Consider the following 57671-nt stretch of genomic DNA (forward strand, 5'->3'; position numbering starts at 1 on the left):
AGGAACGCCATGGCGTACAGGCGCTTTCCGAGCATGGTGTCCACGGGGAAGAAATCGGCTGCGATGATCCCTTGGGCTTGGGCGGTCAGGAACTCGCGCCAGCTGGGACCGGACCGGCGCGGAGCCGGGCCGATGCCCGCGGCGTTCAAGATCCCCCAGACCGTGGACGGTGCGATCGGATGGCCCAGCCGGGCCAATTCGCCCTGGATCCTTCGGTGTCCCCACCGGGGATCCTCGCCGGCCAAACGCAGCACCAGATTCCTGAGCGCGGCCGCAGTCGGGGGTCGGCCGGTACGCCTGCGGCGGGCGGAGTAGTCCCACTTCTTGGCGATCAGCTTGCGGTGCCAGGCCAGCAAGGTGCCGGGGGCGACGGGGAAGACATCGGCCCAGCGGCGGCGCGGTATCAGCGAGGACAGCACGGAAAGCCAGAACCGGTCGGCCCACTCGTAGCGGACCAGGCCCTTGAGCTGACGGCGCAAGACTGTGTTCTCATGCCTCACCAACAACTCGGCGTCCTTGGCGGTATCCCGGCACAGCAGGACAGCCGGTATCGACACCATCGTGCGAGCAGCGCGGTACAACAGCGACACGATCATCGGGACAGCCTCTCAGCCACCACCGACAACCATGGACACCGCTGCTCACCTGCAGCGATGACTTTACGAGCCCCACAGGCTGCGGGCCTGTGGGCCGGGGCGGGGCGGGGGTGCGCAGGCCCGAGGGGATCATGTTCACGCTGGTGGCGTCGGCGCTGAGGACCAGCAGGTCCCGCCCGCCCGGACCGGCAGCGGGTTCGGGAGCCGTCCCGGCGCGCTGGGCGTAGAAGTCGCGCACGTCGCGGGCGGCCTCGATGGTGATCTCCTGCAGCTGGCGGGTGCCCAGCGGCAGGCCGGTGGTGCGGGCCAGCGATGCGCGGGCCGAGCGCAGGGGCCGGTCGGCGACCTCGTGCACCACGGCGCGCTGCAGCGGGAAGGAGTGCCGCCGTGCGGGCAGGGCCAGGGCGGCGTCGGCCGGGTGCAGGTTGGGCGCCTTCGGGGCCCGGTAGGCGATGCGGGAGACCTCGACCGGGCCCATCGTGGTGGCCAGCAGCCGGGTGTGGCCGCGCTCGGCCCGCACCCGCGCCACCTGGTCGGCGCCGACCACGACCGGGCGGCGTTCCTCCCCGCGGGCACGGGCGTCCAGATGGTCCTGCATGAGCAGGCGCTGGAGCTCGCGCCCATGGTGGGTGAGGTAGTCCTCGAGCGTCTCCTGCGTGCAGGAGGCCATCTCCGCCTCACCCAAACGAGCGGTCATCGCCTCGAACTGGGCCCGGGAGGCGGCGTAGTTGTCGGCCGCAGAGCTCGGGGCGGGGTAGGTTGCCACCGGGTCTTCTTCCTTGTTCGGCAAGGCTGTTCAACCCGGCCAACAAGGGGAAGGCCCGTCTTTGCACGCGGCTTCACCCGCCTGCCGCGGTGCGTGCACGCGCCAGGGTGAACAGGCCCCCGGGGGTGGACAGAGCCCGGCCGGCAGCCACGGCCTTCTTCAAGTGGTGTCGGACCCGTTCGACGTTGCGCGCCGTCACCTCCAGGCCCAGACCCTCCACCACCTGTCGGCAGCGCACCGGGCCGGGATAGCCGGCCAACACCCCCAGCGCCCGCTCGCCGAACGCCAAGGCCGCGTCCGTCGCGTCCGCCGGCCACCTGCTCGAATCCGACCGCTGGGCAGGGACCTCGGGGCGGACCGGACAGGCCACAACATGCGCCACCACCGGCAGCTCGCCGACCACTTGACGCGCCGTGGACAGCCGGGCCAACTCCTGCTCGCACACCCGCAACAGCTCCGCAATCCGCTCGGCCTCCCCGCGCAGCCGCTCCACCTCGCCCAGACAGGCCGCCTCCCGCTCCTGCAGCAGCCGGAGCACCTCGTCACAGCCCACCCAGTCCGCCTCTCCACGCCAGCCGATCAACCAGCTACCGCAACGAGAAGACCACCCCGCCGGACACGTCGACAGCACCACCGTCACTCAGGAAGAAACGCACCCTTGTCGGACCGACCCGATCGGGGTAGGCCAAGCGCTTCGTGCGGCGGGCCAGGTCCTCCGCGGTGGCGCCGTTGATGGTGACCTTCAACAATGCCTCGCCTCGTGGCCGGTTGTAGTGGATTTCGAGCTGGAAGGCGTCGTACAGCTCGCGCTGCGCTTCCGCCGATACCGCTCCCAGTCCGGTGGTCAGCTCCGGCAGCATCTCCAGGAGCTCCGCGGCCGTGGCCGACGGCTGAAGTGCGGTGGCCTGTGCTGCGAGATCGGCCTGCAGCTTGGCGCGCTGGCGCTCCAGCTCGCCGAAGCGTTCGCGGATGGACCGCCGGTATGCCGCCGCGGTCGCCTGATCCGCGTCGTCGACGCCGTCGGTGAGCTCGTCCATCAGCCGGTTCTGCTTGATCCGAATCTGGGCGATCTGTGCCTGGAGCGCCTCGGTCCGGTCCTCCGGTAGGGGTACGGGGTCGACGGGTGCCGCCAAGTCGGCAGCAAGCAACGCACAGCGGTCCGGGCCGAAGATCCGGGTGGCGAAGAAGTCATGGACTGCGCCGATGAGGGCCTTTTCACCAATCCAGCGAACGCAGTTGCCGCAGCCCCTTCGCCACCAGGAACGGCACCGCTTCGCCGGCACCCGCGTATCCGTCGCTGACTGTCCGGCCGCCGAGGTAGCGGGCGTGGACGCCTTCGAGGATCACGGCGAGTTTCATGGCGCTGAAGGCCAGGTAGAACGGCAGCTGACCGAGGTCTCGGCCGGTCAGTGTCGCGTATTTCTCGGCGACTTCATGGCTGCTGGGAAATCCCTCGTGGGTGGTGACGCCCACTGCGACGGGGATCTGTGCCCGGTCGGTGTCATCGCGGTCATGCCAGTAGGTGAGGGTCATCCCGAGATCGGCGAGGGGGTCTCCCAGTGTGGAGAGTTCCCAGTCGAGAACGCCGGCGATCCGGGGTGGAAGGACGCCGGGTTCGATGATCGTGTTGTCGAGGCGGTAGTCGCCGTGGACGATCGAGGCGTCGGAGTGCTCGGGCACGCTGTCGGAGAGCCGGTTGAGGAGTACGTCCATGTCGGGCAGTCCGCGGGTGCGCGAGCGCTGCCACTGTTCGCCCCATCGGAGGATCTGCCGGGCGCAGTAGCCGTCCGGTCGGCCGTAGTCGGCCAGGCCGACGCCTGCCGGGTCGATGCTGTGCAGGTCGGCGAGGGTCTGCATGAGTGCGTCGGCCGTCGCCGAGCGGGCCTCGGGGGTGAGGTTGGCGGTGTCCTGCGCGGTGCGCAGGATGTCGCCGGGTACTTCGGTCATGACGTAGAAGGGGCGGCCGAGGACCTCGGGATCCGTGCAGAGCGCGAGGGTGCGGGGCACCGGGACATTGGTCGGTGCCAGGGCGGTGAGGATGCGGTGTTCGCGCTTCATGTCGTGGGCGCTGGGGAGGATTTCACCGAGCGGGGGCCGTCTCAGGATGACGGTTCCGCCGGAGAGGTGCAGGCGGTAGGTGATGTTGGAGAGGCCGCCGGAGATCACTTCCGCCTGCCAGGGGCCGCCGTTCAGCAGGTCGGGCAGTGCTTCGTGAAGCCACTTCTCGACGTTCCCGGCGGGCAGGCCAGGCAGTTCGGTGTTCACCGGACCTCGTTTCCCTTGTCGGCGGCGGTACGGGCGCGGCGGGCGGTGCGCTTGGCGATCGACATCCGGTGGGCCTCCGATGCTCCGTCGTAGATGCGGAACGCGCGGATGTCGGCGTAGACGCGGCCGATGACCAGGTCCTCGCTGGTGCCCATACCCCCGGCGAGCTGTACCGAGCGGTCGACGATGCGCCCGACCGCCTCGCTGACGAACACCTTCGCGCGCGAGGACGACTCGTTGCCCTTGTCCCCCCCGGCCAGCTCCCAGCAGCTCTGCCACAGCAGCGCCCGGGCCGCGACGAGGTCGATCTCGTTGTCGGCGATGAGTTGCTGCGCCATACCGAGGTCGGTCATCCGCTGCCCGAACAGCTCCCGGTCGACCGCCCGGCCGAGGGCGATCTCGTGTGCCCGGCGGGCAGCGCCGAGCCAGCGCATGCAGTGGGTGAGGCGCGCGGGCGCGAGCCTGACCTGTACGTAGCGGAAGCCGAGTCCGGGCTCGCCGAGTACGGCGTCGTCGGGTACGAAGACGTCCTCGAAGAGCACCCGGCAGTGGCCGCCGACCATGGTCGAGTCGATGGTGCGGGCGTGCTCCTTCACCACGAAGCCGGGGGTGTCGGTGTCGACCATCAGCATGGTGGCTCCGCCGCTCTCATCATCGCGCGCCATGACGATGGAGAACGCGGCCCCCTCGGCTCCGGTGATCAGATGCTTCTCGCCCGAAATGGTCCAGCCGCCGGGGGCTTTGGTCGCCAGGGTGCGCACGGCGGACGGGTCTGAGCCCGCGCCGGGCGGCGGCTCGGTCATCGCGAAGCAGGAGCGTACGTCGCCGTTGACCAGCGGGAGGAGGTATTTCTCGCGCTGCGCGGGGGTGGCGACCATGTTGAGGAGGTGGATGTTGCCCTCGTCCGGGGCGGCGCAGCCCAGCGCGAGCGGACCGAGCAGGCTGGTGCCGGCCTCCTCCAGCAGGACCGCCGCCTCGTCGAAGCGGAACCCTCCTCCGCCGAGGTCGGCCGGGGCCTGGGGCGCCCAGATACCGGCCCCTTTGGCGGCCTCCTGGAGCTCGCGGCGCAGGTCGTCGTCGAGGCCGTTCGTGAAGGCCTCCTGTTCGCGCGGGATGACCACACCGCCCACGAACTCGGCGATCCGGCCGCGCCACTCCTCGACCCGGGGGGTGAGGGAAAAGTCGAAGGACATCTACACTGACTCCATCCTGTACGTACAGCTACTGGTCACGGTCACCCTCGCCACAACGGGCCTCCGGCCCTGGAGACCACGATGTTGGGCACGGCGGCATGGCGTGACAACCGGCAGATGGCCAGGGCGAGTTCGGCGATGTCATCGGTCCTGATCATTTCGGCCGGGTCGATACGGTCATGGACCCAGGCCGTCATGTCGGTGTCCACGTATCCCGGTGACAGCGCGGTCGCGCTGACCCCCGCCGCCCCCTCGGCGACCGTGATCGACTCGCACAGGGAGATCAGCGCCGCCTTGGTCGCGCCGTACGCCGCCAGGCCGGGCTCGCTCGCGACCCCGGTGATCGAGGCGATGGCTATGACCTTGGCACCCAGGCCCGACGGCGACGACCCGGCCGTACGCAGGGCCGGCAGCAGCCGCTGGACCATCTGGAACGGCGCGCGCAGGTTCACCGTCATCATGGTGTCGAGCCGGTGCAGGGGATAGTCGGCAAGCTCTCCGCCGGCCCCCATTCCTGCCGCGAGCACCAGCGCGTCGAGGCGCTCGTACCGTTCGAGATGCGCATCGGCAAGGGCTTGGACCTGGGTCTCGTCGGCCATGTCCGCGGACACGGATTCGACCCGGTTGCCGTACGCGCGCAACTCGTGGGCGGTGTCCTTGAGCGGTCTATCGGCACGGGCGGACACGGTGAGGTCGAACCCCTCCGCCGCGAGGCGCTGCGCGATGGCTCTGCCGATTCCCCGTGACGCGCCGGTGACGAGCGCGGTACGCCGGACTGTCATGTCGCTCCCAGTGGGCTAATGGTCATTAGCTAGCATCTTGGTCAACCGATCAGTGATTCGTCAAGAGGCTGGCCGGAACGGCCGGCAGATGCTGCTAACAGTCAGTAGCAGGTATCGTCGCGACATGGTTGAATCGCAGGTCATCTCCGCCGCAGCGCTGAGACTCTTCGCCGAACGTGGCTATCGCGCCACGACCATGGCCGACATCGGGGCGGCGATCGGCATCCGCGGACCGAGCCTGTACCGGCACGTCAGCTCGAAGCAGACGCTCCTCGGCGAGATCATGGTTGCGGCGATGCGGACACTGATCGCTGACCAGCGGGCGGCGCGGGACGCCGGCGGGGATGTCGTCCTGCAGTTGCGGCGCATGGTCGAGGCACATGTCCGCTATCACGCGGCACATCGCGAGCAGGCATTTGTCGGCAACCGGGAGATCGGGAATCTGGAGCACCCCTATCACGATCAGGTGCTGCGCCTCCGCCAGACATACGAACAGGGGCTGCGTGCCGTCATCGAAAGCGGCTGTGCCACCGGGGCATTCCATGTCGCCCAGCCTCGGCTCGCCTCCTACGCGATTCTCGACATGGGTATCGGCGTCTCCGCGTGGTTCAGGACGGATGGGCCGCACAGCGCAGAACAGGTCGCGTACAGCTATGCGGACTACGCGATCAGGCTGCTCACCGATCGGCAGCCGGATATGGTGGCCGTCGATTCATGAGGGTGTACGGGGCCCGCTTTCACGGGCTCCGCGCACCCTGCCGGCTCTCCTCTATTGCCTGCCGATGCGGGCGTAGACCGCCGGCCGGGTCCTGCGGTAGACGAGCGCCATGACCACGCCCACCACGAAGGTGCCGTACACCACGGCGAACATCGAATTCGTGAGGGACTGCGAACCATTGATGAGCAGATGGAAGTTCTGTGTGGCCAGGACCACCGAGACGGCAAGCCCGGCGATCGCCAGGACGGGGGCGATCAAAGAGTTCCAGGAGTTCGCCCCGGCCACCCGGTTCCGCCTGAGATAGACAGGGACCGCGACCCCGGTGATGAGCAGGAGCAGAATCAGCGCATAGCCGAATATGCCGACGAGTACCGCGTACAACTGCGAGGGATTGGCCCCGAGTACAACAAACGGCACCATTCCCAGGAATGCGGCGGCGCTGGCCGTCAGGGATGCGCGGTGCGGGGAGCCGTGCTTCCCGTGCACCGTGCCGAGGGACTTGTGCACGATGCCGTCCGCGCTGAGGTTGTACAGATAGCGCGTCGTGATGTTGTGGCTCGACAGGATCGCGGCGAAGATGCTCGTGTTGAGCAGCACAGTGACGAGGTCGACGGCGACCCGGCCGCTGTACGTCTCGAGGCTCGCCATGAAGGTGCCGGTCGGGTCGGCCGCGGAAGCGGCCACGACCTTCGCGGTGCCGACCGCCTGGATCAACACCCAGGAGCCCAGTGCGTACATGAAGGTGACCACTCCGACGACGAGATAGGTCGCCCGAGGGACTATACGGTCGGGATTCCGCACTTCGTCACGGAAGATGGTGGTCGCCTCAAAACCGCCGAAACAGGTGATGCTGTAAAGGAGGGCGATACCGATCGATCCGGAGAAGATGCTGTGCGGGGTGAACGAACTAACCCCTAGGCCGGCGGAACCGCCCTGCGCCACGACGCAGGCGTCATAGACCAGAACAATGACGACCTCGCACACCAGGAGCACGGAGAGAATCCGTGCCGAGAGATCGAGTTTGAAATATCCCAGCGTTCCGATGACCGCTTGCAGTACAAGGACCCATATCCACCATTTGATGTCGGGTCCGTGGTAGGTGTCGTGCACGAGCGATTCGAGTACCAGGCCGCCGTAGGCATAGCTGCCGATGGTCATGAAGTAGTAGCACAGTAGCGCCAGGAATGACGAGCCGAGACCGACGACCCGGCCGAGACCGGCGGTGATGTAGGCGTAGAACCCACCCGGGTTGGGGAGATGCCGCGCCATGGTGGTGAATCCGGCGGCGAACAGGGCGACGATGACACCAGCCGCGACGAAGGCCACCGGAGCGCCGATTCCGTTGCCGTAGCCGATGACAACGGGGACGAAGCCGACAACGACCGCCAGTGGCGCGTTGAAGGCGAGAACCATGAAAAGCAGATGTGCCGTGCCGAGATTTCCGCGGAGTTTGCTCTCCGGGGGCGGTGCGGCTGGGGGAGCTGTCGGCCCGTTGGCCGCTGACACTGAACTCATGTGCACCCTCTCTTACGACAGCCCCGCCCCCGGCGGAGACTTTCGCGAATCTTGTTGGCCCAGTAGCGAGGCATGAAAGCGGTGTGTCAAGACTTTATGAGAAATTTGGTGAAATCCAGGCCCCGGGATCGAGAGTGCGGGTCTTGCCCGGGCCCGGGTTGACAGCCACCGGGGGTCGTTCCACTATGTGTGGTCAACTGATCAGGTCGTTAGATTACGACGCTCGCCACCGCCCCGCAAGGGTCCTGGGGGAGTCCGTCCGCCACCCTCGGTGAAGGAGCAGCATGCCCATCCGGCCACAGGGCGCGCTCGCCCAGGGGTTCGTCTCGCCCGGCTTCGAGCCCGTACGGGAGGCCTTCGAGCTGAACTTCGAGCGATACGGAGAGGTGGGCGCCTGCTGTGCCGTCCGCGTCGACGGTGAGCCGGTGGTCGACCTCTGGGGAGGCGACGCCGGTGACGGTCGGCCATGGACGCGGGACACCATCGGCCTGGCGTACTCGGTGACCAAGGGGGCCACGGCCATCCTGTGCTGCCTGCTCGCCGATCGCGGGGAGCTCGATCTGGACGCCCCCGTCGCGGGCTACTGGCCCGAGTTCGGCAGCGGCGGGAAAGCGGCCACGACCGTCCGCATGCTCCTCTCCCACCGGGCGGGGCTGCCCGCACTCGACGGCCGGCTGACCTTCGACGAGGTCCTTCAGTACGGCACCGCCGCCCGCGCCCTCGCCGGACAGCGCCCGCTCTGGGCCCCGGGCACCGCGTTCGGGTACCACGCCCTCACCTACGGCTGGCTGCTCGACGAAGTCGTACGGCGTGCCACCGGTCGCACGATCCAGGATCTGTTCGCCGCCGAGATCGCCGGTCCGCTGGGGCTCGACTTCTTCATCGGCCTGCCACGCCGCGAGGAACACCGCGTCGCGGCGCTCATTGGCGAGCCTCCGGAGCAGGACCCGTCATCCCTGCTCACCCGGGCGATGACGGCGAACGGCGTGTTCCGCACCCCGGATGCCGCCACCTGGAACGACCCGAGAATCCGCCGCGCGTCGATCCCGGCGGCCAACGGCATCACCAACGCCCGCTCGCTGGCCCGGCTCTACGCGGCGCTGGTCGTCGAGCCCGGGAGGCCCCCGCTGTTGAGCGGGAAGACCCTGATCGCCGCGATTTCGGAGCGCAGCGCCGGACGGGACCTGGTGACGGGTCTGGACTCGCGGTTCGGCACCGGATTCATGCTGCCGACGGCCGGTACGCCCATGCTGTCGGGAAGTTCCTTCGGTCATGAAGGCGTGGGTGGGGCCCTCGGCTTCGCCGATCTCGATCAGCGGGTCGGTTTCGGCTACGTACAGAACTCGCTGAGGTCGGATCCCACGGGGGGACCGGATCCGCGGGTGGCAGGGCTGATTTCGGCGCTGCGCGACTCGCTCGGGGAGCGGCGGACGTCCTGAACCCCGCCATTGACACGTATCGGACCATCGCGCATTCTGATCATACGATCAGGTCGTGTGATCAGAAGGGTGGCCATGACTCATCAGCCGGGCGATCAGCCCAGGGTCGTCATTGTGGGCTCCGGTTTCTCGGGGCTGTGCGTCGCCATCAAGCTCAAGAAGGCCGGGATTCACGATTTCGTCCTTCTCGAGAAGGAGTCGGACGTCGGCGGCACCTGGCGGGACAACACCTACCCGGGAGCCGCCTGTGACGTCCCCAGCGTGCTCTACTCCTACTCGTTCCGGCAGAACCCGAACTGGACGCGGCTCTTCCCGTCGTGGCGGGAACTGCACGCGTACCTGCGGGAGGTCGTGGACGTCTACGGGCTCCGTCCGCACCTCAGGTTCGGGGTCGAGGTCGAGGAGATGCTCTTCGACGAACCCAGCAACACCTGGACGGTGAACACGAGCACCGGCGAATCCATCAGGACCAATTTCGTGGTGAACGCGACCGGGGTGCTGAGCAAGCCCGTCGTCCCGGAGATCGCCGGCCTGGAGTCCTTCACCGGGACGATGTTCCACTCCGCCCGCTGGGACCACGACCACGACTTCACCGGACGCCGGGTGGCGGTGATCGGCACGGGCGCGAGCGCGGTCCAGTTCGTGCCGGAAGTGGCCGCACAGGCCGGGCAGCTCTACGTGTTCCAGCGCTCGCCGCACTGGGTGACGCCCCGGGAGGACCAGGAGATCCCCGAGGCCCGCCGTCGCCGCTACCGGCGGCTGCCGTTTGTGCAGCGCCTCGAACGGTGGCGTACCTACTGGGAGTTCGAGCGGCTCGCCCGAGGATTCCTCGGGCACCCCAAGGTCGTCGAGGGCTACCACCAGCGGGCGCTGGAATTCCTCAGGACATCAGTACCGGACGACGAGCTGAGGGCGCGGCTGACGCCGGACTACACCCCCGGCTGCAAGCGGCGGCTGGTGTCGGACGATTGGTACCCCGCGCTCCAGCGGCCGAACGTCGAACTGGTCACCACGGGCCTGTCCGAAGTCACCGCCGATTCGGTGGTGTTGACGGACGGTACGACCCGCAAGGTAGACACCATCGTCTTCGGCACCGGCTTCGCCGCGACCGACTTCATGGCGCCGATGAAGGTCTTCGGGGTGGGCGGCGCCGAGATCTCCGACGTCTGGAAGGACGGGGCGGCGACCAAGCTGGGCATCTCGACGTCGGCCTTCCCGAACCTCTTCATGATGCTGGGCCCGAACACGGCCCTCGGGCACAACTCGATGGTGTTCATGATCGAGGCCCAGACCCGCTACATCGTCGGGGCCATCAGGCATGCGCTCGCGAAGCGGATACCGGCCGTCGAACTCCGCCCCGAAGTACAGGAGAAGGCCTACCGCGACACCCAGCGGAAGATGAAGAAGACCGTGTGGGTGTCCGGCTGCCGGAGCTGGTACCAGTCGGCCGAAGGGCGCATCGACACGCTGTGGCCTGCCACAACCGTCTCGTACTGGTGGCAGACGAAGCGCTTCCGGCCCGGTGACTACCGGTAGGCCGAGTGCACGCGGAAGAACCGTTCCACGCGCTGGGAGGGTGGAAACTCCTGGGCGGCCCGATCCGGTCTGCCGCACCGCCACCGCCGAATACGCCCTGTGTCTCGCGCAGTTTGGCACCCCCGTGCACCCCTTGGTCCGTGCTTATCACATGGGCCGGAACGACTTCATCAAGGCGTGCTTCGCGCAGGCCCGCGGACTGGACTGCTCACCGGAGCCGAGGGCTCACCCCGATCGCGAAGAGCTGGCCGTCATAGTGGTGTCTCCCGGCGAACGACGTGGCGATCCAGGTCCACGGCGGCTACGGCTACACCCGGGAGTACGACGCCGAACAGCACTACCCATGAGGGCACCCACGGCGTTAGCAAGGACGACGGTCCGCGGGCCGGCGTGACGCTGGAGGCTGAGCAGCTGTTCGGCCGTCCACCCCGATTCGGCAGCGGGGGAAGGTCCGTCGGGCGTATACATGGTGGCGCGAGTGACCTTCGCTGATCGGGATGCTTACCGTGCTGCTGCGGCAAGCCCGATCGGAGCGCAGCTGGAGAAGCGCCGGCGCGGGCGGCCCGGTGGCCGGCGGGGTCTGTCGGGCCCGGTTCTCGCGCGGATCGGCACGCGCAAGCACATTTTATGGCACTCAGTTCCCTCTGTGAAGGTACTCCGTGCCCTCTTATTGGCTTCTCGGTTTGCCCGGTCTCAGCCCTGGACGCGATGGCTGTGGCCGGCCCACTCCGGCTCGCGCAGCGCGTACTTCTGGATCTTGCCGGTCGAGGTCTTCGGCAGCTCGGCGACGAGGTCGACGTTCCGCGGCACCTTGTAGCGCGCGATCTTCATCCGTACGTGCTCGATCAGCTCCTCCTCGGTGGCCTGACGGCCCGCCTTGAGGACGACGAACGCCTTCGGCCGTTCGCCCCACTTCTCGTCCGGCACTCCGACCACCGCGACCTCCAGGACCGCCTCATGACTCATCAGCGCCTGCTCCACCTCGATTGTGGAGATGTTCTCGCCGCCGGAGATCACCACGTCCTTGGCGCGGTCGCGCAGCTCCACGTATCCGTCGGAGTGCATGACGCCCAGGTCGCCGCTGTGGAACCAGCCACCGCGGAAGGCCTTCGCGGTGCCGTTGGGATCACGGTAGTAGCCGGACATCAGGTTGTTGCCGCGCATGACGATCTCGCCCATCGTGCTGCCGTCGGCCGGTACGTCGGCCATCCGCACGTCCACGACCCGCAGCCCGTCGGTCTGGATCATGCCGACGCCCTGGCGGGCCTGGACCGCAGCCCGCTGCTGGGGCGGGAGAGCGGACCACTGCGGCTGCGGCTGGCAGACGGAATACGGGCCGTAGCTCTCGGTGAGTCCGTAGACGTGCACGATCCCGAAGCCCATCCGCTCCATCTGCAGGATCGTCGTGGGGCTCGGCGGGGCGCCGGCGGTGGTGATGACCAGCCGGTAGTCGAGCGGCCCGGCCTCGGCGGCGTTCAGGATCGTGGTGACCACCGTCGGCGCGCCGTTGAGGTGGGTGACCCGGTGCTTGCGGATCAGCTGCCAGATCGCGTCGCCCCGCACCTCACGCAGACACACGTGCGTACCGCCGATGCCGGTCACCGCCCAGGGCGTGCACCAGCCGTTGCAGTGGAACATCGGCAGCGTCCACAGATAGACGCTGTCCTGGTCGTGGGAGGAGTGGACGATCTCTCCGAACGAGTTCAGGTAGGCGCCTCGATGGGTGTAGACGACCCCCCTGGGCCGGCCGGTCGTACCCGAGGTGTAGTTGATGGAGATCGGCGCCAGCTCGTCCTCGACCGACCAGTCGAGGGGCTCCTCGGAGCCACGAGCGGTGAAGTCCCCGTAGCTCACCAGCCGCGACCCGATCGCCGCTACCGCCGCCGCGTCCGTGCCCACGCCCGCCTCGATGTCCTCATGTACGACAACCTCGGTGACCGTTTCGACGTCACGCACGGCGGCCGCGACCGTGCGCAGGTAGGCCGCGTCGGCGATCAGGACCTTCGCACCGGAGTGGTCGAGGATGTAGGCGATCTCCTGGGCGGAGAGCCTGGTGTTGACGGCGACCAGTACGGCCCCGGCGAGCGGCACCGCGAAGTGCGCGATGAGCATCTCGGGCACGTTCGGCATCAAATAGGCGACCCGGTCCCCGGGTCCGATCCCGCCCGCTTGCAGGGCTCGCGCCACACGGGTCGCCTGCGCAGCGAGCTCCGCGTAGCTCAGGCTCCTGTTCCCGTAGATCACGCCGGGCTTGTCGGGCCACACCCGCGCCGTCCTCTCCAGGAAGGACAGGGGCGTCAGCGGTGTGTGCGAGACGGGGTTCATGAACGTCCTCCCGGCAGCAGCGGCAAGAGACAACGGGACAGCGGTCATCACGGTATTCAGCGCCGTAAGCTCTGGTCAAGTGACTAGATCAGTGAATCAGGGCTCGCTTCCGCGCACCGGCGCCAGCGGGCGCCCAGGCTCGTCGGGTCACAACCACCTCCCTTGAGTGCAGGGGACAGCTAGACTGTCGTCCGTCCCATTCATATGACTCAGACGAGGAAGGGGCCTAGGATGACGCGGGTTCCCGCAGACCAGCGCAGACAGGACTACATCGAGGCAACGATCCGCGTCATTGGCGAGCGCGGAGTGAGCGGTGCCACGACGCGGCGTATCGCCGAGGCCGCCCAAGCCCCGCTCGCTACGCTGCATTACTGCTTCCACACGAAAGAACAGCTTTTCTTCGCCGTATTTGAATATGCCTCGGACCGGCTGGTTGAGCGGATAAGCGAGGCCAAGGAAAGCTCTGACCTGGGCAAGGCCGCGACTTATCTCCTTGTCACGACGATGGACTGGTTCGTCGAGAACGACGCCTATACGCATGCACAGTTCGATCTCTATTCGTGGGCATTGCGCCAGGAGAAAAAGCACCCGGGGCTGGCCATGCGGGCATACGGCCTCTTTATCGACCGATTCGCCGAAATTCTCCGGAAAGACATGCGACCCGACGACGATGCGGAGCTTGTGCAACCGCTGGCCCGCATCGTGACGTCGATCCTTGACGGTCTCGCTCTGCAGTGGCACGGGCACCGCGACCGCGCGCAGTTGGATGCCGACATTGCCCTGGCCTGTGAGTCAGTCGACCTGCTCGTGGAATCGCGGCGCCGTCAGCGGAAGTCGGCCTGACCTCATTCAGATCTTGTCGAGTGCGGTGTCGACGCCCTGGATGACCCGCCACATGGGGCGCGCGCGCCGGGAGACGAGCGCGATCGCGTCCACCTCGTCCCGGCCGCCGGCCGCCCGCACGGCCGGGTCCTCGCTCCAGGCGCCGCGTACGTAGTCCAGCGCGTGGTCGGCCCCGGCGACGACGTCGGCGCGCACGGTGCCGTCCGGTCGGGCGGCGTAGCGGACGCGCAGGAAGTCGGCGAGGGTGTGTTCGTACCGCCAGACCACCGACAGTTCGCGGGCGCGCAGGGCGGGCACTTTCTTGGTGAGGCGGTAACGCTGTACCGAGAAAAGGGGATTCTCGGCCCGGCTCGCTCATGACGTGAAACATAACACCTGGTCCCAGGGCGGCATGGCATTGTGTGTGGCACTGAGTACCCTTATATTAGGGTACTCAGTGCCGGTGTCGGTCATTGCCGCGAAGGATGTACCAATGGACCGCGATTTCGGACATCGGGCTCGCCGACATGGCCATGAAGCTGGAAGCCGCCCGCCAGCTTGTCGAACGCATGATGCGCGACGCCAAGATCACACAGATCCACGAAGGCACCGACCAGGTCCGGCGCATCGGCATGGCCCGCAACCTCCCGTAAGACACTAAGGACTCAGCCATGGAAACCATCGCCCGTCTCGGTGTCGTCGGCTGCGGCCTGATGGGCTCCGGCATCGCCGAGGTCGCCGCGCTCAGGGGCATCGACGTCCTGGCCGCCGAGGCCACCCGTGAGGCCGCCGAGGCCGGCCGGCGGCGCATCACCGGCTCCCTCGACCGCGGCGTACTGCGCGGCAAGATCAGCGAGGAGGTACGCGACCTGGCTCTCGCCCGGCTCTCGTTCACCCACGACCTGGGGAACATGGCGGACCGTCAGTTCGTTATCGAGGCCGTCGCCGAGAACCGGGACATCAAGACCAACGTCATCCAGACCCTCGACAAGGTAGTCGCCGACCCGCGGGCGGTCCTGGCCACCAACACGTCCTCGCTGCCCATCGTCGATCTCGCGGTCGCCACCGAGCGCCCGGAACAGGTCATCGGGATGCACTTCTTCAATCCCGTCCCGGTGCAGACACTGGTGGAACTGATCCCCGCGCTAACCACGGCCGAGGACACCCTGGACCGTACGCGCCGCTTCGCGACCGAACAGCTCGGCAAGGTGACCGTCCAGGCGCCCGACCGCTCGGGCTTCGTAGTCAACGCCCTGCTGGTGCCGTATCTGCTCGCCGCCGTCCGGATGGTCGAGTCCGGATCGGCCAGTGCGGAGGACATCGACCGAGGTATGGAACTCGGCTGCGCCCACCCCATGGGGCCGCTGCGGCTGCTCGACCTCGTCGGACTCGACACCGCCCAGGCCATCGCCGACTCTCTGTACGACGAGTACAGGGAGCCGCTGTACGCGCCCCCCGCGCTGCTGCGGCGTATGGTCGCCGCAGGGCGACTGGGACGCAAGAGCGGACGCGGCTTCTACGACTACAGCGCCTGATGCAGGGCCTTTCTAGAGGCGGCCGGGCAGGAGTTGTTCGGTCCAGATGCACTTGCCGGTGGTCGTGTAGCGCGCTCCCCAGCGGTGGGAGACCGCGGCGACCAGTTGGAGCCCGCGGCCGCCCTCGTCGGTGTCGGCCGCACGGCGGATGCGGGGTGTGGTCGGGCTGCCGTCGGAGACCTCGCAGATGAGGCACTGGCCGCACAGCAGACGCAATTGGATGGGCCCCTTCACCTCGCCGAGTCCGGTGAGCCCCGCCTGGTGGCAGGAGCCGTCCGGCACCCGCCTCCAGCAGGCCATGGGGGCAGTCGAGGTCGGTGTCTGGGAGTCGGACCTTCGCCGCCGCAGACGCTCGGCGGCCAGCGCCTGGAGAAACAGTCGCTTCTCCGTATCCGGCTCACCGGGCGTGGCCATCAGGACGGACAGCGCTCCGATCGGCAGGGGGACAGCCGCCAACCCGGTGCCCACCAGGAATGTCCTGGGCGATTGCCCCGGCTCGGCCGATTGCCCGGACACACCCCCGTCGCGAGTTCCTACCCGGGCCGCCACGCTCCGGGCCGGACGCCGCAGAAAGGCTCCGCCGCGCACAGCTAGGACCGGGGCCACCGTCTCGCCCCACGCCACGTTCTCCCACGCCTGGGCGAGGGGCGGAGGGAGTCCGCTGACCACCGCCAGGCGGAGCCCGCCGTCCCCCGCGCTGCCCAGATGCACCATGCCGCCCAGCCCGCCGAGATCGGCCACCGCCTGGTGCAGCGTGTAACGCAGCATCTCCGTGTCGCTCAGGCCGTCGGCTGCCGCCAGCAGACGCAGCCGCTCCTCCCGCACCCACTGTGCTGGGGCATGTGCGACTCGAGCGGGATTTTCCCTCGCACTCACTCCATCACCCGCCACTTACGTAACGTGACAAGATTAATATTTCTTATCAAATACGATGAAGTGAATGATCAGCCCTCGGTGCTGTCCGGGAACTGCCGCGCGACCTCGCGGCGGTCGACCTTGCCTGAGGCCGTCAGCGGCAGCTTCTCGTAGATCACCCACCGTTCGGGAACGGCGTAGTCGGGAAGTCGCGCCGCGAGGTGGTTGCGAGCGGCGTGTTCGTTGAACACGGAGTCGGGACGCGGCTCGACCGCTGCGGCCACGCGCTGCTGGAGTACGGGGTCCTCAATGCCGAACACCACGACCTGGCCGACGTCGGGGCGCTGCGCGATGCAGGACTCGACGTAGGACGGCAGGACCTTCTCGCCGCCGCGGTTGATGACGTCGTCGACGCGTCCGGTGAGCCACAGCAGCCCGTCGCCGTCGAGGTGACCGAGGTCTCCGGTGCGGAGCCACTGGCCGCGGAACTTCTGTTCGGTGAGGGCGGGTTGGCGCCAGTAGCCGGTCATCCGGGTGGGGCCGGCGACCCAGACCTCGCCGGGCTGCCCGGGGGGCTGCTCCCGGCCTTGGTCGTCCACGACCTTGAGCTGTACGCGCGGGGCCGGCAGGCCGACGGACTCCCCCTTGGAGGCAACGAGTTCGTGTGGCAGGAAGCTGCAGATGGAGGTGAACTCGCTGAGCCCGTAGGCGTGGGTGAGCCGAAGATGTGGCCAGCGCCCGAGGAGTTCGTCGATCCAGGCGGCGGGCATCGGGCTGCCGCCGAAGAAGAGCTTGGCGGCGGGTCCGTAGATGTGCTCGGCCTCATCGGACATCATGAGCATGCGCAGGATGCTCGGGACGGCGGCGAGGAAAGTGACGGGCCGTTCCCGCAGTTCGGCGATCGCGTCGCCGGTACGGTACTTCGTCAGCAGATGGGTGCAGCCGCCGGCGACCAGCATGTGCCCGAACTGGTCGTTGAATCCCGTGTTGTGGAAGACGGGGACGAGGATCAACGTGCTGTCGTCCTGGGTGCTTCCGTGGAACTCGGCGACCGCCAACGCCCCCTTGTAGAGGGCCTCGTGGCTGAGCACCGCGCCCTTGGGGGCGCCGGTGGTGCCGGAAGTGAAGCTGATGAGGGCGATGTCCTGGGGGACGGGGACATCCGGGACCGTGGATTCGCCCCCCTGGGCGGTACGGACCAGGTCACCGAGTTCGATCACCGCCCGGCCCGGCCGGGGCACTTCCCGTACGAGATCCGCGTGGGCGGCGTCGTGCAGGACGGCCCTCGCCTCCAGCCGGTCGCACTGGTCGCTCAACTGGCTGGGACTGAGGCGGTTGTTGGCCGGGGCCACGACGATGCCCAGGCGCAGGCACGCCAGGTAGGCCGTGATCCAGGCCATGCTGTTGAGGCCGATGAGGACGACCCGGTCCCCCTTGCCCGCGCCGCGCGCCGCCAGCGACGCGGCGACGCGGTCGACGCTCGCGTCCAGTTCGGCGTAGGTAAGGTGCTCGGTCCCGTGGCGCAGGACCACCCGGTCCGGGGTCTGGCGCGCCCAGTGCCGCAGGGCCGCAGGCAGTGTCTGCACTGACTCGCTCCGATCCTCAGGTCCGCTAGGCCGCGGATATGGGTTGCGCCCGCGCGATGCGGCCGCCTTCGCCGGCAAGGGAGACAAGGATCTCCTCGTAGAGCGGCAGCGCGATGTCCCAGCGCAGCGCCTCGGGGCCCCAGGCACCCGCCTCGGCGCCGTGCTCCATGAGCACCACTGCCGCCACGGCGGCGCCGAGCCCGGTGGTGCGGGACATGGCGGCGGCGTCGGTGATGACGAGCGAGTCGAGGACCTCCTTGCCCTTGAGCGCCTGGACCAGGACCCCCGAGGCGGAGTTGGCCTGCTTGGCGGGCTTGCTGTTGTAGCGGGCCCACAGCAGCTTCCACAGGAACTCGGCGGGTTCGACGGCCGTGCCGTCGATGTCGACCGTCACGTCGGTGTAGCCGAAGCCGATCCGGCCGAGCGTGGAGAAGGCGGCGTTGGCCCAGGCGGGCTGCAGGGTGCCCTTGCAGCTGGCGTAGGTCAGCCTGGGGTAGTGCCGGGAGAGCGTGAGGGGTTCGGGGTGTGCGGTGTCGTACGCCTCGATGACGCCCAGCGACTGGGGGAATGCGTACGACGCGGCGGTCGCCGGTACGAAGCCGGGTGACTTCGCCCAGGCACCGTCCTGCCAGACCGGGCAGGGGTTGACGGCCATGTGCAGCATGTGCCGCAGCGGGGCGAGGCCGCCGGGGTCGCCGTCGTGGACGAGCCAGACGACCTGGACGCCGTCCGTGGTCGGCTGCTCGGACAGCAACCGGCTCGCCATCCAGTTGGACACGCCCGGTGACAGCCCGGCCCCGGTGATCAGAGGCAGGCCCGCCTTCTTCGCCTCGTCGTGCAGGGCCAGGATGGCCTCGGTGCCCTCCACGTCGTCGCAGATGTCGACGTAGGCCGCGCCTGCCGCCAGGGCGGCGCGCGCGACCGCGTCGGAACCGGTGAAGAAGGGGCCGGTCAAGTTGACGACGGCGTCGACGCCCGTCAGGTCCACTTCGCCCTTCGACACATCGGCGATCCGGCCGGTCACCCGGCCCGGGTCCAGCGACTCCGCGTGCTTGACCGCTTCCTCGGCCCGGTCGAGGGCCACGAACTGCGTATCGGGCAACTGCTTGAGCAGAATATCCAGGGCACTGCGGCCCATGTGCCCCAATCCGACCACTGCGACGGTGCGCTTCATACCGGCCTCCAGCCAATAACCGATTCTTAGGTGAGAATCCCGGGGGTGACATAGCTGTGCATCGGCATCGACCGGTAGCGCAGCGGCGGCAGCTGATCCGGGGTGACGAAACCGGCGGGGGCATTGATGACGTCCGGGATGCGGTTCACCCATTGGGTGCATGTCGTCGTATAGCTGGGGACCACACCGTTGTCGAGGAACAGGTCGGGCTCACCCTTGATGACCCACTGATTCATGTCACTCTCTCCGCTGCCGAAGATATAGCCCGACATCTCGAAGGTGAAGGTGGGCCCTTCGACGGTGCGCATGACGTCGATGTCGGAGTAACCGATCACCGTGCCCTTGGAAAAGGTGGTACCGATGCTGTTGGAGTGCCGGTCCTCCTCAGCGACGACCGGGCTGATCTCGGTCTTCCATTCCTTCGGCGTCAGACCGGTGGCCTGGGCCAGTGCCGCGAGCAGATTTCCGCCGAAGGTCGGCGGACGGGACTCGGAGTTGATGGACTCCTGGAACTGCTCCAGGGTTTCCCCGACATGCTTGCTCTGGATGATCTCGGCGCCGTATTCGTCGGCGTTCCAGGTCGCTTTGCCGTACACGGAGTCGATCCGGTGCGCGGTGCCCAGGAGCGCGCTGACCTGGTGGAGCCAGAAGGAGTCCTGATGGCCGGAGCCGGTGATCGTCGCGCCGTGCTGCTTGGCCAGCGCGTCCAGTTCGGCGGCTATGGCCGGTGACGAGGACCAGGGGTAGAGGGATTCCTCCGAGATCGTGACAACATTGGCGCCGTGCCGTACACAGAGCGTGAGCTGTTCCTGGATCTCCGGCAGGAAACTCTGGGTCGCGTGCAATACGACATCCGGCCGCTGGGTCGCCAGCACGTGCTCGGCGTCCGCCTCGATCGGCACACCGATATATCCTATCTCCGCGAACTCCCCGAGGTCGCGGCCGACTTTACTGGGGTTCCGGGCGATGGCGCCCACGATCTCCACGTCTTTTTCGGTCATCAGCCTGGTGGCCAGGGCACCCATGGCACCGGCACCGTACACAACCGCTCGAATCCTGCGCATTCCGGTCTCCATGGGGGTTCAGTACTACAGCCGCACGAGCATTTTTCCGAGGTTGGCGCCTCGGAAAGTGTTGAGAAGAGCGTCGACGGCGTTGTCGAGCCCGTCGACACAGGTCTCCTTGTAGGTCAGGCGGCCATCGGCCAGCCATTCGGTGGCCAGCGCCCGGTATTCGTCGGCGAGATCCTCGTTGTCGTAGACGATGAATCCCTGGAGCTTCAGCCGCCGGACGACAGAGAGCCCCAGGTTCCTGGGCCCGGCGGATGCCTTCTCGCTGTTGTACGTCGCGATGGAACCGCAGAGCGCGAGGCGGCCGAAGTCGCGCATGTGAGTGAGCGCGCCCTCGAGGTGGTCGCCTCCGACGTTGTCGAAGTAGACGTCGATGCCGTTCGGGGCATGTTTGGCCAGTTGTCCTACGACCGGCCCGTCGTGGTAGTCGAAGGCCGCGTCGAAGCCCAGCTCGTCGAGGAGATAGCGGACCTTCTCCGGTGAGCCGGCCGAGCCGATGACCCTGGACGCGCCGAGGTTGCGCGCGATCTGGCCGACGGCGCTGCCGACGGCCCCCGCAGCCCCGGAGACGAAGACGATGTCGTCCTTTTTCAGTTCGGCCATGCGCACCAGGCCCGTATAGGCGGTGAGGCCGGTCATGCCCAGGACGCCGAGGTACGCCGACGCCGGAGCGCGGCCGGTGTCGATGGCCTTCGCCCGGGCGGCGTCAAGTATGGCGTGTTCGCGCCAGCCGTAGTCGTGGACGACCATGTCGCCGACCGCGAACGCGTCATCGGAGGATTCGATCACCTCGCCGACGGCGCCGCCTTCGAGAGCCGCGTCGACCGCGAACGGGGCGATGTAGGACCGGCCTTCGTTCATCCGGCCGCACATGTACGGGTCCACCGACATCACGGTGTTACGGACGAGGATCTGCCCGGGGCCCGGCTCCGGAAGCTCGGCCTCGACCAGACGGAAGTGGTCGTGGGTGGGCCAGCCGGTCGGCCGTGAGGCGAGGTGAATCTCGCGGGTCGTGAGTCTCATGGGGTCTTCCCGTTGAGGATTTCGTGGGTGACGGCCAGCGATTTGTCACCGAGGCCGGCGGCCTGGGCGGCCCTGAGATTGCTGAGGAATCCGCTGAGGATGTTCGCGGGCCGGCCGGTCGTCCGGATGGCGTCGGTGACCATCGCCATGGCCGCCTCGTAGGTGTCGACGGTGGCCTGGTCGGTCGCGTAGTCACCGGAGGTGATCTGCTCCACGCCCTGCAGGATTTCGGCGCGCATCAGCTCCAGCCACCTGATGGCGGGTCCGGCGAGCCGGTCCGCCGGAATTCCGTGGTGGGCTGCGTAGGCGCTGGCCTCGTAGAAGGCACCGAGCGAGACGCAGAGGAATGCCCCCGTGGCGGCGGTGTCGATGACATTCGCCTCGTGGATGGCCGGTCCGGTGTGGACCGTGCCCGAGCCCATCGCGGTGAGGACGTCTTTGTACGTGTCCCAGACGGCCTCGGGACCGGAGAGCAGGATGTCCGCGGTGCCGCCGACGTCCTTGGGGAACGAGAGGACGGCTCCGTCGAGGTAGGTCATGTCCGTTGACGCGAAGGTCTTCCGCATGGCCGCCGCGGCGTCGGCGTCGCCGGAGGTGAGGTTGACGAACACCGACCCGGGGGCGGCAACCCCGGGAGCTATCGACGTCACGACCTCCTCGACCGCCCGGTAGTCGGAGAGCACCGCGACCGTCACCTCGCCCCAGGCCACGGCTTCGCCGGGCGACCACACCGTACGGGCACCGGCATCCGCGAGCGGTACGCACTTGGCCGGGGTGCGGTTCCATACGGCCACGTCGTGCCCGGCGTCCAGGAACGCCTTCGCCACCGCCGATCCCATGAGGCCCATGCCGAGCACGCTGACCCGGGTGGCCGTCATAGCGCGATCCAGGTCATCTTGAGTGCCGTGAACTTCTCCAGCCCGTGGACGCTCTTGTCCGCGCCGTGGCCGGAGAGTTTGCGGCCGCCGAAGGGGACCGAGGAGTCGCCTTCCTCGAAGCAGTTGACCCAGACCATCCCGGCGTCGATGGACCGCGACAACCGGTGGGCCCGGCTCAGGTCACTGGTCCATACCGCCGAACCGAGGCCGTAGTCGGTGTTGTTGGCGATCGCGATGGCCTCGGCCTCGTCGGAGAAGGTGAGTACGGAGAGCACCGGCCCGAAGATCTCGTGCTGGGCGAGCCGGCTGTCGGGGTCGACGTCCACGAAGACGGCCGGTTCCACGAACCACCCGGGACGGTCGAGAGCCTGGTCGCAGCCGAGGACCAGCTTGGCGGGACTCTGGATGCCCTTGGTGATCTCGGCCAGCACCTCGTCGCGGTGGCGCCTGCTGGCCAGCGGGCCGAACTGCGTGGCCGGGTCGAGCGGGTCGCCGATGCGCAGGGCCGAGAGGTGTTCGACGACGCCTGCCACGACCTCGTCGCGGATGGACTCGTGAACGATCAGCCGCGATCCCGCCGTGCACATCTGGCCCGAGTTGAAGGAGATCGCCCAGGCGGCCGTTCTGATCGCCTCGGCCATGTCGGGGGCATCCGGGAAGATGATGTTCGGCGACTTGCCGCCGAGCTCCAGCCAGACCGGCTTGGCGTTGGACTCGCCCGCGTAGGTCAGGAGTTGCTTGCCGACCTCGGTGGAGCCGGTGAAGGTCAGGGTCGCTATGCCGGGGTGACGGCCCAGGGCGGCGCCGGTGACCGGGCCGCTGCCGGTGACCACTTGGAGCACTCCGGCCGGAACGCCTGCCTGGTGGGCCAGTTCGGCTGCGCGCAGCATGGACAGCGATGACTGGCTGGCGGGCTTGAGGACGACGCTGTTCCCGGCGATCAGGGCGGCGGGCACCTTGAATGTCGACAGGGTCATGGGGAAGTTCCACGGCGTGATGGCCGCGATGACCCCGAGCGGTTCGCGGGTCACGACCGCCAGCGCCTTCCCGCGGCCACGGGGGGATTCGTCTATCAGCTTGTCGGCGAGTTCCCCGTACCACCGGATCAGGTTGATGGTGGTACGCAGCTCGATGGACCAGGCGTCGGTGACCGGCTTACCCATCTCCAGCGCCACCAGCAGCGCCATCTCGTCGCGGTGCTCCTCCAGCAGGTCGGCCCACCGGATCAGGACCTCGCCACGCTCACGCGGCTCAAGGCGCGACCAGACGCCGCTGAGGAACGCCTTGTTGGCGCTCTTGACGATGGCGTCGATGTCGTCTTCGTCGGCTGCCGGAGTGTGCGCGATGACCTGGCCGTCGCGCGGGGATGTCAGGGGTGAGGTCGCTCCGCTGCGGGCGCCCGTCCAGGCGCCGTCCACCCACATTCCCTGAGGCAGGCGTACGGACCGGAGCAGGCTGAGCCAGTCGTCCTTCGTGGCGGGTGCGGGCTTACGCGTGCTCATGGGTAGCGATCTCCTTTGCGAGGAAGGGGGTTCCGGAAGCGGCCGCCGTCAGCCAGCCGAAGGCCGGATCTCCGGACGCCTGCCACTCGGGATGCCACTGGACGCCCAGCACCGGACGGCCCGGGACCTCGATCGACTCGATGACGCCGTCCGCCGCGCGCCCGGAGACCACGAGACCGCTGCCGCAGACGTCGACGGCCTGGTGATGCCAGGAGTTGACCCGCGCGCTGGGCCCATACACCGCCTCGGCCAGCGAGCCGGGCGCGAAGGTCACCACGTGGTCGGCCTCGCCGTCGGTCGGGGCCGCGTTCGGCGAGTAGTGCTCCACGGAACCGGCGGGAAGGTCGGCAACGAGCCGGCCGCCGAGCGCGACGTTGAGCATCTGATGGCCTCGGCAGACCCCGAGCACCGGCACACCACTGGCGATCGCGGCGCGGATCAGTGCCACCTCGTACGCGTCGCGCTCGACATCGTGGGCCATGCTGCTGAGCCGGGGGTCGGCGTCCGCCGCCACCACACTCTCGTCGCCGCCCCACTGCCGGGGGTGGACGTCCTGGCCGCCGGTGACGATCAGGCCGTCCAGCCGCTCGGCCGCCTCCGCCGAGCCCGCCTCGAAGGGCAGGTGGACGGGGATGCCACCGGCTTCGGCGACCCGGCTCGCGTAGTCGGAGAAGAAGAAGTCGAAGTGACGCCCGGAGTACCTGGAGTCCATTCGATCAAGCAGACCGGCACTCAGCCGACGCCCCGTAATACCGATCAGCGGTTTCATCACAGCCACCCCACATCGGCGACCACGCGGGTCGCGCTGCCTGAACTCATGGCTTTGAAGCCGTCGTTGATGCCGTGCAGGGTGACGCGTTGCGACACCATCTCGTCCAGCAGCAGGCGGCCTTGCAGGTAGAGGTCGATGTATCGCGGCACATCCACCCGGAACTGGTTCGATCCCATGAAGGAGCCCTGGAGACGCTTCTCCTGGAGGTAGAGCTCCGAGCCCTTGATGGAGATCGGCGCCGTGTCCGGCACCATCCCGACCACGGTGGCAAGACCGCCGGGCCCGAGCATCGCGAACGCCTGCTCGACCGTGCGGCTGCTGCCGACCGCCTCGAAGGTGAAGTCGGCGCCGCCTCTGGTCAGTTCGCGCACGGCCTCGACCGCGTCCGCCTCCCGCGCGTTCACGGTGTGCGTGGCGCCGAATCGTGACGCGGCACGCAGCTTCTCCGGGACGATGTCCACGGCCACCACCTGGGCGGCCCCGGCGATCTTCGCGCCCTGGATGGCGGCCGTGCCGATGCCTCCGGTGCCGATCACCGCGACGCTGCTGCCCGGTTGGACCCTGGCGCTGCGGAAGACGGCGCCCAGGCCCGTAGTCACCGCGCAGCCGAGGATGCTCGCGGTGGCCAACGGCATCTCGGACGGGATGGCGACCAGCGCGTTCTGGTGTACCACCATGGCCTGCGCGAAGGCACCGATCCCCGCGGTGGGCCGTACGGGAACGCCTGCCGCGTTCCGCAAGCGCGGCCGTGGCCGGTCGTGCGAGAGGCTGTCGCGGTTCTCGCACAGCGTCAACTGGCCGTTGGTGCAGTACCGGCACCGCCCGCAGAACACCGACAGGCAGGTGACGACATGGTCACCGGGACGCAGGCCCGTGACATTGGAGCCCACGGCCTCGACCACCCCGGACGCCTCATGACCGAGGAGGATCGGCGGAGTGGTGGCGAAGGTGCCGTTGATCTCGTGCAGGTCCGAGTGGCACAGCCCCGCGTTGATGACCCTGACCAGGACCTCTTCGGGCCCCGGTGCGTCCAGTTCAAGCTTTTCGATGTCGAGTGCGCCGGGTGCGACATTGAGCACCGCCGCGTCGATGACGGCCGCCATCACGGCAGCTCGAAGTAGCGGTTGGACTCCCAGGCGGTCAGCCCGGCGTCCGGTTCACCACCCGTGGTGTGGAACTGCAGCCATTCCCACTGCCTGGTCCCCAGCCAGTAGTCCACCAGTTCCTGCCCCAGGACGCCGGTCAGGAGCGTGTCGGCGCGCAGGGCATCGGCGGCCTTGCTGATGCTGTTCGGGATCTTCGTCGCCCCTGGCGGCAGGCACCAGGCCATGTCGTCGAACGGCTCGGGCGGCTCGATCTTCCCGTCCAGGCCCGCGATGCCGCCGGCCAGCACGGCCGCCAGCACCAGGTAGATGTTCGCGTCTGCGCCGGGCGTCCGGTACTCAAGGCGCGAGTACGACGGATGGCCGACCACCGCACGTACCGCTGTGGACTTGTTGCCCACGCCCCACGCGACGGTCGTCGGAGGCCCTTCCAGTTCCTGCAGCCGCCGGTACGAGGTGATGGTCGGCAGGGCGAACGACGTCGCGGGCACCAGCGTGGCCATGACGCCGCCGAGGAAGTGGCTCATGACGTCCGAGAGGCCGCCGCTCTCGTCGTAGAAGGCGTTCTGCCCGTCCTGGGTCAGCGATACGTTGATGTGCGAGGCCTGCCCGTACTCGTCGCACCACTTGGCCATGAACGACACGCAACGGCCCTGTTCGAAGGCCACCTCCCGCATGACCTGCCGGGTGCGGGCCCAGTGGTCCGCCGCCGTCACTGGGTCGGCGGGCGCGACGTTGAACTCGATCTGGCCCGAGGCGGCTTCGTCGCCCCACGCCTCCCACGGGATGCCCAGCTCCTCCAGCCGACGGGCGACCGCCAGCATGTAGTCCTCCCAGTCCTTGGACTTTGCGAGGTGATAGGCAGAGCCCGCCTGCCCGCCGAGCGGGGTCAGATCGCGGTAACCCTTTGCGCGGGCCTCGTGGATCGACTCCTCGAAGACGGTGGCCTCGATCTCCACGGCGACCTTCGCGCCGTATCCCCGTTCGGCGAGCAGTCCGGTGATCCGCTGCAGCGCGTTACGCGGACACGCCGAGACCGGCTTGCCGTCCGGGCCCCAGAAACCGCCGATGACGGACGCCCGTCCGGGAGACCATTCGACGAGGGTGGTCGGGTCGACATGCAGGAAGATGTCGGCGAGGTCACCTCGCCACTCCGGCATCGCGAACCCGAACTGCGGCACGTTTCCCATGTCGAGGCCGAACGCCACATCGGCGAAGGCGAAGCCCGACTTGAGTCCCGAGCCGAACTTCCGCGGCGACACGTTCTTCCCGATGAACGCGCCTTCGAGATTCGTGCCCTCGACCCGGACGGAGTCGATGCGGTGCTCCCGCAGCCAGTCGTCGATGTTCTCAGGCATGGAACCTCACCTTCAACGATGCTCCCGCCATGACGGACAGCTGGGTCATAGTGCCCCGCACCGCGATCGAGCCGGTGTAGACCTCGTCGAGGAAGAAGTCGGTACCGGTCAGCACTCGCGACAGCTTCTGCGCCTCACCGCTGATGAGGTAGCGCGGGGAACCGGCGCCAAGCACCAGCTCTTCCTCTCCGCACGCGATGACGAGTTCGTGCGGCATCCCGGCGTCCTGCGAGGTGAACTCCCAGAAGCTCCGCGCGGCATCCCGCCACGGCGGCAGGGGCGGTTCGAGGATCCGGCGTACGGCGGCCACGAGAGGCGACCCCGGCTCGGCGCCGTCGACCGACTCGACGGCGAACCGGTCGGCGAGATCCACCGTGAGAACCGCGTCAGCCTCCGGCACCGCACCATGGTCAACCGTCGCCCGGCCCGCCCCGAAGCGGATCGTCACCGCCTGCGGGTCGTCCTTCGACCTCACGACGACCGTGTCCTGGAGCGTCTCCATCAGGCGGAGCAGCTCCGGGACACGGGCACTGGCCCGGAGGGTGCGTCCGACCGACAGTACGAGGGGGGTCGGATCGTCCTCCAGCAGCACCGGGAAAGCGGGGTCCGTCATGTCCGGCCCTTCCTTGGGAGAGCTGTCAGAGCTTCAGGTATTCGGCGAGCTCGGTGTAGTCGACCTGCCACAGACCCGGAGAACCGGTGGGGTACTGCGAGCGGAAGCCGATGAGGCGCTGCACGTGCGGGGACAGCGTCCGGGCGAGGTCGTGATCCACGATGAACGGGTACGCCTCCTCCGGGGTGAGGAAGCCAGGCTGGAACGCCCAGGCGACCCCGCGCCGGTACTGGTCCTTGGTGCGGTTGGCGCCGCCGCCGTGGGCGACCTTGCCGTTGATGAACAGGACGTCGCCGGCCTTCATCTCGGCCGGGATGGTCATCTCGGGGGTGCCGCGGTCCTCGTAGTCGGGCCAGTGGCCGCTGCCGGGGATGACCCGGGTGGCGCCGTTCTCCTCGGTGAAGTCGGTCAGCGCGATCAGAAAGTTGATCATGACCATGGGGCCCGCCGGGCCCATCCCGACGAACGGGTAGTTGTTCTCCAGGTCCCTGTGCAGCGGCTGCGCGGCGTTCCCCGGGCCGATCTCGATGACCTGGGCGGTCGTCATCCAGTACGAGCCGGACTCCTCGTTGAACATGGCGTCGGCGAGGGGCTTGACCAGCTCGTGGTCGATGGTCTCCTCTCGGAACGTCTTGCTCAGCGAGACGAGGTTGGTCAGCCGCTTGGTGTTCTTGCCGTGGAAGTCGGCGATGCCTTCCATCTCGTTCTTGGTGCCGGGGGACAGCGCCTGCATCGCGGGCTCGACCTCGGCGTTGAACCGGCTGACCTGATCCCGGGTCAGGAACTTCTTGATGATCACGCCGCCGTCTTCGGCAACGATCGCCAGGATGTCCTCGACCGAGGTGCTGCTGGGCACTGAGCGCAGCGCCGTCTTGGTACTCGCGGTGGGAGCTGTCATCACCTATCGCCCCTTTATGTGTCGAGAGAGGTGGGCACAGAGGGAGGAAATACTTATGGTCACATGACCTGATCGCATGAACAGAATGTGTCACCGTTCCAAGGCGTGTCAATGGTTCACGTGAACTCATCGAAGATCGCCAGCGAAGGCGAGGGCGGCAAGGCGGCTCGCCCACCAGGTGCGTGGCAGGCAGACGGCCCCGCCTGTCACGCTATTGGGGCGGCAGGCGTGGCCGGCCTCGCCGGAAAGCGAAGGCCCTGTCCGCCTCGGCGAGCACGTCGCGCCACAGCCGGCCCGACTTGCGGATACACAGCGCCAAGCGCCCGACCTCCCCAAGCTACGAGCGCGGGTTCGATGCCGTCATCCACTCCAGCACGAATCCCCAGGTCAGCGACTTGAGGCTTGTTTATTGTCTAGACCAATATGCCTTCTCCAAGCTGTGGGTGCCGATAATTGCATCCACGCAGTTCAAGCGGCGTGTGCGTACTCATGGAGGATGCCGCCGAGTCGATCACGCCGGTGGACGTCGAGGCGGTCGCGTCGGTCCGGCTCGGTGATCGGTTCGGGGACTTGCAGCAGGGGCGCCGCGCTGTGCAAGGTGCGGTGGGGCCGATGCTGGTTGTAGAACGCTTCGAACTCGGCGAGCGTGTGGAGCAGGTGGGCCCGGTTCCAGATCAAGGTGCGGTCGAGGAGTTCGTGCCCGCAGGTCCGCACCCAGCGTTCCATAATCGAGTTCATCCGGGGAACCCGGATGCCAGTGGTGACGATCTCGATGCCCTCGGCGGTGAAGACCGCGTCGAACGCGCGGGTGTACTTGGTGTCCCGGTCCCTGATCAGGTGCGTGACCGCGGCGCCGACGTCCTCGAGGTCCATCACCAAGTTCCGGGCGGACTGGGTGACCCAGTCCGCAGTGGGATGGGCCGTCGCGCCGAGGATGCGGATGCGACGGTTGGCGTGCTCGATGACGGCGAAGACGTACACGCTCGCACCGTTCAGAGTGGTGGCGGTGAAGAAGTCGCACGCCAGGATCGCGTGGGCCTGGCCGCTCAGGAACGCAGCCCACCTCTGACGGTCGCATTCGGGAGCAGGCTCGATCCCGTGCTGCTTCAGGACCTCCCACACCGTGGAGGGCGCGACCTTGATACCCAGCGCGGCAAGTTCCCCGTGGATCCTTCTGTAGCCCCACCCGCCGTTCTCCCGGGCCAAGCGCAGGACGAGAGCCTGGATGGAGCGAAGGGTCGGCGGTCTGCCGGGCCGCTTGCGACGGGAAGCGTCGGCGTGGCGACGGCACATGAGATCACGATGCCACCTCAGGACCGTGTCCGGGGAGACGATCAGGTGCAGCCGCCGCAGCGTGGGCCTGGGGAGCCGGTGAAGGAGCGCGGCAAGGAAAGCACGGCCCACCACAGTGATGCGCGGCCTGTCGATCTGCCGCTGCAGGACCGCCAACTGATGCCGGAGCGTCAATATTTCGACGTCCTTGTCCAGATCGCTCATCGGCAGCAGCCGTAGGAGGGAGAACACGCTCGACACGGCGAGGTAGGGCAGTCGCAGCAGCACGATCCATCAGCCTCTGACACGCCCGCCCTGCGATCAACGGCCGTTCGCGAAAACGTGCACGTCACAGGCCATGGATGGGGTTTTCGGCACCCGCAGCCTCGACAGTGAGGCGGGCCGACATCGACGGTAACATCGAATCGATGCATATATCGATTCGATGTTATACATGAGAGGATGACCACATGCTGGAACTCGCCATACTGGGCTTCCTCGCCGAAGGTCCACTGCCGGGGCATGAACTGCGCCGACGGGTCTCCTCGCTGACCGGCTTCACTCGCCCTGTCAGTGACGGCAGCCTGTACCCGGCCATCAACCGCCTCGCCAAGGCCGGCCTGCTGGAGCGGCAAGCGGACCCACGTGCGGGCGCCGCCCGCTATGTGCTGAGCCCGACCCGGGCCGGACGCGCCGACATGCTCAGACGGCTGCGCGAGCCGGCCGACCACGAGATCACCGACTTCACCCGCTTCTCGACGATCCTGTCGTTCCTCTCCCAGCTCCCGGACGTCGCCCAACGCCACGCTGTGCTGCGCCGACGCCTCGCTTTCCTGGAGGAACCGGCGAGCTTCTTCTACGACGGCGACCGCCCCATGTCCGCCGAGCAGGTCGCCGACCCCTATCGGCGCGGCCTGCTCCTCACCGCCCGCGCCACCAGCCGGGCCGAGCGCGCCTGGCTCCACGAGGTCCTGGACGAGAAGGCTCCCGACAGCCCGTGAAGGCCATGCTTCGGCTCCCACGAACGAAAGCAATTCTGGAGGCACTGCCATGTTCGCGTCCTGGTACGACCGTCAGGGTTCGGCTGCCGACGTCCTGCGCGTCGGTGAATTGCCCGACCCCGAGCCCGGACCCGGCGAGGTCCGCGTCCGGGTGACCATCTCGGGAGTCAACCCCTGCGACACCAAGAAGCGCCTCGGTTGGCTCGGCTCGTCCATGCCGTACCCGCGCGTGATCCCTCACAGTGACGCCGCCGGGGTCGTCGACGCCGTCGGGAGCGGTGTCGACACCAGCCGAGTGGGTCAGCGCGTGTGGGTGTACGGCGCCCAGTCCTATCGGCCCTCCGGCACCGCCGCGCAGTTCACGCTCCTACCCGACCAGCAGGCCGTCCCGCTCCCCGACCACCTCGGGGACGAGCTGGGCGCGAGCCTCGGCATCCCCGGCATCACCGCTCACCGTGCGGTGTTCGGCGATGGTCCCGTCGACGGCCGGTTCGTCCTTGTGCACGGTGTCCTCGGCGGTGTGGGCTCGCTGGCGTCCCAGCTCGCCCGCTGGGGCGGAGCCACTGTGATCGGCACCGTACGCCGCACCGCCGACTTGGACGGGGTGGATCCGGCTGTGGTCCCGCACACCGTAGCCCTGGACACGGAGGATCCGGCAGCGGCGATCCGCGCGCACGCGCCGGACGGAGTACACCGCGTCGTCGAAGTGTCCCTGTCTGCCAACGCCGACCTGGACAACGCGGTTACCGCACTCGGTGCTGTCGTCGCCGCCTACGGTACGAGCGCGAAACGCACCGAACTGCCCTTCTGGCCGCTGCTGTTCAACAACGTCACCCTGCGCCTGCTCGGCAGTGACGACTTCCCGGCCGAGTCGAAACGACAGGCCGCCCGCGACCTCACCTCCGCGGCTGCCGTAGGCGCCCTGACCGTGGACATCGGCGACCGCTACCCGCTCCAGAACATCGCCGAGGCCCACGACCGGGTCGACGCGGGCACACGGGGCCGGGTACTGGTCACCGTCGCCGGCTGACCGGACACCCATGACGTCGCGACGGGCGTCGCGTGAGGCGGGGGACGTCAGGTGCGCTGCGCCACCTACGCCTTTTCGGTCACCGCCGCGCGGTCACACCACACGTCGGCCGAGTCGACCACACGCCGAGCCGCGATTTGCGCGGCTCGGCCGCCGTCACCGGTATGTCGTGGGGCCGACTCACATCGCCGTTCCGGTCATTGACCGGTCATGACGGGGGCCTTCGGCGCAGGAGGACGGGCAGCGGACGCGAGTCCGCCGGTCACCCGGTCCGTCCACCTGCTCATGAAATAGGTCAGCACCGCGGCGATCACGAAGAAACCGGACATAATGAGCAGTCCCCGGTCCGTCGATCCCGTCGCGTCCTTGAGCACACCGACGACATAGGGTCCGGCGAGGCCGCTGAGGCTGGCGAGGCCGTTGACCATCGCCAGGGCCACCGCGGCGAGACTGCCGGCGAACACCTGAGCCGGCATCGACTGGAAGGTGGACAGCGAGCCGAAGAAGCCCGCTCCGGCGAAGCTGATGCCCGCAAGGGCGATGACGGCGCTGCCGCTCGACGCAGCGACGACGAGGCCTACGGCGCCGGCCAGTTGCAGGATGGTCAGGTGCCAGGTGCGCTCGCCGGTCCGTGTGACGTTGCGGGCGACGAGCAGCATGACGACGGCCGAGAAGACCCACGGAATCGCTGACACGAAGCCCGCTCCCGCGTCGCTGAGATCGAACTGCTCGCGGACAATGGTCGGCAGGAAGTACGTGATGGACCAGTATCCGATGGACATGCAGAAGTAGAGCAGGACGAACATCCAGGCGGCCGGGCGCCGCAGCACTGCGGACAACTGCCTGAACTCGTGTGCTGTCGCGTTCTCACCCTGAACTCCGGACCGGGCCAGGTAGGCCTTCTCCGATTCGTCGAGCCAGGACACTTCCCGCGGGGAGTTGGGCAACCGGAACCACATGTAGATACCGAGGAGGATCGCGGGCACCCCCTCGATGAGGAATGCCCAGCGCCAGCCGGCGATGCCCAGCAGACCGTGCATCGACAGCAACGCCGATGTCACCACGGAGCCGATCGCGAGAGCGACGGGAACTGCCAGGTTCATCATCGAGTAGGTCTTCGTCAGCATGCGTGGCGGGCACCACATGGCCAGGAACAGCAGTGCGCCAGGAGAGAATCCGGCTTCGGCGATGCCGAGCATCACCCGCACGACGTAGAGCGTGGCCTCGTTCTGCACCACGCCCATGAGCATCGTGACGACGCCCCAGGAGAGCATGATCCGGGCGATCCACCGACGCGCACCGAACTTGGCCATGGCCATGTTCGAGGGGATCTCGAAGAAACAGTAGCCGATGTAGAAGAGTCCCGCGGCAAGCCCGAAGGCGGCCGAGGTGAGCCCCAGATCGTTCGACATCGGATCGGCCAGCACGCCGATGTTGGCGCGGTCGATGTAGGAGATGAACATCCCGAGCATCATGATCGGGATGATCCGCAGCAGCATCTTGCGGTAGATCCGGACCTCGATGTCGGGTGGCGCCGCTGCGCCGGCAGGATTCGTCATTGAACCTGATTCCTTGGGTGGCGGGGAACGCGGATTCCGGCAGGCCTCGTCGGCCTGCCCGGGTGAAGGGGCAGGAGGCATGAAAGGTGCAGGCGCACCACGCTGCCGCGTACGGCCGCGTGGTTCGTGGTGTGGTCAGACGGGAGCGTTGTTCACCGTCATGCCGCCGCAGACGTACAGGGTCTGGCCGGTGACGAATCCCGCACGGTCGCCGAGGAAGTAGCCCGCGGCGTGGGCGATGTCGCCCGGAGTGCCGAGGCGGCGTACCGGGACCGACTGCACGATGGCCCGGGTACGGGGCGAGTCGGCAGGGTTCGCCCGCGTGAACAGGTCCGTGGCGATCGGGCCGGGACCGATGGCGTTCACGGTGATGCCGTGTTCGCCCAGCTCCAGTGCCCACACCCGCGTCAGACCGATCAGCGCGGCCTTGGACGCCGTGTACGCGGTGCGGAGCTCCTTGCCGAGGGCCGCCCGGGAACTCATGTTGACGATGCGGCCGAAGCCGGCTGCTTTCATGCCGGATAGCACGGCCTGGGCACACTGGACGGCGCAGCGCAGGTTGAGCGCGTATGCGGCATCGACCTCGGCGAGGGTCTGCTCTTCGAGGCTGTGCGGGAAGACCGCGCCCACGTTGTTGACCAGTCGGGTCACCGGGCCGTCGGCCAGAGCCGCGTCGAGGGCGGCCGCGGTGGCGTCGGGGTCGGACAGACCCGCGGTGACGGCCTGGCCCACGGAAGCTTTGTCCCGGTCGATGACCACGACGTCCCAGCCGAGCGAGAGGCCTTCCTCGGCTATGGCGCGGCCGATACCGGAAGCTCCGCCGGTGACAAGAAGCCGTTGGGTGGGATCAGTCATGTCAAACCGTCGCAATCGGGGTTACGGGAGAACCGGTGGCGCGGCGCAGGCGCAGGGGCGGCGCGGTGAGCAGGCAGCGGGAGCGACCGGCCTCGCGCAGATGCAGCGCAAGATCGCTCAGCCACCACAGTTCGCCGAGGTGGACGCCCAGTTCGAAGAGGCACAGGCGATGCAGGGGCAGAACCGGTCGGCCGGGACGGGCTGTCGGGTCGGGGAATGCCTCGACGGCGTGGTTGTCGGCCGCGATCGCCGCTACTCCGCTGTCGCGGATCCACTGGTGCAGTCGGAGGTCCGTGCCGTCCAGGACGGCGCAGGTGTTGACGGTGTCCGGGGGCGGCGGGTCGTCGCGCTCGACCCAGCGCCGGGCTTGGCCGGTGTGCAGGAGGAGGATGTCGCCGACCTCGACGTCCACGCGGTCGGCGTTCATGACGGCGGCCAGCTGTTCGTACCCGATCGTGGTGCGGGCAGTGCCGTAGTGGGCTTCGAGGTCGATGAGGACCGCGCGGCCCTGGACGCCATGGCGTGCCATGTGGCTGATGTCGACCGGACCGGCGTCCGATGTGGAGGCCATGCCGTCCGCCAGGCCGTCGAGCTCGGCGAGGCTGGGTGCGCCGGCCTGCCGGCGATCGGCGGGGCCGGTCACGTCGGTGCCGGCGCGCCAGCCGTTGTAGTAAACGGGTTCCGCCGTGTCGTCGCCGTCGGCATCGAAGTGGGCACCCACGTGCCCGAAGGCATCCCATTGTGTGGAGTACTGGGTGTGCAGGACGACCAGGTCGTCACTGACGACGTCGGTGGCGCCGGGGTGGGCCACGCTCATGTCGCAGTTGAAGTTCACCGCGCCGGAGCGCAGGGTCGGGCGGACAACAGGGGGAAAGCGGTTCGGACCCAGGACGGTCCCGCCGGGCCGGTCGAGGGGCAGCGACAGGCAGAAGGTGATGCCGTCGTGCACCTCGGCCAGGCCTTTACGGACCTGATCGGGGCCGATCAGGTTCAGGCGTCCCAGTACATCGTCCGTACCGAATTCTCCCCAGGTCGAGCCCTCAGGCCGTCGTGTCCAGCGGACTCCGGCTGGCCTGTGCGGGGGCGGGACGGGGGGCTGGGTCACGGTCTCTAGTCCATCACCTGGTGGATTTCGATGACGTTGCCGGCCGGGTCGGTGAGAAAGATCTGGTCCCAGCCCTTGACGGCCCACTCGCCGTAGTCGGCGAAGGGGACGTTGTGCTTGCTCAGGTGCTCGCGCACCTCGGCGAGGTTGTCGGTGCGGAACGCGAAGTGACCTGTGAGAAGGGGGTTGATGGAGTGCCCCATGCGCGGGCCGAGGTAGGCCTGTCGACGGCTGGCGTGGATCTGCAGTACGTCCTGGCCGCCCTCGCCGGCGTCGAAGAAGGCGACGTTCTGCCGCCAGGTGCCGTCCTCCTGCAACTCGTCCTCCTCGTGTCCCTCATGGTTGATCATGGGGGGCAGCGGACCCATCTTCAGGCCGAGCACCTCGGAGTAGAAACGGTGCAGTTCCTCCATGTCGTCGGAACACACGTTCACATGCTGGAGACGGAGATCCATCGTGGTGCCTTTCTGATGCGCTCTCAATGGGGCGAAGGGCCGGGCTGTGCAACGGGCGGTCGGGCCTTGACCACGCCTCCCTGGCTTGTGGGATGACCAGGGCGACCCATGCGGTCCGTTTTCGGGACGCCGCTCGTGCCCGGCCCGGTGACGGCATCATTTCCCACGAGAATTAACAGGTCCAATACCAATGCGCTGTCCACTTGTAACCTGTGGGTATCAATAGGAGGGGAGAACCATGGATCTGCGCGACCTGGAGGCCTTCGTGGCCGTGGCCGAGGAACTCCACTTCGGGCGCGCCGCGGCCCGCCTGCACATGGCTCAACCGCCGCTGAGCAACCGCATCAGGCGTCTGGAGCACGAGCTGCGTCTGCAGCTGTTCGAGCGCAGCACCCGCACGGTGACGCTGACCGACGCGGGCAGGCGCCTGCTGGACCCGGCGCGTCGGACCCTCAACCAGGCCGCGGTGACCGCGGAGGTGGCCGCCTCGATCCTGTCCGGCGAGGAAGGACGGGTGCGGACGGGCTTCGCCGGGGCTTCCAGTCAGCGACTGCTGCCGATGCTGGCCACGGCCGTGCGCCGCGCCCACCCGCGCATCGGCCTGGTCCTGAAGTCCCAGACCTACGTCTACGCCGCCTTGGAGGAACTGCTTTCGGGCGAGCTCGACCTCGCCTTCGTCCGCCTGCCCATCGCCCATCCTGAACTCAGCCACCGCGCTGTGGAGGTGGAGGAGCTCGTCTGCGCACTGCCTGCCGACCACCGCCTCGCCGACCGTGAGCGCCTGCGGTTGAGCGAGCTCGCACAGGAGGACTTCGTGAGCCTGGCGCCGGACCAGGGATCGATGCTGCAGGCGACGATGATGTCGCTGTGTCACGCGGCCGGTTTCCGGCCACGCATCACTCTTCTCGCCCCGGATTCCAGCACCGTGCTGGCCCTGGTCGCGGCCGGTGCGGGCGTCACCATCACACTGAGCTCCGTGTGCCCTGTCCAGTCCGTGGGCATCGTCTATCGCCCGCTCGAGTCGATCCATCCCAGCCACCTCGTCTCGGCGCTCGCCTGGCGGACGGACAACCCGTCACCGGCGCTCGCACGGGTGGTAGAGGTCAGTCAGACTGCGCTACCCACCCCGGATTTTGCAGCTTCGGGTATCAATGATCTCCCCATTGGTATTGGCCAGGTTTAGATGGGCGAGCGTAACGTCCCTGTCACCTGGCGCGTCGCAGCCCCAGGGACCACCTGCGCAGAAGGAGCGATCGTCGGTGACGCAACACACGGACGCCATCCCCGGGCCCGACAGCCATGACAGCACGGCGCCGACCACCGTGACATTCGTCGGAGCAGGAGCCATCGGCCTGCCCATGGCCTGCCGTCTGGCCACCGCCGGCTTCAAGGTGACCGCTGTCGACCCCAGCCCTCATACCCGTGCGCGGGCGCGGGAGGCCGGTCTGCTCACTGCCGCCGATCTCCAGGATGTCCCGCTCCTCGGCGACATCGTCGTCGTCATGGTGGCGACCGGCGACCAGGTGCTGGACGCCGTCGGTGCGGCCACCGCTCGCGGCCCGCTCACCGGCCAGACCTGGGTCATCGGTTCGACCGTGGGCCCCAAGGTCGCGGAAGTGGCGGCCGGCCGACTTGCCGCGGTCGGGGCCCAGGTCGTCGACGCGCCAGTCCTCGGCGGTGTTCCCGGGGCCGAGGAGGGCGCCCTGCGCATCCTGGCCGCCGGCAACCCGTCGGCCCTGGACCGGGTGCGCGACCTCTTCCAGCCACTGGGCCAAGTCGCCGAGGTAGGCGACCAGCCCGGTCAGGGCCAAGCCGTCAAGGTCGTCAACCAGCTGTGCAGCTCGGTGCATCTGGCCGCGGCAGCCGAAGCGCTCTCACTCGCCGCCCGCCTGGGCCTCGATCCCGCCCGAGTGGTGCCCGTCATCAGCGGCAGCTCCGGTTCCTCCTGGTTCCTGGAGGACCGCGGATCCCGGATGGCGGCCCCTCCCGCCCCGGATGAAGTCCTCACGCGCTTGGCGATCCTGGCGAAGGACAACGCGCTCGTGGTGCACGAGGCCGACCAGGTCGGCGCACACACACCGCTGGCGCGCGCTGCCGCCGGTCAATACCGGCAGGCCGCGGAGCAGGGCTTGCTCGAACTCGACGACAGCCAGATCATCCGTACCTACCTGCCCGGCCGCTAGCGAGCACGTTACGCCCCGTCCGCCTGCCTCCGCGTACGGGGCTCGCGCGGCGCCATTCGTACATGCGGCGCCGTCCATGTCCTTTGCATGCGAGCACGGGGTGTATGCGCGGGTCCCCTCCCCGACTCTCTGCCGGCGGCCAGCGCCGCGGAGCCCATGCTCCCCTGCGGCTGCCTGCGCCCCCGGAAGCCGGGGGTCGGACAGCGCCTGCCCTCCGATCACCGAGCATTCATGCAGCCATGTGCCACTCCCTGCCTGACCGTAGGTTCCGGCCCACCCACGCTCGGCGCAGTGCCCGCGCCCCGACAAGGAACCTCATGAAGATCACCAAGGTCGAAGCCATTCCCTTCGCCATCCCTTACCGCAAGCCCCTCCGATTCGCCAGCGGCGAAGTGCATGTCGCCGACCACGTGCTCGTGCGTGTCCACACCGACGAGGGCCTCGTCGGCACGGCAGAGGCGCCACCGCGTCCGTACACCTACGGCGAGACTCAGGAATCGATCGTCGCGGTCGTCGACAAGATCTTCGCCCCACAGATCACCGGACTCTCCGCTCTCGGGCGGGAGCAGGTGCACGCGCGCCTGGAGCGGACAGTGGGCAACCCGACTGCCAAGGCCGCGCTCGACATGGCCCTGTGGGATGTCATCGGCCAGGCAGCCGGCATGCCGGTCAACGAGCTGTTGGGAGGCTGGTCGGACCGAATGAGGGTCAGCCACATGGTCGGTTTCGCTCCTTCCGACGAGATGGTCGCCGAAGCAGAACGGATCCGGGACATGTACGGCATCTCGACCTTCAAGGTGAAGGTCGGCCGCCGGCCCTACCGTCAGGACGTCGATGCCTGTCGAGCGCTGCGCACCGCTCTGGGCGACGACGTGTGCCTCTACATCGACGGCAACCGTGGCTGGAGCGCCTCCGACTCCGCCCGCGCCCTGCGGGAGATGGCCGACCTCGACCTGGACTTCGCCGAGGAGCTCTGCCCCGCCGACGACGTCCTGGGACGACGTTGGCTCGTCTCCCGGAGCAGCATTCCGTTCGTGGCCGACGAGAGCGTCCCCACCCCTGCCGACGTCACCCGTGAACTGCTCGGCGGCAGCGCGTCCGCCATCAGCATCAAGACCGCCCGCACCGGCTTCACCTCTTCCGCCCGAATACTGAACCAGTGCGAGGCCATGGGCGTCGAGGTCGTGATCGGCAACCAGATCGACGGCCAGATCGGCACCCTGTGCGCGGTCGCCTTCGGCGCCGCCCACCGCGCCACCACTCGTCGCGCCGGCGAACTGTCCAACTTCCTCGACATGACGGACGACCTGCTCGCCGAACCCCTCGTCATCTCCGACGGCACCTTGCGGGTACGTGAGGGCGCCGGCCTGGGACTGGCCATCGACCCCGAGAAGCTGGCGCGCTACCGCCAGGACCACTGAGAGGAATCCTCACTTCATGAACAAGGTCGCAGCCTCGGCGGAAGATGCCGTCGCCGACGTCCACGGCGGTGCCTCCGTGGCCGTCGGCGGATTCGGCCTCAGCGGTGTGCCGACCGTGCTGATACAGGCACTTCTCGATCGCGGTGTGCGTGACCTGCACGTGGTCTCCAACAACTGCGGCGCCATGGACACAGGTCTGGCAGTCCTGCTCGCGGCGGGACGGATCGCCCGTGTCACCGGTTCGTACATCGGTGCGAACAAGGAGTTCGCCCGGCAGTACCTGTCAGGTGAACTGGAGGTGGAACTCATACCGCAGGGCACACTGGCCGAGCGGCTGCGTGCGGGCGGTGCGGGCATCCCCGCCTTCTACACACCCGCCGGCATCGGCACCCAGGTCGCAGAGGGCGGACTGCCCTGGCGCTACGACGAGCACGGTGACGTGGCCGTGGCCTCTCCCCCCAAGGAGGTCAGGGACTTCGGAGGCACACCTCACGTGCTGGAGCACGGCATCCGCACCGACGTGGCCCTGGTGCGCGCGGCACGCGGAGACCGGCACGGCAATCTCGTCTTCAGCAAGTCCGCCCGCAACTTCAACCCGCTCGCCGCGATGGCCGGGCGCGTCACGATCGCCGAGGTGGAGGAGCTGGTCGAGCCCGGCGAGATCCCCCCGGACGCCGTGCACATACCTGGAATCTTCGTGCAGAGAGTCGTCGGGCTGACCCCGGAACAGGCCGTCGACAAGAAGATCGAGAAGCGGACGGTGACGTCGTGACGGGTTAGAACCGTGAGCAGATGGCCGCGCGCGCGGCCCTGGAGCTCCGCAGTGGGCAGTACGTCAACCTCGGCATCGGCCTGCCCACACTCATACCGAACCATCTTCCCGCAGGAGTGGAGGTGGTGCTCGAATCGGAGAACGGGATCCTCGGCACCGGACCCTACCCGTCCGACGACCAGGTGGATCCGGACTCATCAACGCCGGCAAGGAAACCGTCACGGTACTGCCGGGGGCGGCGTTCTTCGACTCCGCCCTGTCGTTCGCGATGATCCGCGGTGGTCACGTCGACGTCGCCGTCCTGGGCGCCATGCAGGTCTCCGCACACGGCGATCTCGCCAACTGGGCCGTGCCGGGCAAGATGATCACCGGCATAGGTGGCGCCATGGATCTCGTTCACGGTGCGCGTCGGGTCATCGTGGTGATGACTCACACCGCCAAGGACGGCAGTCCGAAAATCGTCCAGGAGTGCTCGCTACCGCTCACCGGGCGTGGCTGCGTCGACCGGATCATTACGGACATCGGCGTCCTGGACGTCACCGTCGACGGTCTCGCACTCATCGAGACAGCGCCCGGACTCTCGGCCACTGACCTCGCCAAACGCACGGCGGCGGAGATCCGGATGCCTGACATGACCAACAGCTGACCGAACCGTACGTCGTCGCGGTCACTGTGTCTGCTGCAAGGCGCTCTCGTCTCCGTCAAGACCCAGCTGCCGCAGCTTGCGGTACAAGGTCGTCCTGCCGATTCCCAGCAAGGTCGCCGCTTCCGACTTGTTGCCGGCAGCGGTGTCGAGCGCCCTGATGATGGCGTCCCGCTCCGCTTCTTCGATGAGGCCCAGTCGGCGGCGGGGCGGGGCGTCCCTCAGCCGCTCCGGCAGGTGACGTCGCTGGATCACCGGCGTCGGTACGTCCCTGACCAGCGCGGTCACGATGTCGACGAGTTCCGTGATGTTCCCGGGCCAGTGCCACTGGACCAGGGCCTGAAGGGCCGCCGGAGAGAACGCGTGCCTGCCCTGTGGGTCAGCTTGCTGCAGGACGTCCCTGACCAACCCCGGTATGCGTTCTGGTGTCCGTGCCAGCGTCTCGGTCCGTGCCAGGGGTCCGATCCCGTCGATGATCCGCCGCACGGCCGCGGGCGCGTACTCGCTGCAGGCCGTGATCCACAGCGTTCCCCGCCGACCGGCGCCCTGCGTCGCCGACCGCTGCCCGGCGACGAGTCGCGAGAGGTGGTGCGCATCGTGCTCCCCGACGTTCTCCACGCGCCGGACGAGTACATCCGTTCCCTCGGCAAGACGTTCCGTGAGGGTCGCCCAGGGAGTGTCCTCGGCGGAGGAGACAACGGTCGTCCACAGCGAGGTACCGGACTCGCGCCGGGCATGCAGTGTGCGGGCGGTCGTGGCCCGGCCCGACCCCGGCATGCCCTCCACCAGTGCGACGGCGCGGCGGGTCTCGGCGGCGGGGGTGGGGGCGGAGGTGGGGGCGGAGGCGGACAGGACCGAGCGCCGGCGTTCGCCCGTCACGGCGTATGACGAAGCAGTGGGGCCGGGCTCTCGCAGATCGTGGAAGTTGAGCACGAAATGCGCTCGAGGCCCGTCCAGAACCCGTCGCGCCACCACTTCGACGCTCGTGTCCTCGACCAGAAGACGCGCGGTGTCCCCGGACGACCAGTCGTGCGAGCTGAGCAGTTCCCACAACATCACGTGTGAGTGCACGCTCACATACGGCAGACCCGGCGTGTTCGCGAGGAGTGACTCGTGGTCCATGACCACGGTCGGTCGCCCGGAGTTGGTGAAGCGCATGAAGGACATGGCCAGTGCCAGGTCCTGCGGGCGTGCGGTGGCCCGCAGCCGCTCCTCGATCTGCTGCCCGATCTCCTTGGTGAGCGACACCATGAGCCTGCTGGCCGTACCCACCGGCCCGCCCAGCGACACCGAGGCGATGACAGCTCCGGCGGGGGTGCGCACCGGGACGGCGGCGCAGACGAGTTCGGAGAGTGCGTCGTTGTAGTGCTGGCTGCCCTGGACGTACACCGCGCGGCCTTCGACGATCGACGTTCCCAGACCGTTGGTGCCGACGGACTCCTCCGAGTAGTCGAATCCCTCAGCGGCATGGGCGTTGTCCAGGCGCCGGCGCAATCTGTTGTCGTCCGCGCGCCGGGCGACGATGCTGCCCGCACGGTCACTGAGGAACAGCGTGGTTCCGGTGTCCGTCAGGTGCTGCTGCCAGCGGTCCAGTACCGGACCGGCCGCTCGGCACAGGACGGAGTCGGTGTCGATCTCGTGCTGACGTCGACACGGGGCCGATCCGTCCACGCTGTTGCTGATGGAGCGGCGCCAGCTGCGCAGAATGAGGTCGGGGATCAGGCCGTCCGCGCGGACCTCGCCCAGGAGCCCCACGCGCATCAGTTCCTGACGTGCTTCCCGCACCCGGTCGGGCACAGCGAACCACCTCCCTTGCCGGTCCGTGCCTCCACAGTGCCCGCTCCCCCGGGGCAATTCCAATACCCGGTGGGTCTGGAACTTGTCCTGATTCAGATATCGCCCCTGGTCAGGGCCCTTGAAACGGAGTGTTTCAGATTGGCACACGCCAGGTTACGTACGGCTACCCACCATGGTGGCTCGCAAGTGAACCACGCCACAGGTCGCCGCTGACCGAAGGAGCAAAGCGCATGGATGGAGTCGCATCCGCCCCCGCCCGCCAACTGGACGCCCTGGTCGTCGGAGCGGGATTCGGCGGCATTCACATGCTGCACAAGCTGCGCAACGAGCTGGGTCTCGACGCCGTCGCCCTCGACAAGGCAGGCGGGGTGGGCGGGACGTGGTACTGGAACAAGTACCCCGGCGCGCTCTCCGACTCCGAGGGCTTCGTATACCAGTACTCGTTCGACAAAGAGCTGTACAAGCAGACGCCCTGGACGACGAAGTTCGTCACACAGCCCGAGATCCTGGCCTATCTCAATGGTGTCGTGGACCGCTACGACCTGCGGGACCACATCCTGCTGGAGACCGGCATGACCGAGGCGGCCTTCGACGAGACCTCGGGCACCTGGACGGTGCGCACCGATCAGGGCACCATCTTCCAGTGCCGCTTCCTCGTCACAGGACTCGGGCTCCTCTCCGCCACCAACGTTCCCGACTTCCCCGGCATGGAGCGGTTCGAGGGGCGTCTCGTACACACCGGCGCCTGGCCGGAGGACCTGGACCTGATTGGCAAACGTGTCGGGGTCATCGGCAACGGTTCGACGGGTAACCAGGTGATCACCGCCACGGCTCCCGTGGCCGCCCACCTGACGTCGTTCCAGCGGACTCCGCAGTACAGCGTGCCCGCCGGCAACCGCACTCTGCCGGCGGAGACGATCCAGGCGGCGCACGACAACTTCGACGCCACGTGGGACCAGGTGCGCAACAGCAACGTCGCCATGGGGTTCGTCGAGAGCACCGTGGAGACGTTCAGCGTGTCGGCCGAGGAACGCGAGCGCGTCTACCAGCGGGCCTGGGACGAGGGCGGCGGCTTCCGCTTCATGTTCGAGACCTTCTGCGACATCGCCACCGACCCGGCCGCGAACGAAGAGGCGGCCAAGTTCATCCGCGGCAAGATCGCCGAGATCGTCGAAGATCCCGAGACGCGCCGCAAGCTGACGCCCACCGACCTCTACGCCCGGCGTCCACTGTGCGACTCCGGGTACTACGAGACCTTCAACTGGCCCAACGTCTCGCTGGTCAGTCTCAAGGAGACCCCGATCACCGAGGTGACGGCGGAAGGAATCGTGACGGCGGACGGAACGCTGCACGAACTTGACGTCATCGTGTGTGCCACGGGCTTCGACGCGGTCGACGGCAACTACCTCCGGGCCGACATCCAGGGCCGCCAGGTTCTGAGCCTGCGCGAGCACTGGAACGACGGACCCACGAGTTACCTGGGCATGGCCACCAGCGGCTTCCCCAACATGTTCATGATTCTCGGCCCCAACGGTCCCTTCACCAACCTTCCGCCCTCGATCGAGACGCAGGTCGACTGGATCGGCGACACAATCCGGCACGTCTCGGACGGCGACGTGGGCTGGATCGAGCCCACTCCCGAAGCCGAGAGCCGCTGGACCGAGGTCTGTGCGGAGATCGCCGACCAGACGTTGTTCCCGCAGGCCGCGTCGTGGATCTTCGGCGCCAACATCCCAGGCAAGAAGCGCACCGTCATGTTCTACCTCGGCGGCCTGAAGGAGTACCGCACGCTGCTCGCCGAGGAATCGTCGGCCGGTTACCCCGCCTTCACTCTCACGAAGGCCACGACCCTCACGCCGGCCTGACGACGGCCCCTTAACCGGCCGGGGTGGACGTCCTTCACGTCCACCCCGGCCGTCGAGGCACAACGAAGGACGCACCATGACGAAGTACGCAACCGTCGACCCGGCAACGGGCAAGGTACTGCGCGAGTTCCCCACCCTGTCCGACACGGAGGCCGAACAGGCCGTCACCCGCTCGCACGACGCCTACAGGGCATGGCACCGCGCCAAGACCGCCGACCGCGCCTCCGTACTGGCTCGTGTCGCCGACCTGCACCGACGCCACGCCGACGAACTGGCCGAGCTGATGAGTCTGGAGATGGGCAAGCCCATCACGCAGGCCAGGGGCGAGGTGGAACTGTCGGCATCGATCTACGAGTACTACGCGACGTCGGGACCGGGACTCCTCGCCGACGAGGTCCTCGACATCGCCGGGAGCGGGCGGGCCGTGGTGCGAACAGCCCCCATCGGACCGCTGCTCGGCATCATGCCCTGGAACTTCCCCCTCTACCAGGCTGCCCGGTTCGTGGCGCCCAATCTGCTGCTGGGCAATACCATCCTGTTGAAGCACGCCGGGAGTTGCCCGCAGCAGGCTCTGCGTCTGGGTGAGCTCATCGACACCGCCGGCGCGCCGCCAGGGGTCTACCAGAATGTCTTCGCGACCACGGACCAGGTGGCGGCCATGATCGCCGATCCGCGTCTGCAGGGTGTGTCCCTGACGGGTTCGGAACGCGCCGGAAGCGCGGTCGGGGCGACCGCCGGGCGTTACCTCAAGAAGTGCGTGCTGGAACTCGGCGGCTCCGACCCCTTCATCGTGCTGCCCGGGGCCGACCTGGAGGCGGCCGTGCAAGCCGCTGCCCAGGGACGGTTCTGGAACGCCGGCCAGGCCTGCACCTCTTCCAAACGCCTGATCGTCGAGGCATCGATCTGGGATCGGTTCCTTGAGGCCTTCCTGCGCAAGGCAGCGGACTTCCGGTCCGGCAACCCCATGAGTGAGGAGACCCTCCTCGGCCCCATGGCCTCCGTTTCGGCACGGGCCGAACTGGCCGCCCAGGTGGACGACGCGGTGGCCAAGGGCGCTGTGGTCCACCTCGGCGGAAAGATCCCGGACGGCGAGGGCGCCTACTATCCCGCGACCGTGCTCTCCGGCGTGACACCGGACATGCGGGCCTACTACGAGGAACTCTTCGGACCGGTGGCCGTCCTCCACCGGGTTGAATCCCTGGATGAGGCCGTCGAACTGGCCAACGACTCTCCCTACGGGCTCGGCAGCGCCGTGTTCGCCCGCGACGAGGAGGCCGATGTCGTCGCGAACCGGCTGGAGGCCGGGATGGTCGGCATCAACACCACGATCAGGAGCGCCCCGGACCTGCCGTTCGGGGGCGTGAAGAACTCAGGCATCGGTCGCGAGCTCGGCCGTTTCGGCCTGGACGAGTTCTCGAACAAGAAACTGCTCCGCTTCGCCTGAACCACTGCTGGATGCGGGCGGCCACGCCCGGACATTCGGCCCGAGCCGCTCGACATCAGGAGGAACCGTGCGCGCTGCCGTCTACCACGGAAGCAGGAAGCTCAGCATCGAGGACGTGCCGGAACCGTCCCCCGACGCGGGACAGGTGAAGGTGCGGGTCAGCCGCAACGGCATCTGCGGTACCGATCTACACGAGTACTACGACGGTCCCATCTTCGTCCCCGAAGACCCTCATCCCCTCACCGGCAGGAGCATGCCGGTAGTCCTGGGACACGAGTTCTCGGGTGTCGTCACGGAAACCGGCAAGGGCGTGACGGACGTACGCGAGGGCGACCACGTCGTCATCGAACCGATCTACCGCTGTGGAACCTGTCGTGCGTGCAAAGCGGGCCACTACAACGTGTGCGCCGTCATCGGCTTTCACGGCCTCATGGCGGACGGCGGCATGGCCGAGTACACCGTCGTGCCGGAGAACCAGGTGCACAGGTTGCCCGACCGGATTCCGCTCGAACTGGGTGCGCTGGTGGAGCCCCTGGCCGTCGCCCATCACGCCGCCGTCATGGGGGAGGTCAACGGCGACAGCACCGCTCTCGTCTACGGGGCCGGTCCGATCGGCATCGGCCTCTGGTTCGCGCTGCGCGGCATGGGGCTGACCGAGATCGACGTGATCGAGCCGTCGGAGACCCGGCGGGCATCGATCGAGGCGCTCGGTGCCCGGACCCTCGATCCCACGGCGCAGGACGTGCCCGCCCTGATCGCCGAGCGCATGAACGGAGTGGGTGTCGACGCCGCATTCGACGCGGCCGGCGTCGCACCCGCGGTCGAATCGGCTCTGCAGTGCCTGGGTGAGCGCCGCCCCTTGGTGAGCGTCGCGATCTACGACAAGCCGATCCCAACCCCGCTCATCCAGCTGGTCCTCAGGGAGCGCCGCATCCAGGGGACCATCTGCTACACCCACGAGGACTACCAGGCGGTCATCCGGCTCATGGCCGAAGGGCACTACGACACCACCGGCTGGGTGGACACCGTGCCGCTGACCGCTGTCCTCGACGAGGGTTTCGAGGCCTTGCGACAAGGCCGTCGGATGAAGGTCCTCGTCGATCCCACGCGTTGATCCGCGAGACCGTCACCCCATCTGCGGAAACAGGAGAACCCAGGACATGACAGTCGCCCACATCACCGGTGCCGCCCGAGGCATCGGCCGTGCCATTGCCCTGCGGTTGGCCGAAGACGGGCATGACATCGCGGTGTCCGACCTTGCCGCGATGAGCGAGGAACTGGAGTCCACGCGCGGCGCCGCGGAAGCGCACGGCGTTCGGGCCGTCGCCCTGACCGGTGATGTCACGGACCAGGAATCCGTTCGCCGACTGGTCACCGGTACGGCGCAGCAACTCGGCTCGCTGGACGTCATGGTGGCCAACGCCGGCGTTGCGCAGACCAAGGCCCTGCTGGACGTGACACCGCAGGAGTACGACCGGGTACACGCCGTCAACGGCCGCGGTGTCTTCCTCTGCTACACGGAGGCCGCGCGTCAGATGATCGCCCAGGGCGGCGGAGGCAAGATCATCGGCGCCTCTTCGATAGCCGGTCACAAGGGCTTCCCACTGCTGGGGGTCTACAGTTCGTCCAAGTTCGGGGTTCGTGCCCTGACCCAGGCCGCCGCGCAGGAGTGGGCCGAGCACGGAATCACCGTTAACGCCTACTGCCCCGGCATCGTCGACACCCACATGTGGGTGGAGGTCGACCGCGACCTCGGCGCCATCAACAAGGTCGGCGAGGGCGAGTCGATGAAGGCCATGGCCGCCGGGATCGCCCTCGGCCGGGTCTCCACCGGACAGGACGTCGCTGCCTTCGTGTCCTTCCTCGCCGGACCCGACTCCGACTACATGACGGGCCAGTCGGCACTGATCGACGGCGGCATGCTGTTCGTCTGAACCGGGTCGGAGTCGTTGGACGAGCAGCCGAGGGACCGTACCGCAGTCGGTATGGTCCCTCGGTCGTATTCGCCGTGCGTGCTCGTCACCCGCTCTTGACCGAGTCGAGGAGCAGCTGGGCCACGTCCACGACCTGGACGGACTCCTTGGCCTTGACGCCCGTGGCGGAGCCACTTTCGGCTGCGGTCTTCTTGCCGTTGACCGAGTCGGTCAGCATGACGAGGCAGAACGGGCAGGCGGTGGAGACGATGTCCGGGTTGAGGGACAGGGCCTCGTCGACGCGCTCGTTGTTGATGCGCTTGCCGATCCGCTCCTCCATCCACATCCGCACACCGCCGGCGCCGCAGCAGAAGCCGCGCCTGGATGACCTCGTAGTCGCCGCCGAGCTGCGGATATTCGTTGCCGAGGGTGTTGAGGCAGTGCGGGCAGGTCGCGACGATCTTCTTCGCGGCCTTCGGCTTCCTCGACTCCGCGGTGACCTTGCCGTCGTCGTCCACCTCCTCGCCGAAGGCGGCGTTGAGGGACATGACATTCTCCATGCCGAGCTCCTGGAACAGGGGCTCGTTGCCGAGGCGCCGGGCGGAGTCACCGGTGCACTTCTCGTCGCCGCCCATGATCGCGAACGTGACACCCGCCATGTGCAGCAGCTCGGCGAAGGCCTTGGTGGTCTTCTTGGCCCGGTCCTCCAGGGCGCCCGCGCAGCCGACCCAGTACAGGTACTCGACCTCGGTGAGGTTTTCGATGTCCCGTCCGACGACCGGGATCTCGAAGTCGACCTCCTTGGTCCACTCCAGCCGCTGCTTCTTGGCCAGCCCCCAGGGGTTGCCCTTCTTCTCCGGGTTCTTGAGCATCGTGCCCGCCTCGGACGGGAACGCGGACTCGATCATCACCTGGTAGCAGCGCATGTCGACGATGTGGTCGACGTGCTCGATGTCGACCGGGCACTGCTCGACACAGGCGCCGCAGGTGGTGCAGGACCACAGGACGTCGGGGTCGATGACCCCGTTCTCCTCCAGCGTCCCGATCAGCGGCCGCTCGGCCTCCGCGAGGGCGGCGGCCGGCACGTCCCCCAGCTGCTCGGCGCTCGCCTTCTCCTCGCCCTCCATGTCCTGCCGCCGCCCGCCAGCAGGTAGGGGGACTTGGCGTGCGCGTGGTCGCGCAGCGACATGATCAGCAGCTTCGGGGAGAGCGGCTTGCCGGTGTTCCAGGCGGGACACTGCGACTGGCAGCGCCCGCACTCGGTGCAGGTGGAGAAGTCGAGCAGGCCCTTCCAGGAGAACTGCTCGACCTGGGAGACGCCGAAGACGTCGTCGTCGCCCGGGTCGGTGAAGTCGATCGGCTTCCCGCCGCTCGTCATCGGCTGCAGCGCGCCGAGCGCGGTGGAACCGTCGGCGTTGCGCTTGAACCAGATGTTCGGGAACGCGAGGAAGCGGTGCCAGGCCACACCCATGTTGGTGTTGAGCGAGACCACGATCATCCACACGAACGAGGTGCCGATCTTGATCGTCGCGACCAGGTAGACCAGGTTCTGCAGCGTGCCGAGGCCGAGGCCCTTGAAAGGCCAGGACCAGCGGGTACGAGGCGAAGTAGCCGGCCTCGTAGTGCTCCACGTGGTGCAGTGCGCCCTCCAGGCCGCGCAGCACGTAGATGGCGAGGCCGATGGTGAGGATGACGTACTCGACGAAGTACGCCTGACCCGACTTGGAGCCCGCGAAGCGGGACTTGCGGCCGGCCCGCGAGGGCTGGCTCAGCAGCCGGATCACCATGAGCACGGCGATGCCCAGGACGGTCATCACGCCGATGAACTCGATGTACATCTCGAACGGCAGGAACTCGCCGATGACCGGCAGCACCCAGTCGGCCTGGAAGAGCTGGCCGAAAGCCTGCAGCAGGGTCGGCGGCAGCGTCAGGAAGCCGACGGCCACGAACCAGTGGGCGAAACCGACGATGCCCCACCGGTTCTCTGTGACCGAGGAACTCCTTCACCAGCGTCACGCTGCGCTGGTACGGGTTGTCGGTGCGGAGGCCGGCGGGCACCGGCTGGCCGAGCTTGAAGTACCGGACGAACTGGCCGATGGCGCGTGCGATGAGCGCGACGCCGACCACGGTCAGGACCAGCGACACGATGATCGCGGCGAGTTGCATAAAAACCTCTCCGTCTCATCGAGGGGCGTCATCCCATCCCGGCAGGTGGCCCCTCGGCGCGACGCGGTAGTGGTGTCAGCCCTGGCGGGCCCGGATCTCGGCGGTGAGTCGCGGCAGCACGTCGAACAGGTCACCGACGACGCCGTAGTCGGCCAGATCGAAGATCGGCGCTTCGGCGTCCTTGTTGACGGCGACGATGGTTTTCGACGTCTGCATGCCCGCGCGGTGCTGGATGGCACCGGAGATACCGGCCGCGACGTACAACTGCGGGCTGACCTGCTTGCCGGTCTGTCCGATCTGGTTGCTGTGCGGGTACCAGCCCGCGTCGACCGCGGCGCGGGAAGCGCCCACGGCGCCGCCCATCGCATCGGCGAGTTCCTCGATTACCCGGAAGCCGTCGGCCGACCCCAGGCCACGTCCGCCGGAGACGACAACGGCCGCCTCGGTGGGATCGGGCCGGCCGGTGACCACACGTTCGTTGCGCGCGACGACCTTGGTTCCCATGACACCGGGCGAGAACTGCACGGTGACCGGGAACACGGTGCCGGTGGCCGGTTCAGCCTCGGGCACTGTCGAGTTCGCCTTGACCGCAATGACAGGAATCCCCCGTCGCACCGTGGACTTGACCGCATAGGCTCCTGCGAAGCGGACTGCGTGGCCACCGGCCCGAGATCTCCGGCTTCCAGGTCGATCGCGTCGGTGATGAGGCCGGATCCCAGCCGCAGAGCGGTACGCGCAGCGATCTCCTTGTTCTCGGCCGAGGCGGTCACGAGGACAGCCTGCGCTTCGTAGTCCTTGGCGATCTGGACCAGGGCGTCGACCTCGGGCACCACCAGATGATCCGTGAACTCCTGACCGTCGGCCACGTAGACCTTGGCGGCGCCGTACTCGCCGGCCCGGGCCGCGATGGCCGGAGCGGCGTCCCCGGCGCCCAGGACCAGGGCGGCGGGGCGCCCAGACGGCGGGCCAGAGTCAGGATTTCCAGCGTCGGTCTGCGGATCTGCCCTTCCGCCGTGTCGACCAGGACGAGGATGTCACCCATTGCTCATATCTCCAGGGGCTGGGGTTTCTGCATTGAGAGGTGGTTCAACAACTCGCATGCGGGCAGACGAATGGGGCGTTGGCGAGGAAGGCCGTGAGGTGCAGGCCGCCCTCTCCCTCGTCGTTCACGACGGTGCCGGCGGCGCGCGGCGGTCGCGCCGCGATGTCCAGGACCGTGCTGCACGCACCAGCCGTGCCGATCTGGTCGGGCTCGAGACCCAGGTCATGCAGGCCGAGCGTCTCCACGGGCTTCTTCTTGGCGGCCATGATGCCCTTGAAGGACGGATAACGGGCCTCACCGGACTGGTCCGTCACCGACACCACGCCGGCAGGCGGGCTTCGAGTTGCTCGGACGCTGCGTCACCATCGCGGCGGCCGCTCAGCACACCGTTCTCCAGCGCGACTTCTGAAAGGAGCGTCATCTGGGGAACGTGCAGCCGCTCGGCGAGCAGCGCCGGGAGGACCCCCATCGCGCCGTCGGTCGAGGCCATGCCGCACAACACCAGGTCGTAGCCGACACGTTCCAGGGCTTTGGCCAGCACGAGCGAGGTGCCTAGTACGTCCGAACCCCGGATGTCCTCGTCGCTCACGTGCACGGCCTTGTCAGCACCCATGGCCAGCGCCTTGCGCAGGGCGTCTTTCGCCTCCCCAGGGCCCGCCGTCAGGACGGTGACCTCGACGTCGTCCTCCGACGCCTCGACGATGCGCAGGGCCTGCTCCACGCCGTACTCGTCCAACTCCGACAGGAGACCGTCCGTGGACTCCCGGTCGGTGGTGAGGTCTGTCGTGAAGCCGCGTTCGCCTCCGGCGTCGGGGACATACTTCACGCAGACGACGATTCTCAAGCTCATGATGCGTTTCCTTGATCGCGGGTTACGGTCTCCGAGAGAGCGGCCCAGCCGCATCGCGGAGTCAGGCCATGGCGTCGACGCCGGTCAGGGCACGGCCGATGATGAGCTTCTGGACCTGGCTGGTGCCTTCGTAGAGCGTGAGCACCCGGGCGTCACGGACATACTTGCCGACCGGGTACTCGTCGATGAATCCGTAACCGCCGAAGACCTGCAAGCAGTTGTTGCTCACGCGGACGGCGGTCTCGCTCGCGTGGTACTTCGCGATCGAGGCGTCCATCGCGTACTCCTTGGGACCGGCTCCGGCGTCCGCCATGCGGGCGACCTGGTGGGTCAGGAGCCGAGAGGCCCGCACATCGACCGCGGAGTCGGCGAGCAGTTCCTGCACCAGTTGGAAGGAAGCGATCGGCTTGCCGAACTGGGTACGTTCGGTGGAGTAGCGCACTGCCGCGTCCAGTGATGCCTGGGCCACGCCGACGGCGCCGGCTGCCACGGAGATACGTCCGCGTGACAGGGCGCCCAGAGCGATGCCCATGCCCTTCCCCGCCTGGCCCAACCGCGCGGAGTCCGGTACCCGTACGGAGTCGTAGGTGAGTTCGGCGGTCGCCTGTCCCCGCAGGCCGAGTTTGCCGTGGATCTCCGCGGCCGAGAAGCCAGGGGTGTCGGTCGGCACCAGGAAGGCCGTGACGCCCTCGTCGGTGCGGGCGAACGTCAGGGCGACCTTGGCCCAGGTGCCGTTCGTGATGAACATCTTGCTGCCGTTGATCACCCAGTCGCCGTCGGAGCGTACGGCGCGCGTGGCCAGGGCCCCCGCGTCCGAGCCGGTCCCGGGCTCCGTCAGGGCGAAGCAGCCGAGGGCTTCGCCACTGACCAGTCGCGGCAGCCATTGCTGCTTCTGCTCCTCGGTGCCGTGGGCGGCGATGGTCTTGGTGACCAGACCCAGTGAGACCGATACGATCCCGCGGACCGAGGAGTCGCCGCGCCCGAGTTCCTCGGTCACCAGCGTGTACGACAGCATGTCAGCGTCCACGCCGCCGTACTCTTCGGGGATCGTCAGTCCCAGGAAGCCGAGTTCGCCGAGCCGTTTCACGACTACGGGGTCGACCTGTTCGGCGCGATCCCAGTCGCGGGCGTGCGGAGCGATCTCCGTGTCGACGAATTCGGCGGCCATGGCTTTGATGTCGCGTTGCGTCTCGGTGAGGCCGAAGTTCCGGGTGTCCATCGCTGGTTCTCCTTGGTCGGGCAGGGGCAAAGGCAGAGGCGGGGCGTCAGGCGAGGTCGTCGAAGGGGACGGCGGGCTGGGTGAGCGGCAGTCCCAGTTGGGCGCGCTCGGTGAGCCACCGGGTGGGCCGGTACCGGGCGTCACCAGTGACCGCGAGGAGCCGCTGATGCAACGTCAGCAGGTGTCGCGGACCGATGCGGTCCCCCCACTCCAGGGGCCCCACGGGGTAACCGAGGCCCGCCACGACGGCCGTGTCGATGGCCTCCGGGGTGGCGATGTGCCGTTCGGCGATGGAGGCGGCCACGGAGGTGATGGAAGCCAGGAGCCGCTGGGCCACCGAGCCGGCGGTGTCGCGGATCACCGACACGCTGTACGGACCGCCGCCGTCATGGCCGTACCCGGCGAGGACGGCGCGGGCGTTCCGAGTCGCCTGCGGGTCGGCTCCCGGGGTGACGGCCAGGACGCGACGGCCCGTGCCGAGGGACAGGGGGTCGACGCCGAACGTGTGGCGGGCGGACAGCCCTTCGCGTTCCACGGCGTCGGCGACGGTCGTGCCCCAGGTCGGCACGAGCACCAGTGTGTCGGACGGCATCCGTCCGGGGTCCGTCCGGACGTCGGCCCCTTCCTCGGCGAGGGTCCGGCGCAGGCTGTCGGCGTCCGGTCCCGTACCGAGGACCCGGACGGGGCTCCGGGCGTCGCCCGCGACCGGCGGCTCGGGGACGGTCTCGGGTTTGCCGTCGGTGTAGGTGTGGAAGCCGCGCCCGGTCTTGCGTCCGTGCAGTCCGGCGACCACCCGGTTGGGTGTGAGATAGGAGGGGCGGAGCCGGTCGGAATGCCGGAAACCCCGCCAGATGGAGTCGATGACGGATGAGGTGACGTCCAGGCCCGTGAGGTCCATCAGCTCGAACGGCCCCATGCGCAGGCCGAGTACGTCGCGGGCGATCCGGTCGATGCCCACCGCGTCGGAAACCGACTCCTCCAACAGGGCAAGCGCCTCGGTGACGAGTCCGCGGCCGGCGTGGTTGACGAGGAAGCCCGGAGTGTCCGCCACGGTCACGGCGTTGTGTCCGGTGGCCCTGACCAGGTCGACCAGGCGCGGCGCGATGTCCGGGCGGGTCCGCGCTCCCGGCACGACCTCCACGATCCTCATCAACGGCACCGGGTTGAAGAAGTGCAGTCCCACCAGGCGCGACGGGTCGGCCAGGCCGGCCGCGATGCGGGTGACGGACAACGAGGAGGTGTTGGTGGCGAAGACGGTCTCGGCGGGCATACCGCACTCGAGTTGACGGAACAGCTCCGTCTTGGTCTTCAGATCCTCCCGGACGGCCTCGATGACGAGATCCACCTTCTCGCCGTGCGCGACGGGTGGGTCCACAGCCACGATCCGCTGTTCGGCGGCCGACGCCTCGTCGTCGGTCAGGCGTTGCTTCTTCACCGCCCGCCGGAGCATGTCCCGTACGAAGGCGAGCGCGTCGTCCACGGCTTCCGGACGGGCGTCGCACAGCTCCACGTCGTGGCCCGCGGTCGCGGCCCACTGGGCGATGCCGCGGCCCATGGCGCCGGCACCGATGATCCTGATACGCACGGAAATCCTCGTTTCTTCAGCGAAGGTAGACGCGACGCGGGTCGACGTCCTCGCGCAGCAGGCGGAGTTCGGCCGCGGTCGGTGGTTCGACGGTGTCCACGGTGTCGGCGACCTCGAGGTCCCAGCCGGTGGCCGACCGGACCTGGTCGACGGTGATCCCTGGGTGCACGGCCACGAGTCGCAGCTCTTCCCCGACGCCCTCTCTGGCGAGGATGCCCAGGTCCGTGATCACCCGGGTCACCCCGGCCCCCCGGGGCCGGATGCCGTCGGCCCGCGCGCGGTCCGGGCCCGGAGAGGTGCAGAAGTCGAGTTCGGCGGGGAAGGACCGCTGCTCGTGCCGTCGCATGACGACGAACACCTCACGCGAGTTGGCCATGACCTCCATGGCGCCGCCCGACCCGGGCAGACGTACCTTCGGCCGGTGCCAATCGCCGATGACCGAGGAGTTGAGGTTCCCCCACCGGTCGATCTGCGCGGCACCGAGGAAACCGACGTCGATGTGTCCACCCTGGAGCACATAGCCGAACAGGGCGGGGATGGAAAGGACGGCTTCCGCGTCGGTGATCAGCACCGAGTCGGCGATCGTTTCCGGCAGGTGCGAGGGATGCGCGCCGCACACCCCGGACTCGTACACGATCTCCAGCCCCGGAGCCACGGTGAGGTGGGCCAGGGAGGCCGCGAGGGTGGGAAGGCCGATGCCGGCGAAGACAGTGTGCCTGCCCACGAGTTCGCGTGAGGCGATGACGGACAGCAGTTCCGAGGACGTGACGTCCTCGGTGACGGTCCGATCCGGTACGACGGTCATCCGGCGTTCCTCCTTCGTGTGCCCCGTGGGCCGGGACAGGTGCTCGTACGGGGCCTCGGCAGGTCGGGGCTCATCGGCGGCGTCCGTAGTTCACCGGGAGGCTGAGTGCCTCGCCGACGGCCAGGCGGGAGCGGAGTTCGGTGCCTAGTTTCGCCACGTACTCGGCGTGATCACGAGTGCCGTGGACCCACTCGTCGATCCAGGACCGCAGGTGCCCGGGGTCGCTGCTGATCTCCGACCAGGCCCGGTAGAAGTCGTTGTCCCGGTCGTAGTAGCCCTGTGCGAACGAGGGGTGCGCGCCCCAGGGGCAGACGACCACCGCGTCCACGGCGTGCGCCGGGATGACGGTGCGGTTCGGGTCCGAGCGCACGACCTCGTCGGGCACGACCTCCTCCACGACGACCACGGATCGCCGCGCCGCGAAGACGGCCTCCGCCTGCACGCCGGTCAATCCCCAGACCTGGGTGTTGCCCAGCCGGTCGGCGCGCTGCGCGTGGACGATCGTCACATCCGGATGGACGGGGGGTACGACGTAGAGCGCTTCGGGTTCCTCGCCTTCGGCCGTGTACGGCGACATCACCTTGCGGATGGCCGGGTTGACGGAGGGCAGGTCGCTGCCGCCGTACGAGCGCAGTGGATAGAAGGGCAGCCGCTGCGCGCCCGCCAGGTAGCGCCCCACCATCCCGTAGTGGCTGTACTCCTCGAAGTCCAGTGGTTCCGGCTCGCCCTTCTCGATCCTGCGTCGCAGCTCGCCCAGGGAGCCGGCGGAGGAGTTGCCGACGAAGGACGAGACCAGTTTGGTGACGCAGCCGGCGGCGAGCATCTGGTCCACCACGATGTCCGCGGTCATCCGGACGACCTTGAGGTCCTTTCGCCGCTGCCTGATGATCTCGTGACCCGCGGCGGTCGGAATGAGGTGGGTGAATCCCTCGAGACAGACGGTGTCTCCGTCGTGGACGTGCGTGGCAATGGCCTCGCGCATCGTCGTGACCTTGTCCGTGGCGGGACGGCGACGGTCGGTGGGCGGGCTGTTCGGGGCGGCCGGTCCCATGGATGCTCCTCCGGCGGGCTCGGGAGTGATGCCTTCACCGTGACACCGTGATTAGGTACAGTCCAATACCAAATCAACGTCACACTGAGACGATCAATTAATAAGACGTGGCGCGCCCAGCGCCGGAAGCGGAGCCGACGATGGAACTGCGCCATCTCATCGCCTTCATCGCCGTGGCGGAGGAGCTGCACTTCGGTCGTGCCGCCCAGCGGCTGCAGATGGCCCAACCGCCGCTCAGCCAGCAAATTCGCCGGCTGGAGAAGGAACTGGGCGTCCAACTCTTCGAACGCAACACCCGATCGGTACGACTCACCAGCGCGGGCCGTTCCTTCCTCGAACCGGCACGGACCGTGATGCAAGACCTCGACCAGGCTCGCCGAGCGGCCAAAGCGGCCGGCCGAGGCGAATACGGCCGGGTCACCGTCGGGTTCGCCGGGGCCTCCAGTCATGAAACCCTCCCCGGGCTGACGAGAGCCCTGCGCGCCGCACACCCCGGTATCGAGCTGGTCCTGGAAGGGCAGACCTACGCCAACGTCGCCCTGGCCCGCGTCGCCGACGGCTCGCTCGACCTCGGTTTCGTACGCCTTCCCGTCACGCACCCCGGCGTGGCGACACGGGTCGTCGGCGAGGAGGAACTCGTGTGCGCTCTGCCCCTCGACCACCCACTGGCGGACCGCGACACGATCCCGGCCGGGGCACTGAAGGAGGAGCCCTTTGTCAGCTTCCCCGCCAACGCCGGGTCCTCGCTGCGCGACGCCACCTTCCGCACCTGCGAGGACGCGGGGTTCACCCCGCGGGTCGTCCAGGAAGCGCCGGACTCCTACACGATTCTGGCCCTGGTCGCCGCCGGCGTCGGCGCGACCCTGACCCTGACATCCTGTCAGCACGTTCAGCAGACGGGCCTGTTGTACCGCCCGCTGGCCGGCAGTCCTGTCCGACTGCAGGCAGCCCTGGCGTGGCGCAAGGACAATCCTTCGGCCACGCTGCAGACGGTCCTGGCGGTGGCTGACCGCGTCCTGCCCACCCCCGCGCACCGCTAAGACGTATTGCGTATCAATATCCCGTCGATTAGGTATTGGACGTTCTCAGTCCCGTGATGCGAAGGTCGAGGTATCCACCTCGCCACCCCTCCGGGAAGGCCTTCGACATGCCCGCGCTGCCCGACGTCGTCATCACCGAGCCGCTGCGTACCCCCATCGGCCGATTCGGCGGTGCCCTCGCCGGTCAGCGGCCGGCCGGACTCGCCGCCACGGTCATTTCCGAGATCGTGCACCGCACCGGCATCGATCCGAGCGTGGTGGACGAGGTGATCCT

47 protein-coding genes and 7 pseudogenes (1 of these 54 running past the window's edge) are annotated in these 57671 nt (G+C 68.1%); 19 read left to right on the forward strand and 35 right to left on the reverse strand.

All coding sequences use genetic code 11. The features are described from left to right. The 7 genes and pseudogenes from FCI23_RS35210 to FCI23_RS35240 all read right to left on the reverse strand — a co-directional run. Nucleotides 1-596, reverse strand: a pseudogene (locus tag FCI23_RS35210) (integrase core domain-containing protein); the annotation flags it as partial. Next, on the reverse strand, nt 490-1362 hold the full coding sequence (locus FCI23_RS35215) for a hypothetical protein (protein ID WP_136728241.1): 873 nt from the start codon (nt 1360-1362) through the stop codon (nt 490-492). The pseudogene FCI23_RS35210 and the gene FCI23_RS35215, both read right to left, overlap by 107 nt. Nucleotides 1363-1435: 73 nt before the next feature. Then, nucleotides 1436-1945: a hypothetical protein gene (locus FCI23_RS35220; protein WP_136728242.1), complete on the reverse strand. Its 510-nt coding sequence runs from the start codon at nt 1943-1945 to the stop codon at nt 1436-1438. A gap of 4 nt (nt 1946-1949) precedes the next feature. Next, complete coding sequence (locus FCI23_RS35225) at nt 1950-2495, reverse strand: hypothetical protein (protein WP_136728243.1); 546 nt, start codon at nt 2493-2495, stop codon at nt 1950-1952. An 82-nt stretch (nt 2496-2577) separates the two neighbouring features. Continuing rightward, nucleotides 2578-3627 (reverse strand): phosphotransferase family protein, encoded by a 1050-nt coding sequence (locus tag FCI23_RS35230; RefSeq protein WP_136728244.1) that lies wholly within the window; start codon nt 3625-3627, stop codon nt 2578-2580. Further along, nucleotides 3624-4820 (reverse strand): acyl-CoA dehydrogenase family protein, encoded by a 1197-nt coding sequence (locus tag FCI23_RS35235; RefSeq protein WP_136728245.1) that lies wholly within the window; start codon nt 4818-4820, stop codon nt 3624-3626. The genes FCI23_RS35230 and FCI23_RS35235 overlap by 4 nt, the downstream gene beginning before the upstream one ends. A gap of 41 nt (nt 4821-4861) precedes the next feature. Continuing rightward, the gene (locus FCI23_RS35240) at nt 4862-5602 is read right to left on the reverse strand and encodes an SDR family NAD(P)-dependent oxidoreductase (protein WP_136728246.1); all 741 of its coding nucleotides are present in this window, start codon (nt 5600-5602) and stop codon (nt 4862-4864) included. 88 nt (nt 5603-5690) lie between these two features. On the opposite strand from FCI23_RS35240, the gene FCI23_RS35245 reads away from it, so the two are divergent. Next, a complete protein-coding gene (locus tag FCI23_RS35245) occupies nt 5691-6320 on the forward strand; it encodes a TetR/AcrR family transcriptional regulator (protein ID WP_136728247.1) in 630 nt (209 codons plus the stop codon). A 51-nt stretch (nt 6321-6371) separates the two neighbouring features. Here the strand turns inward: FCI23_RS35245 and FCI23_RS35250 are convergent, their stop codons facing one another. Continuing rightward, entirely contained in the window at nt 6372-7835 is a 1464-nt protein-coding gene (locus FCI23_RS35250) for an APC family permease (RefSeq protein WP_246144369.1), read from the reverse strand. Between the two features lie 284 nt (nt 7836-8119). On the opposite strand from FCI23_RS35250, the gene FCI23_RS35255 reads away from it, so the two are divergent. After that, complete coding sequence (locus FCI23_RS35255; protein ID WP_136728248.1) at nt 8120-9274, forward strand: serine hydrolase domain-containing protein; 1155 nt, start codon at nt 8120-8122, stop codon at nt 9272-9274. A gap of 75 nt (nt 9275-9349) precedes the next feature. Further along, nucleotides 9350-10810: a flavin-containing monooxygenase gene (locus tag FCI23_RS35260; RefSeq protein ID WP_136728249.1), complete on the forward strand. Its 1461-nt coding sequence runs from the start codon at nt 9350-9352 to the stop codon at nt 10808-10810. A gap of 693 nt (nt 10811-11503) precedes the next feature. Here the strand turns inward: FCI23_RS35260 and FCI23_RS35265 are convergent. Next, complete coding sequence (locus FCI23_RS35265; RefSeq protein WP_136728250.1) at nt 11504-13135, reverse strand: acyl--CoA ligase family protein; 1632 nt, start codon at nt 13133-13135, stop codon at nt 11504-11506. Nucleotides 13136-13366: 231 nt separating this feature from the next. On the opposite strand from FCI23_RS35265, the gene FCI23_RS35270 reads away from it, so the two are divergent. Next, on the forward strand, nt 13367-13978 hold the full coding sequence (locus FCI23_RS35270) for a TetR/AcrR family transcriptional regulator (protein ID WP_136728251.1): 612 nt from the start codon (nt 13367-13369) through the stop codon (nt 13976-13978). A gap of 6 nt (nt 13979-13984) precedes the next feature. Here FCI23_RS35270 and FCI23_RS35275 read toward each other — a convergent pair whose 3' ends face one another. Then, complete coding sequence (locus tag FCI23_RS35275; protein ID WP_136728252.1) at nt 13985-14275, reverse strand: hypothetical protein; 291 nt, start codon at nt 14273-14275, stop codon at nt 13985-13987. Between the two features lie 200 nt (nt 14276-14475). Here FCI23_RS35275 and FCI23_RS35280 point away from each other — a divergent pair. Both FCI23_RS35280 and FCI23_RS35285 read left to right on the forward strand, forming a co-directional pair. Beyond that, a pseudogene (locus FCI23_RS35280) lies at nt 14476-14610 on the forward strand (acyl-CoA dehydrogenase family protein); the annotation flags it as partial. Nucleotides 14611-14628: 18 nt separating this feature from the next. Continuing rightward, the gene (locus FCI23_RS35285) at nt 14629-15492 is read left to right on the forward strand and encodes a 3-hydroxybutyryl-CoA dehydrogenase (protein WP_136728253.1); all 864 of its coding nucleotides are present in this window, start codon (nt 14629-14631) and stop codon (nt 15490-15492) included. Between the two features lie 12 nt (nt 15493-15504). Here the strand turns inward: FCI23_RS35285 and FCI23_RS35290 are convergent. The 13 genes and pseudogenes from FCI23_RS35290 to FCI23_RS35350 form a co-directional block, all read right to left on the reverse strand. Next, nucleotides 15505-15723 (reverse strand): annotated as a pseudogene (locus FCI23_RS35290) (ATP-binding protein); the annotation flags it as partial. Between the two features lie 713 nt (nt 15724-16436). Continuing rightward, nucleotides 16437-17933 (reverse strand): class I adenylate-forming enzyme family protein, encoded by a 1497-nt coding sequence (locus FCI23_RS35295; protein ID WP_169317080.1) that lies wholly within the window; start codon nt 17931-17933, stop codon nt 16437-16439. Between the two features lie 25 nt (nt 17934-17958). After that, nucleotides 17959-19107 carry a saccharopine dehydrogenase family protein gene (locus FCI23_RS35300; RefSeq protein WP_136728255.1) on the reverse strand — a complete coding sequence of 383 codons (1149 nt, stop codon included), beginning with the start codon at nt 19105-19107 and terminating at the stop codon, nt 17959-17961. A 26-nt stretch (nt 19108-19133) separates the two neighbouring features. After that, nucleotides 19134-20171: an NAD(P)H-dependent amine dehydrogenase family protein gene (locus FCI23_RS35305; protein ID WP_246144371.1), complete on the reverse strand. Its 1038-nt coding sequence runs from the start codon at nt 20169-20171 to the stop codon at nt 19134-19136. Nucleotides 20172-20195: 24 nt separating this feature from the next. Beyond that, the gene (locus tag FCI23_RS35310; RefSeq protein ID WP_136728256.1) at nt 20196-21200 is read right to left on the reverse strand and encodes an NADP-dependent oxidoreductase; all 1005 of its coding nucleotides are present in this window, start codon (nt 21198-21200) and stop codon (nt 20196-20198) included. After that, nucleotides 21197-22078 carry an NAD(P)-dependent oxidoreductase gene (locus tag FCI23_RS35315; protein WP_136728257.1) on the reverse strand — a complete coding sequence of 294 codons (882 nt, stop codon included), beginning with the start codon at nt 22076-22078 and terminating at the stop codon, nt 21197-21199. The genes FCI23_RS35310 and FCI23_RS35315 overlap by 4 nt, the downstream gene beginning before the upstream one ends. Continuing rightward, nucleotides 22075-23580, reverse strand: a complete 1506-nt coding sequence (locus FCI23_RS35320; RefSeq protein WP_136728258.1) for an aldehyde dehydrogenase family protein — start codon at nt 23578-23580, stop codon at nt 22075-22077. The genes FCI23_RS35315 and FCI23_RS35320 overlap by 4 nt, the downstream gene beginning before the upstream one ends. Continuing rightward, the gene (locus FCI23_RS35325) at nt 23567-24349 is read right to left on the reverse strand and encodes a gamma-glutamyl-gamma-aminobutyrate hydrolase family protein (RefSeq protein ID WP_136728259.1); all 783 of its coding nucleotides are present in this window, start codon (nt 24347-24349) and stop codon (nt 23567-23569) included. The genes FCI23_RS35320 and FCI23_RS35325 overlap by 14 nt, the downstream gene beginning before the upstream one ends. After that, a complete protein-coding gene (locus FCI23_RS35330) occupies nt 24349-25455 on the reverse strand; it encodes a Zn-dependent alcohol dehydrogenase (protein WP_136728260.1) in 1107 nt (368 codons plus the stop codon). Before FCI23_RS35330 ends, FCI23_RS35325 begins: the two co-directional genes overlap by 1 nt. Continuing rightward, complete coding sequence (locus FCI23_RS35335) at nt 25455-26813, reverse strand: glutamine synthetase family protein (RefSeq protein WP_136728261.1); 1359 nt, start codon at nt 26811-26813, stop codon at nt 25455-25457. The genes FCI23_RS35330 and FCI23_RS35335 overlap by 1 nt, the downstream gene beginning before the upstream one ends. Then, the gene (locus FCI23_RS35340) at nt 26806-27426 is read right to left on the reverse strand and encodes an SCP2 sterol-binding domain-containing protein (protein ID WP_136728262.1); all 621 of its coding nucleotides are present in this window, start codon (nt 27424-27426) and stop codon (nt 26806-26808) included. The genes FCI23_RS35335 and FCI23_RS35340 overlap by 8 nt, the downstream gene beginning before the upstream one ends. Nucleotides 27427-27451: 25 nt before the next feature. Beyond that, a complete protein-coding gene (locus FCI23_RS35345; RefSeq protein WP_136728263.1) occupies nt 27452-28324 on the reverse strand; it encodes a phytanoyl-CoA dioxygenase family protein in 873 nt (290 codons plus the stop codon). A gap of 468 nt (nt 28325-28792) precedes the next feature. After that, nucleotides 28793-29884 (reverse strand): integrase core domain-containing protein, encoded by a 1092-nt coding sequence (locus FCI23_RS35350; protein ID WP_136728264.1) that lies wholly within the window; start codon nt 29882-29884, stop codon nt 28793-28795. A gap of 182 nt (nt 29885-30066) precedes the next feature. Here FCI23_RS35350 and FCI23_RS35355 point away from each other — a divergent pair, with 182 nt between their 5' ends. Both FCI23_RS35355 and FCI23_RS35360 read left to right on the forward strand, forming a co-directional pair. Further along, nucleotides 30067-30597 carry a PadR family transcriptional regulator gene (locus FCI23_RS35355; protein WP_136728265.1) on the forward strand — a complete coding sequence of 177 codons (531 nt, stop codon included), beginning with the start codon at nt 30067-30069 and terminating at the stop codon, nt 30595-30597. A gap of 49 nt (nt 30598-30646) precedes the next feature. Beyond that, the gene (locus tag FCI23_RS35360; RefSeq protein WP_136728266.1) at nt 30647-31627 is read left to right on the forward strand and encodes an NADPH:quinone reductase; all 981 of its coding nucleotides are present in this window, start codon (nt 30647-30649) and stop codon (nt 31625-31627) included. 197 nt (nt 31628-31824) lie between these two features. On the opposite strand, the gene FCI23_RS35365 is transcribed toward FCI23_RS35360, so the two are convergent. The 4 genes from FCI23_RS35365 to FCI23_RS35380 all read right to left on the reverse strand — a co-directional run bounded on the left by FCI23_RS35365 (nt 31825) and on the right by FCI23_RS35380 (nt 35601). Continuing rightward, nucleotides 31825-33186: an MFS transporter gene (locus FCI23_RS35365; RefSeq protein WP_136728267.1), complete on the reverse strand. Its 1362-nt coding sequence runs from the start codon at nt 33184-33186 to the stop codon at nt 31825-31827. A 135-nt stretch (nt 33187-33321) separates the two neighbouring features. Then, the gene (locus FCI23_RS35370; RefSeq protein ID WP_136728268.1) at nt 33322-34041 is read right to left on the reverse strand and encodes an SDR family oxidoreductase; all 720 of its coding nucleotides are present in this window, start codon (nt 34039-34041) and stop codon (nt 33322-33324) included. A 1-nt stretch (nt 34042) separates the two neighbouring features. Continuing rightward, the gene (locus FCI23_RS35375) at nt 34043-35146 is read right to left on the reverse strand and encodes a cyclase family protein (protein WP_136728269.1); all 1104 of its coding nucleotides are present in this window, start codon (nt 35144-35146) and stop codon (nt 34043-34045) included. A 5-nt stretch (nt 35147-35151) separates the two neighbouring features. Next, on the reverse strand, nt 35152-35601 hold the full coding sequence (locus FCI23_RS35380) for a VOC family protein (protein WP_136728270.1): 450 nt from the start codon (nt 35599-35601) through the stop codon (nt 35152-35154). A 238-nt stretch (nt 35602-35839) separates the two neighbouring features. Between FCI23_RS35380 and FCI23_RS35385 the strand changes: the two genes are divergently transcribed. From FCI23_RS35385 to FCI23_RS35405, 5 genes and pseudogenes are all read left to right on the forward strand, one after another. After that, the gene (locus FCI23_RS35385; protein ID WP_136728271.1) at nt 35840-36784 is read left to right on the forward strand and encodes a LysR substrate-binding domain-containing protein; all 945 of its coding nucleotides are present in this window, start codon (nt 35840-35842) and stop codon (nt 36782-36784) included. A 76-nt stretch (nt 36785-36860) separates the two neighbouring features. Continuing rightward, nucleotides 36861-37784, forward strand: a complete 924-nt coding sequence (locus tag FCI23_RS35390) for an NAD(P)-dependent oxidoreductase (protein ID WP_169317081.1) — start codon at nt 36861-36863, stop codon at nt 37782-37784. Between the two features lie 317 nt (nt 37785-38101). Further along, nucleotides 38102-39205 carry a mandelate racemase/muconate lactonizing enzyme family protein gene (locus tag FCI23_RS35395; protein ID WP_136728273.1) on the forward strand — a complete coding sequence of 368 codons (1104 nt, stop codon included), beginning with the start codon at nt 38102-38104 and terminating at the stop codon, nt 39203-39205. A gap of 16 nt (nt 39206-39221) precedes the next feature. Next, nucleotides 39222-39977, forward strand: coding sequence for a CoA transferase subunit A (locus FCI23_RS35400; protein ID WP_136728274.1), 756 nt, complete (start codon nt 39222-39224; stop codon nt 39975-39977). A 20-nt stretch (nt 39978-39997) separates the two neighbouring features. Continuing rightward, nucleotides 39998-40623: pseudogene (locus FCI23_RS35405) on the forward strand (3-oxoacid CoA-transferase subunit B). Between the two features lie 21 nt (nt 40624-40644). Here the strand turns inward: FCI23_RS35405 and FCI23_RS35410 are convergent. Continuing rightward, nucleotides 40645-42417, reverse strand: coding sequence for a sigma-54-dependent Fis family transcriptional regulator (locus tag FCI23_RS35410; RefSeq protein ID WP_136728275.1), 1773 nt, complete (start codon nt 42415-42417; stop codon nt 40645-40647). Nucleotides 42418-42647: 230 nt separating this feature from the next. Here FCI23_RS35410 and FCI23_RS35415 point away from each other — a divergent pair, with 230 nt between their 5' ends. The 4 genes from FCI23_RS35415 to FCI23_RS35430 all read left to right on the forward strand — a co-directional run bounded on the left by FCI23_RS35415 (nt 42648) and on the right by FCI23_RS35430 (nt 47660). After that, a complete protein-coding gene (locus FCI23_RS35415) occupies nt 42648-44282 on the forward strand; it encodes a flavin-containing monooxygenase (RefSeq protein ID WP_136728276.1) in 1635 nt (544 codons plus the stop codon). Nucleotides 44283-44358: 76 nt separating this feature from the next. Beyond that, the gene (locus FCI23_RS35420) at nt 44359-45726 is read left to right on the forward strand and encodes an NAD-dependent succinate-semialdehyde dehydrogenase (RefSeq protein WP_136728277.1); all 1368 of its coding nucleotides are present in this window, start codon (nt 44359-44361) and stop codon (nt 45724-45726) included. Between the two features lie 67 nt (nt 45727-45793). After that, a complete protein-coding gene (locus FCI23_RS35425) occupies nt 45794-46840 on the forward strand; it encodes a 2,3-butanediol dehydrogenase (protein ID WP_136728278.1) in 1047 nt (348 codons plus the stop codon). A 46-nt stretch (nt 46841-46886) separates the two neighbouring features. Next, a complete protein-coding gene (locus FCI23_RS35430; protein WP_136728279.1) occupies nt 46887-47660 on the forward strand; it encodes an SDR family NAD(P)-dependent oxidoreductase in 774 nt (257 codons plus the stop codon). A gap of 85 nt (nt 47661-47745) precedes the next feature. On the opposite strand, the pseudogene FCI23_RS35435 reads toward FCI23_RS35430, so the two are convergent. The 7 genes and pseudogenes from FCI23_RS35435 to FCI23_RS35465 all read right to left on the reverse strand — a co-directional run bounded on the left by FCI23_RS35435 (nt 47746) and on the right by FCI23_RS35465 (nt 56357). Beyond that, nucleotides 47746-49805, reverse strand: a pseudogene (locus FCI23_RS35435) ((Fe-S)-binding protein). A gap of 75 nt (nt 49806-49880) precedes the next feature. After that, a pseudogene (locus tag FCI23_RS60540) lies at nt 49881-50847 on the reverse strand (electron transfer flavoprotein subunit alpha/FixB family protein). Nucleotides 50848-50891: 44 nt separating this feature from the next. Then, nucleotides 50892-51697, reverse strand: a pseudogene (locus FCI23_RS35445) (electron transfer flavoprotein subunit beta/FixA family protein). Nucleotides 51698-51758: 61 nt separating this feature from the next. After that, the gene (locus FCI23_RS35450; protein ID WP_136728280.1) at nt 51759-52916 is read right to left on the reverse strand and encodes an acyl-CoA dehydrogenase family protein; all 1158 of its coding nucleotides are present in this window, start codon (nt 52914-52916) and stop codon (nt 51759-51761) included. 46 nt (nt 52917-52962) lie between these two features. Then, a complete protein-coding gene (locus FCI23_RS35455; RefSeq protein ID WP_136728281.1) occupies nt 52963-54501 on the reverse strand; it encodes a 3-hydroxyacyl-CoA dehydrogenase in 1539 nt (512 codons plus the stop codon). A gap of 16 nt (nt 54502-54517) precedes the next feature. Further along, nucleotides 54518-55306: a CoA-transferase subunit beta gene (locus FCI23_RS35460; protein WP_136728282.1), complete on the reverse strand. Its 789-nt coding sequence runs from the start codon at nt 55304-55306 to the stop codon at nt 54518-54520. A 70-nt stretch (nt 55307-55376) separates the two neighbouring features. Then, the gene (locus tag FCI23_RS35465; RefSeq protein WP_136728283.1) at nt 55377-56357 is read right to left on the reverse strand and encodes a CoA transferase subunit A; all 981 of its coding nucleotides are present in this window, start codon (nt 56355-56357) and stop codon (nt 55377-55379) included. A gap of 140 nt (nt 56358-56497) precedes the next feature. Here FCI23_RS35465 and FCI23_RS35470 point away from each other — a divergent pair, with 140 nt between their 5' ends. Continuing rightward, nucleotides 56498-57397 carry a LysR family transcriptional regulator gene (locus tag FCI23_RS35470; RefSeq protein ID WP_136728284.1) on the forward strand — a complete coding sequence of 300 codons (900 nt, stop codon included), beginning with the start codon at nt 56498-56500 and terminating at the stop codon, nt 57395-57397. A 107-nt stretch (nt 57398-57504) separates the two neighbouring features. Continuing rightward, nucleotides 57505-57671, forward strand: partial view of an acetyl-CoA C-acetyltransferase gene (locus FCI23_RS35475; protein WP_136728285.1) — the beginning only. It continues 1057 nt past the right edge of the window; the window shows 167 of its 1224 coding nt (coding positions 1-167); its start codon is at nt 57505-57507; the stop codon falls past the right edge of the window.

Origin of the sequence: Actinacidiphila oryziradicis (assembly GCF_005047355.1) — a bacterium.
GTDB lineage: Bacteria > Actinomycetota > Actinomycetes > Streptomycetales > Streptomycetaceae > Actinacidiphila > Actinacidiphila oryziradicis.

Excerpts from the sequence above, each read along its gene's own strand:
- FCI23_RS35235 (WP_136728245.1), bottom strand. The coding sequence starts at position 4,820 with ATGTCCTTCGACTTTTCCCTCACCCCCCGGGTCGAGGAGTGGCGCGGC.
- FCI23_RS35240 (WP_136728246.1), bottom strand. The coding sequence starts at position 5,602 with ATGACAGTCCGGCGTACCGCGCTCGTCACCGGCGCGTCACGGGGAATC.
- FCI23_RS35245 (WP_136728247.1), top strand. The coding sequence starts at position 5,691 with ATGCTGCTAACAGTCAGTAGCAGGTATCGTCGCGACATGGTTGAATCG.
- FCI23_RS35250 (WP_246144369.1), bottom strand. The coding sequence starts at position 7,835 with ATGAGTTCAGTGTCAGCGGCCAACGGGCCGACAGCTCCCCCAGCCGCA.
- FCI23_RS35255 (WP_136728248.1), top strand. The coding sequence starts at position 8,120 with ATGCCCATCCGGCCACAGGGCGCGCTCGCCCAGGGGTTCGTCTCGCCC.
- FCI23_RS35260 (WP_136728249.1), top strand. The coding sequence starts at position 9,350 with ATGACTCATCAGCCGGGCGATCAGCCCAGGGTCGTCATTGTGGGCTCC.
- FCI23_RS35265 (WP_136728250.1), bottom strand. The coding sequence starts at position 13,135 with ATGAACCCCGTCTCGCACACACCGCTGACGCCCCTGTCCTTCCTGGAG.
- FCI23_RS35270 (WP_136728251.1), top strand. The coding sequence starts at position 13,367 with ATGACGCGGGTTCCCGCAGACCAGCGCAGACAGGACTACATCGAGGCA.
- FCI23_RS35285 (WP_136728253.1), top strand. The coding sequence starts at position 14,629 with ATGGAAACCATCGCCCGTCTCGGTGTCGTCGGCTGCGGCCTGATGGGC.
- FCI23_RS35300 (WP_136728255.1), bottom strand. The coding sequence starts at position 19,107 with ATGAAGCGCACCGTCGCAGTGGTCGGATTGGGGCACATGGGCCGCAGT.
- FCI23_RS35305 (WP_246144371.1), bottom strand. The coding sequence starts at position 20,171 with ATGCGCAGGATTCGAGCGGTTGTGTACGGTGCCGGTGCCATGGGTGCC.
- FCI23_RS35310 (WP_136728256.1), bottom strand. The coding sequence starts at position 21,200 with ATGAGACTCACGACCCGCGAGATTCACCTCGCCTCACGGCCGACCGGC.
- FCI23_RS35315 (WP_136728257.1), bottom strand. The coding sequence starts at position 22,078 with ATGACGGCCACCCGGGTCAGCGTGCTCGGCATGGGCCTCATGGGATCG.
- FCI23_RS35320 (WP_136728258.1), bottom strand. The coding sequence starts at position 23,580 with ATGAGCACGCGTAAGCCCGCACCCGCCACGAAGGACGACTGGCTCAGC.
- FCI23_RS35325 (WP_136728259.1), bottom strand. The coding sequence starts at position 24,349 with ATGAAACCGCTGATCGGTATTACGGGGCGTCGGCTGAGTGCCGGTCTG.
- FCI23_RS35330 (WP_136728260.1), bottom strand. The coding sequence starts at position 25,455 with ATGGCGGCCGTCATCGACGCGGCGGTGCTCAATGTCGCACCCGGCGCA.
- FCI23_RS35335 (WP_136728261.1), bottom strand. The coding sequence starts at position 26,813 with ATGCCTGAGAACATCGACGACTGGCTGCGGGAGCACCGCATCGACTCC.
- FCI23_RS35340 (WP_136728262.1), bottom strand. The coding sequence starts at position 27,426 with ATGACGGACCCCGCTTTCCCGGTGCTGCTGGAGGACGATCCGACCCCC.
- FCI23_RS35345 (WP_136728263.1), bottom strand. The coding sequence starts at position 28,324 with ATGACAGCTCCCACCGCGAGTACCAAGACGGCGCTGCGCTCAGTGCCC.
- FCI23_RS35355 (WP_136728265.1), top strand. The coding sequence starts at position 30,067 with ATGCTGGAACTCGCCATACTGGGCTTCCTCGCCGAAGGTCCACTGCCG.
- FCI23_RS35360 (WP_136728266.1), top strand. The coding sequence starts at position 30,647 with ATGTTCGCGTCCTGGTACGACCGTCAGGGTTCGGCTGCCGACGTCCTG.
- FCI23_RS35365 (WP_136728267.1), bottom strand. The coding sequence starts at position 33,186 with ATGACGAATCCTGCCGGCGCAGCGGCGCCACCCGACATCGAGGTCCGG.
- FCI23_RS35370 (WP_136728268.1), bottom strand. The coding sequence starts at position 34,041 with ATGACTGATCCCACCCAACGGCTTCTTGTCACCGGCGGAGCTTCCGGT.
- FCI23_RS35380 (WP_136728270.1), bottom strand. The coding sequence starts at position 35,601 with ATGGATCTCCGTCTCCAGCATGTGAACGTGTGTTCCGACGACATGGAG.
- FCI23_RS35385 (WP_136728271.1), top strand. The coding sequence starts at position 35,840 with ATGGATCTGCGCGACCTGGAGGCCTTCGTGGCCGTGGCCGAGGAACTC.
- FCI23_RS35395 (WP_136728273.1), top strand. The coding sequence starts at position 38,102 with ATGAAGATCACCAAGGTCGAAGCCATTCCCTTCGCCATCCCTTACCGC.
- FCI23_RS35400 (WP_136728274.1), top strand. The coding sequence starts at position 39,222 with ATGAACAAGGTCGCAGCCTCGGCGGAAGATGCCGTCGCCGACGTCCAC.
- FCI23_RS35415 (WP_136728276.1), top strand. The coding sequence starts at position 42,648 with ATGGATGGAGTCGCATCCGCCCCCGCCCGCCAACTGGACGCCCTGGTC.
- FCI23_RS35420 (WP_136728277.1), top strand. The coding sequence starts at position 44,359 with ATGACGAAGTACGCAACCGTCGACCCGGCAACGGGCAAGGTACTGCGC.
- FCI23_RS35430 (WP_136728279.1), top strand. The coding sequence starts at position 46,887 with ATGACAGTCGCCCACATCACCGGTGCCGCCCGAGGCATCGGCCGTGCC.
- FCI23_RS35450 (WP_136728280.1), bottom strand. The coding sequence starts at position 52,916 with ATGGACACCCGGAACTTCGGCCTCACCGAGACGCAACGCGACATCAAA.
- FCI23_RS35460 (WP_136728282.1), bottom strand. The coding sequence starts at position 55,306 with ATGACCGTCGTACCGGATCGGACCGTCACCGAGGACGTCACGTCCTCG.
- FCI23_RS35465 (WP_136728283.1), bottom strand. The coding sequence starts at position 56,357 with ATGGGACCGGCCGCCCCGAACAGCCCGCCCACCGACCGTCGCCGTCCC.
- FCI23_RS35470 (WP_136728284.1), top strand. The coding sequence starts at position 56,498 with ATGGAACTGCGCCATCTCATCGCCTTCATCGCCGTGGCGGAGGAGCTG.